Annotated in this window: 60 protein-coding genes (2 of these 60 only partly in view); 44 read left to right on the plus strand and 16 right to left on the minus strand. The window is 34.1% G+C overall.

Annotated features, from left to right (window positions below; genetic code table 11):
* Positions 1-911 carry the 3' portion of a M20/M25/M40 family metallo-hydrolase gene (locus tag FGM02_RS10840; RefSeq protein ID WP_139958400.1) on the plus strand. Its footprint begins 55 nt before the window's first position, so only the last 911 of its 966 coding nucleotides appear in the window; its start codon lies off the left edge, out of view; it ends in the stop codon at positions 909-911.
* 91 nt (positions 912-1,002) lie between these two features.
* Positions 1,003-1,359, plus strand: a complete 357-nt coding sequence (locus FGM02_RS10845) for a TfoX/Sxy family protein (RefSeq protein ID WP_139958401.1) — start codon at positions 1,003-1,005, stop codon at positions 1,357-1,359.
* 38 nt (positions 1,360-1,397) lie between these two features.
* Here the strand turns inward: FGM02_RS10845 and FGM02_RS10850 are convergent, their stop codons facing one another.
* Both FGM02_RS10850 and FGM02_RS10855 read right to left on the minus strand, forming a co-directional pair.
* Positions 1,398-1,874 carry a hypothetical protein gene (locus tag FGM02_RS10850; RefSeq protein WP_139958402.1) on the minus strand — a complete coding sequence of 159 codons (477 nt, stop codon included), beginning with the start codon at positions 1,872-1,874 and terminating at the stop codon, positions 1,398-1,400.
* 39 nt (positions 1,875-1,913) lie between these two features.
* Positions 1,914-8,555 carry an alpha-2-macroglobulin family protein gene (locus FGM02_RS10855; protein ID WP_139958403.1) on the minus strand — a complete coding sequence of 2,214 codons (6,642 nt, stop codon included), beginning with the start codon at positions 8,553-8,555 and terminating at the stop codon, positions 1,914-1,916.
* Positions 8,556-8,664: 109 nt separating this feature from the next.
* On the opposite strand from FGM02_RS10855, the gene FGM02_RS10860 reads away from it, so the two are divergent.
* Positions 8,665-10,020 (plus strand): UDP-N-acetylmuramate--L-alanine ligase, encoded by a 1,356-nt coding sequence (locus FGM02_RS10860; protein ID WP_139958404.1) that lies wholly within the window; start codon positions 8,665-8,667, stop codon positions 10,018-10,020.
* Between the two features lie 74 nt (positions 10,021-10,094).
* On the opposite strand, the gene FGM02_RS10865 is transcribed toward FGM02_RS10860, so the two are convergent.
* Positions 10,095-10,616, minus strand: coding sequence for a hypothetical protein (locus FGM02_RS10865; RefSeq protein WP_139958405.1), 522 nt, complete (start codon positions 10,614-10,616; stop codon positions 10,095-10,097).
* 355 nt (positions 10,617-10,971) lie between these two features.
* Between FGM02_RS10865 and FGM02_RS10870 the strand changes: the two genes are divergently transcribed.
* The 4 genes from FGM02_RS10870 to FGM02_RS10885 all read left to right on the plus strand — a co-directional run bounded on the left by FGM02_RS10870 (position 10,972) and on the right by FGM02_RS10885 (position 17,331).
* Positions 10,972-11,385 (plus strand): hypothetical protein, encoded by a 414-nt coding sequence (locus FGM02_RS10870; RefSeq protein WP_139958406.1) that lies wholly within the window; start codon positions 10,972-10,974, stop codon positions 11,383-11,385.
* A 161-nt stretch (positions 11,386-11,546) separates the two neighbouring features.
* The gene (locus tag FGM02_RS10875) at positions 11,547-12,629 is read left to right on the plus strand and encodes an efflux RND transporter periplasmic adaptor subunit (protein WP_139958407.1); all 1,083 of its coding nucleotides are present in this window, start codon (positions 11,547-11,549) and stop codon (positions 12,627-12,629) included.
* A gap of 24 nt (positions 12,630-12,653) precedes the next feature.
* Positions 12,654-15,902 carry an efflux RND transporter permease subunit gene (locus tag FGM02_RS10880; protein ID WP_139958408.1) on the plus strand — a complete coding sequence of 1,083 codons (3,249 nt, stop codon included), beginning with the start codon at positions 12,654-12,656 and terminating at the stop codon, positions 15,900-15,902.
* Entirely contained in the window at positions 15,895-17,331 is a 1,437-nt protein-coding gene (locus FGM02_RS10885; RefSeq protein WP_139958409.1) for a TolC family protein, read from the plus strand. The genes FGM02_RS10880 and FGM02_RS10885 overlap by 8 nt, the downstream gene beginning before the upstream one ends.
* 80 nt (positions 17,332-17,411) lie before the next feature.
* On the opposite strand, the gene FGM02_RS10890 is transcribed toward FGM02_RS10885, so the two are convergent.
* A complete protein-coding gene (locus FGM02_RS10890) occupies positions 17,412-18,917 on the minus strand; it encodes a TrkH family potassium uptake protein (RefSeq protein WP_139958410.1) in 1,506 nt (501 codons plus the stop codon).
* A gap of 2 nt (positions 18,918-18,919) precedes the next feature.
* A complete protein-coding gene (gene trkA, locus FGM02_RS10895; protein ID WP_139958411.1) occupies positions 18,920-20,269 on the minus strand; it encodes a Trk system potassium transporter TrkA in 1,350 nt (449 codons plus the stop codon).
* A gap of 104 nt (positions 20,270-20,373) precedes the next feature.
* On the opposite strand from trkA, the gene radC reads away from it, so the two are divergent.
* Genes radC through FGM02_RS10910 form a run of 3 tightly spaced genes read left to right on the plus strand, consistent with a single transcriptional unit; the run spans position 20,374 to position 23,711 of the window.
* The gene (radC, locus tag FGM02_RS10900) at positions 20,374-21,072 is read left to right on the plus strand and encodes a RadC family protein (RefSeq protein WP_139958412.1); all 699 of its coding nucleotides are present in this window, start codon (positions 20,374-20,376) and stop codon (positions 21,070-21,072) included.
* Between the two features lie 21 nt (positions 21,073-21,093).
* Positions 21,094-22,398, plus strand: a complete 1,305-nt coding sequence (locus tag FGM02_RS10905) for a hypothetical protein (protein ID WP_139958413.1) — start codon at positions 21,094-21,096, stop codon at positions 22,396-22,398.
* Positions 22,399-22,403: 5 nt separating this feature from the next.
* A complete protein-coding gene (locus tag FGM02_RS10910; protein WP_139958414.1) occupies positions 22,404-23,711 on the plus strand; it encodes a polysaccharide deacetylase family protein in 1,308 nt (435 codons plus the stop codon).
* Positions 23,712-23,763: 52 nt separating this feature from the next.
* On the opposite strand, the gene FGM02_RS10915 is transcribed toward FGM02_RS10910, so the two are convergent.
* Complete coding sequence (locus FGM02_RS10915; protein WP_139958415.1) at positions 23,764-24,168, minus strand: sugar 3,4-ketoisomerase; 405 nt, start codon at positions 24,166-24,168, stop codon at positions 23,764-23,766.
* A 59-nt stretch (positions 24,169-24,227) separates the two neighbouring features.
* Here FGM02_RS10915 and FGM02_RS10920 point away from each other — a divergent pair, with 59 nt between their 5' ends.
* On the plus strand, positions 24,228-25,373 hold the full coding sequence (locus tag FGM02_RS10920; RefSeq protein ID WP_139958416.1) for a glycosyltransferase: 1,146 nt from the start codon (positions 24,228-24,230) through the stop codon (positions 25,371-25,373).
* On the opposite strand, the gene FGM02_RS10925 is transcribed toward FGM02_RS10920, so the two are convergent.
* From FGM02_RS10925 to FGM02_RS10945, 5 genes are read right to left on the minus strand one after another with little or no spacing between them, the layout of a single operon-like run.
* Positions 25,370-26,653, minus strand: coding sequence for a hypothetical protein (locus tag FGM02_RS10925; RefSeq protein ID WP_139958417.1), 1,284 nt, complete (start codon positions 26,651-26,653; stop codon positions 25,370-25,372). The two genes, FGM02_RS10920 and FGM02_RS10925, sit on opposite strands and share 4 nt — an antisense overlap.
* Positions 26,626-27,906: an O-antigen translocase gene (locus FGM02_RS10930; RefSeq protein WP_139958418.1), complete on the minus strand. Its 1,281-nt coding sequence runs from the start codon at positions 27,904-27,906 to the stop codon at positions 26,626-26,628. Before FGM02_RS10930 ends, FGM02_RS10925 begins: the two co-directional genes overlap by 28 nt.
* Entirely contained in the window at positions 27,899-28,477 is a 579-nt protein-coding gene (locus tag FGM02_RS10935; protein WP_139958419.1) for an acyltransferase, read from the minus strand. The genes FGM02_RS10930 and FGM02_RS10935 overlap by 8 nt, the downstream gene beginning before the upstream one ends.
* Positions 28,477-29,577: a DegT/DnrJ/EryC1/StrS family aminotransferase gene (locus FGM02_RS10940; RefSeq protein ID WP_139958420.1), complete on the minus strand. Its 1,101-nt coding sequence runs from the start codon at positions 29,575-29,577 to the stop codon at positions 28,477-28,479. Before FGM02_RS10940 ends, FGM02_RS10935 begins: the two co-directional genes overlap by 1 nt.
* Positions 29,574-30,551: a GNAT family N-acetyltransferase gene (locus FGM02_RS10945; protein ID WP_139958421.1), complete on the minus strand. Its 978-nt coding sequence runs from the start codon at positions 30,549-30,551 to the stop codon at positions 29,574-29,576. Before FGM02_RS10945 ends, FGM02_RS10940 begins: the two co-directional genes overlap by 4 nt.
* A 155-nt stretch (positions 30,552-30,706) precedes the next feature.
* Here FGM02_RS10945 and FGM02_RS10950 point away from each other — a divergent pair, with 155 nt between their 5' ends.
* On the plus strand, positions 30,707-31,510 hold the full coding sequence (locus FGM02_RS10950) for a hypothetical protein (RefSeq protein WP_139958422.1): 804 nt from the start codon (positions 30,707-30,709) through the stop codon (positions 31,508-31,510).
* A 1-nt stretch (position 31,511) separates the two neighbouring features.
* On the opposite strand, the gene FGM02_RS10955 is transcribed toward FGM02_RS10950, so the two are convergent.
* A complete protein-coding gene (locus FGM02_RS10955; protein WP_139958423.1) occupies positions 31,512-32,786 on the minus strand; it encodes a replication-associated recombination protein A in 1,275 nt (424 codons plus the stop codon).
* Between the two features lie 77 nt (positions 32,787-32,863).
* Between FGM02_RS10955 and FGM02_RS10960 the strand changes: the two genes are divergently transcribed.
* Positions 32,864-33,550, plus strand: coding sequence for a rhomboid family intramembrane serine protease (locus tag FGM02_RS10960; protein WP_139958424.1), 687 nt, complete (start codon positions 32,864-32,866; stop codon positions 33,548-33,550).
* A gap of 111 nt (positions 33,551-33,661) precedes the next feature.
* Here the strand turns inward: FGM02_RS10960 and rlmB are convergent, their stop codons facing one another.
* From rlmB to FGM02_RS10980, 4 genes are all read right to left on the minus strand, one after another.
* Positions 33,662-34,402 carry a 23S rRNA (guanosine(2251)-2'-O)-methyltransferase RlmB gene (rlmB, locus tag FGM02_RS10965; RefSeq protein WP_139958425.1) on the minus strand — a complete coding sequence of 247 codons (741 nt, stop codon included), beginning with the start codon at positions 34,400-34,402 and terminating at the stop codon, positions 33,662-33,664.
* Between the two features lie 81 nt (positions 34,403-34,483).
* Positions 34,484-35,956 (minus strand): SusD/RagB family nutrient-binding outer membrane lipoprotein, encoded by a 1,473-nt coding sequence (locus FGM02_RS10970; RefSeq protein ID WP_139958426.1) that lies wholly within the window; start codon positions 35,954-35,956, stop codon positions 34,484-34,486.
* A 12-nt stretch (positions 35,957-35,968) separates the two neighbouring features.
* Positions 35,969-39,085: a SusC/RagA family TonB-linked outer membrane protein gene (locus FGM02_RS10975; protein WP_139958427.1), complete on the minus strand. Its 3,117-nt coding sequence runs from the start codon at positions 39,083-39,085 to the stop codon at positions 35,969-35,971.
* Positions 39,086-39,293: 208 nt separating this feature from the next.
* Positions 39,294-40,961, minus strand: a complete 1,668-nt coding sequence (locus FGM02_RS10980) for a BamA/TamA family outer membrane protein (protein ID WP_139958428.1) — start codon at positions 40,959-40,961, stop codon at positions 39,294-39,296.
* A gap of 214 nt (positions 40,962-41,175) precedes the next feature.
* On the opposite strand from FGM02_RS10980, the gene rpsL reads away from it, so the two are divergent.
* From rpsL to FGM02_RS11135, 31 genes are all read left to right on the plus strand, one after another.
* On the plus strand, positions 41,176-41,550 hold the full coding sequence (rpsL, locus tag FGM02_RS10985; RefSeq protein ID WP_139958429.1) for a 30S ribosomal protein S12: 375 nt from the start codon (positions 41,176-41,178) through the stop codon (positions 41,548-41,550).
* Between the two features lie 59 nt (positions 41,551-41,609).
* Positions 41,610-42,086: a 30S ribosomal protein S7 gene (gene rpsG, locus FGM02_RS10990; protein WP_139958430.1), complete on the plus strand. Its 477-nt coding sequence runs from the start codon at positions 41,610-41,612 to the stop codon at positions 42,084-42,086.
* 3 nt (positions 42,087-42,089) lie between these two features.
* Positions 42,090-44,213 carry an elongation factor G gene (gene fusA / locus FGM02_RS10995; RefSeq protein WP_139958431.1) on the plus strand — a complete coding sequence of 708 codons (2,124 nt, stop codon included), beginning with the start codon at positions 42,090-42,092 and terminating at the stop codon, positions 44,211-44,213.
* A gap of 17 nt (positions 44,214-44,230) precedes the next feature.
* The gene (gene rpsJ, locus FGM02_RS11000) at positions 44,231-44,536 is read left to right on the plus strand and encodes a 30S ribosomal protein S10 (RefSeq protein ID WP_139958432.1); all 306 of its coding nucleotides are present in this window, start codon (positions 44,231-44,233) and stop codon (positions 44,534-44,536) included.
* Positions 44,537-44,916: 380 nt separating this feature from the next.
* Positions 44,917-45,534 carry a 50S ribosomal protein L3 gene (rplC, locus tag FGM02_RS11005; RefSeq protein WP_139958433.1) on the plus strand — a complete coding sequence of 206 codons (618 nt, stop codon included), beginning with the start codon at positions 44,917-44,919 and terminating at the stop codon, positions 45,532-45,534.
* Entirely contained in the window at positions 45,534-46,163 is a 630-nt protein-coding gene (rplD, locus tag FGM02_RS11010; protein ID WP_139958434.1) for a 50S ribosomal protein L4, read from the plus strand. The genes rplC and rplD overlap by 1 nt, the downstream gene beginning before the upstream one ends.
* Before the next feature lie 8 nt (positions 46,164-46,171).
* Entirely contained in the window at positions 46,172-46,462 is a 291-nt protein-coding gene (rplW, locus tag FGM02_RS11015; RefSeq protein WP_139958435.1) for a 50S ribosomal protein L23, read from the plus strand.
* Positions 46,463-46,471: 9 nt separating this feature from the next.
* Positions 46,472-47,293 carry a 50S ribosomal protein L2 gene (rplB, locus tag FGM02_RS11020; protein WP_139958436.1) on the plus strand — a complete coding sequence of 274 codons (822 nt, stop codon included), beginning with the start codon at positions 46,472-46,474 and terminating at the stop codon, positions 47,291-47,293.
* A 6-nt stretch (positions 47,294-47,299) separates the two neighbouring features.
* Positions 47,300-47,581 carry a 30S ribosomal protein S19 gene (rpsS, locus tag FGM02_RS11025; protein ID WP_139958437.1) on the plus strand — a complete coding sequence of 94 codons (282 nt, stop codon included), beginning with the start codon at positions 47,300-47,302 and terminating at the stop codon, positions 47,579-47,581.
* Positions 47,582-47,586: 5 nt separating this feature from the next.
* The gene (gene rplV / locus FGM02_RS11030; protein WP_139958438.1) at positions 47,587-47,997 is read left to right on the plus strand and encodes a 50S ribosomal protein L22; all 411 of its coding nucleotides are present in this window, start codon (positions 47,587-47,589) and stop codon (positions 47,995-47,997) included.
* 6 nt (positions 47,998-48,003) lie between these two features.
* Complete coding sequence (gene rpsC, locus FGM02_RS11035) at positions 48,004-48,723, plus strand: 30S ribosomal protein S3 (protein ID WP_139958439.1); 720 nt, start codon at positions 48,004-48,006, stop codon at positions 48,721-48,723.
* 24 nt (positions 48,724-48,747) lie between these two features.
* On the plus strand, positions 48,748-49,176 hold the full coding sequence (gene rplP, locus FGM02_RS11040; RefSeq protein WP_139958440.1) for a 50S ribosomal protein L16: 429 nt from the start codon (positions 48,748-48,750) through the stop codon (positions 49,174-49,176).
* 11 nt (positions 49,177-49,187) lie between these two features.
* Positions 49,188-49,376 carry a 50S ribosomal protein L29 gene (gene rpmC, locus FGM02_RS11045; protein ID WP_139958441.1) on the plus strand — a complete coding sequence of 63 codons (189 nt, stop codon included), beginning with the start codon at positions 49,188-49,190 and terminating at the stop codon, positions 49,374-49,376.
* Positions 49,377-49,387: 11 nt separating this feature from the next.
* Positions 49,388-49,645: a 30S ribosomal protein S17 gene (gene rpsQ / locus FGM02_RS11050; RefSeq protein ID WP_139958442.1), complete on the plus strand. Its 258-nt coding sequence runs from the start codon at positions 49,388-49,390 to the stop codon at positions 49,643-49,645.
* A gap of 1 nt (position 49,646) precedes the next feature.
* Positions 49,647-50,015 (plus strand): 50S ribosomal protein L14, encoded by a 369-nt coding sequence (rplN, locus tag FGM02_RS11055; RefSeq protein WP_139958443.1) that lies wholly within the window; start codon positions 49,647-49,649, stop codon positions 50,013-50,015.
* 11 nt (positions 50,016-50,026) lie between these two features.
* Entirely contained in the window at positions 50,027-50,335 is a 309-nt protein-coding gene (gene rplX, locus FGM02_RS11060; RefSeq protein WP_139958444.1) for a 50S ribosomal protein L24, read from the plus strand.
* Between the two features lies 1 nt (position 50,336).
* Positions 50,337-50,888: a 50S ribosomal protein L5 gene (gene rplE, locus FGM02_RS11065; RefSeq protein ID WP_139958445.1), complete on the plus strand. Its 552-nt coding sequence runs from the start codon at positions 50,337-50,339 to the stop codon at positions 50,886-50,888.
* A 3-nt stretch (positions 50,889-50,891) separates the two neighbouring features.
* Positions 50,892-51,161, plus strand: coding sequence for a 30S ribosomal protein S14 (rpsN, locus tag FGM02_RS11070; RefSeq protein ID WP_139958446.1), 270 nt, complete (start codon positions 50,892-50,894; stop codon positions 51,159-51,161).
* Positions 51,162-51,424: 263 nt separating this feature from the next.
* The gene (rpsH, locus tag FGM02_RS11075) at positions 51,425-51,823 is read left to right on the plus strand and encodes a 30S ribosomal protein S8 (protein ID WP_139958447.1); all 399 of its coding nucleotides are present in this window, start codon (positions 51,425-51,427) and stop codon (positions 51,821-51,823) included.
* 15 nt (positions 51,824-51,838) lie between these two features.
* The gene (gene rplF / locus FGM02_RS11080; protein ID WP_139958448.1) at positions 51,839-52,384 is read left to right on the plus strand and encodes a 50S ribosomal protein L6; all 546 of its coding nucleotides are present in this window, start codon (positions 51,839-51,841) and stop codon (positions 52,382-52,384) included.
* A gap of 11 nt (positions 52,385-52,395) precedes the next feature.
* Positions 52,396-52,749 carry a 50S ribosomal protein L18 gene (rplR, locus tag FGM02_RS11085; protein WP_139958449.1) on the plus strand — a complete coding sequence of 118 codons (354 nt, stop codon included), beginning with the start codon at positions 52,396-52,398 and terminating at the stop codon, positions 52,747-52,749.
* Positions 52,750-52,760: 11 nt separating this feature from the next.
* The gene (rpsE, locus tag FGM02_RS11090; protein ID WP_139958450.1) at positions 52,761-53,285 is read left to right on the plus strand and encodes a 30S ribosomal protein S5; all 525 of its coding nucleotides are present in this window, start codon (positions 52,761-52,763) and stop codon (positions 53,283-53,285) included.
* An 11-nt stretch (positions 53,286-53,296) separates the two neighbouring features.
* Entirely contained in the window at positions 53,297-53,479 is a 183-nt protein-coding gene (gene rpmD / locus FGM02_RS11095) for a 50S ribosomal protein L30 (protein ID WP_139958451.1), read from the plus strand.
* A 14-nt stretch (positions 53,480-53,493) separates the two neighbouring features.
* Positions 53,494-53,943, plus strand: coding sequence for a 50S ribosomal protein L15 (gene rplO, locus FGM02_RS11100; RefSeq protein ID WP_139958452.1), 450 nt, complete (start codon positions 53,494-53,496; stop codon positions 53,941-53,943).
* Between the two features lie 11 nt (positions 53,944-53,954).
* On the plus strand, positions 53,955-55,298 hold the full coding sequence (gene secY / locus FGM02_RS11105; protein WP_139958453.1) for a preprotein translocase subunit SecY: 1,344 nt from the start codon (positions 53,955-53,957) through the stop codon (positions 55,296-55,298).
* A gap of 1 nt (position 55,299) precedes the next feature.
* Complete coding sequence (infA, locus tag FGM02_RS11110; protein WP_093668881.1) at positions 55,300-55,515, plus strand: translation initiation factor IF-1; 216 nt, start codon at positions 55,300-55,302, stop codon at positions 55,513-55,515.
* 11 nt (positions 55,516-55,526) lie between these two features.
* Positions 55,527-55,643 carry a type B 50S ribosomal protein L36 gene (gene ykgO / locus FGM02_RS11115; protein WP_013621733.1) on the plus strand — a complete coding sequence of 39 codons (117 nt, stop codon included), beginning with the start codon at positions 55,527-55,529 and terminating at the stop codon, positions 55,641-55,643.
* A gap of 3 nt (positions 55,644-55,646) precedes the next feature.
* The gene (gene rpsM, locus FGM02_RS11120; protein ID WP_139958454.1) at positions 55,647-56,021 is read left to right on the plus strand and encodes a 30S ribosomal protein S13; all 375 of its coding nucleotides are present in this window, start codon (positions 55,647-55,649) and stop codon (positions 56,019-56,021) included.
* 12 nt (positions 56,022-56,033) lie between these two features.
* The gene (gene rpsK / locus FGM02_RS11125) at positions 56,034-56,417 is read left to right on the plus strand and encodes a 30S ribosomal protein S11 (protein WP_139958455.1); all 384 of its coding nucleotides are present in this window, start codon (positions 56,034-56,036) and stop codon (positions 56,415-56,417) included.
* An 82-nt stretch (positions 56,418-56,499) separates the two neighbouring features.
* A complete protein-coding gene (rpsD, locus tag FGM02_RS11130; protein WP_139958456.1) occupies positions 56,500-57,105 on the plus strand; it encodes a 30S ribosomal protein S4 in 606 nt (201 codons plus the stop codon).
* A gap of 20 nt (positions 57,106-57,125) precedes the next feature.
* Positions 57,126-57,671, plus strand: the 5' portion of a protein-coding gene (locus FGM02_RS11135; protein ID WP_139958457.1) for a DNA-directed RNA polymerase subunit alpha. Its footprint extends 447 nt past the window's final position; only the first 546 of its 993 coding nucleotides appear in the window; it begins with the start codon at positions 57,126-57,128; the stop codon falls past the right edge of the window.

Consider the following 57,671-nt stretch of genomic DNA (forward strand, 5'->3'; position numbering starts at 1 on the left):
TGCATTGCACTAGCGAAAAAGTTAGCGTAAATTTATTAGAAGGTACTATTGATACTGTTTTGGTAAAAAAGCATCTATATACTTTGGCGTCAGATGACATGCAAGGAAGAAAAGCAGGAACTCCTGGAATTGAAAAAGCAGCAAAGTATATTGAAGGGGAGTTTGAAGCTTTAGGATTGAAAACTTTTCAGGGAGCCAATTCGTATCGACAAAATTTTACCAAAGAAAATTTAGCGTTGTTTAATGTCATCGGTGTTTTGGAAGGAAATTCTAAAAAGGAAGAATTCGTAGTGATTTCTGCACATTACGATCATTTAGGAATTTTACCAGCCGTAAACGGAGATGAAATTGCCAATGGAGCAGATGATGATGCTTCTGGCGTGACGGCTGTTTTATCCTTAGCCAGTTATTGGTCGAAAAGAGGAGATAATGAAAGAACGCTTGTTTTTATTGCTTTTACAGCAGAAGAAAAAGGACTGTGGGGATCTAATTATTTTGGAACCAAAATTTCGCCAGAGAAATATATAGCCGGTATTAATATAGAAATGATAGGGAAGGATTCTAAATTTGGTCCTAGAACAGCTTTTTTAACAGGTTTTGAAAGGTCTTCCTTTGGAAAAATAATACAAGAAAATTTAAAGGGAAGCAATTTTACCTTACATCCAGATCCTTATCAAAAATTTAATTTGTTTTACAGATCTGACAATGCTTCATTGGCAAAATTAGGAATTCCAGCCCATACTTTTTCTACGTGTCCTATAGATACGGATGCCTACTACCACACGGTTGATGACGAAGTAGAAACTTTAGATTTACAAAACATTGCAACAACAATAAAAGCCATTGCCATTGGAACGGCATCAATAATTAATGGAAAAGATACGCCTAGCAGGGTTTCGGTTGAAAAATAGGTTTTGAAAAGCTCAATCCTAAAAAAGAAGCAATAAATTGTGTGATAATTTTATATATTCGATTTTAGCAATTAGAAATTACTTCCAAATTATGGCATACAACGAATTTTTAGCAGAACGTGTTCATCGTTTTTTTACAGACAATAAAGTAGCATTTAGAATCATGAAAATGATGGGAGGTTTGTGCTATATGGTAAATGAAAAAATGTGTATTGGTGTGATAGAAGAAGCTGTAATGGCTAGAATTGGCACAGAAAAATACGAAGCGGCTTTGCTAAAAGAAGGTTGTGAAGAAAAGATAGACTCCATAAGAGCAATGAAAGGTTATGTGTTTTTAACAGAAGACGCTACCGACATGGATGCTGATTTGGCCTATTGGTTGCAATTGGCATTGGATTTTAATCCCTTGGCAAAAGCGAGTCCGAAGAAAAAGAAAAAAACAAAGTAAAATAAAAAAGCTTCCGAAGAGGAAGCTTTTTTTTATATTTAAAATTGGTATCTAATCCCTAATGCAATGTCAGAATTTAAACCATCATAGGCATCACTAAATCCAAACTCTGGTCTGATATCTAAAGATAAAAGTAATGGAATGTCAAAGTTGTATTCAATACCAACAGTTCCAGAAGCAAATACTGCCGTGTTAGACACGCTGTCTTTTTTCCAAGAACCCAATCCACCACCAAAACCGGCATACCAATTCATTTTTTCGCTTAATTCTTTTAAGTCCCAAACCCATTGGTAATTTGCTGCTAGTTTGAAAGAGCTAACTCCGTCGCTATCTCTAAGTCCTAGATCTAATTCTAGTCGGTTTGATTTTTTTAGTAGATGTTGATAAGAAATTTCAGCGCCCAAACCACTGTTATCGCCAAATCGCAATCCAATAGCATTTTTTGAAATACCTTGTGCGTTTACAGAAAAAATGGCTGCTGTAAAAAGACAGATACTTAAAATAATTTTCTTCATAATGTTTCTTGTTTTTAATTTGTGCAAAGGTACAATATCCTAATGGATATGCAGTCTATTTCCTTTGCTATGGCTACTGAATTCTGGGGCATACATACTTTCTATAGAGCTAATTCCATTGCTGAAATTTCCTGAGTTGTTTGCACGAACATCGTATTCAAAAACATAAGTTCCTTTCGGTAAATTGTCAAAAAAGAAATGGCTACTGGCATCTTTGGTACTTTCATAATAGCCCAATCCATCTTGCCATTTGTAACTTGATAATACGTTAATAGGTTCTACTCCAGCAGCTCTAAGGTCCTTTAGGTGGATGAATTCAAGGTCTCGGTCCGTAGCTATTTCTATTCTAATAGTTATTAAACTACCTACTTTCAAGTTTGTGTTTTCTGTAATTTCTGTCAATACTTTTCCTTGCTTACTGTTCGATTTTAGAAAAAGTTTTTTAGCAATAGTAAGACTGGTATTGGTAGAGGTTATTTTATCTAAATCTTCAAAATATTGCCAATACAAAGCGCCCCAGGCCATTCCTTTGTCTTTTTTAGAAATGGTAACGGTAGCCATTTCAGGTGTAATTTCATTCGGTTTCCAAGATGTTTTGAAATAACCGGTTCCAGCTTCTGTTTTTACGTTTTCTAATTTGCTTGGTTCTATTTTTTTATTTCCTATAACAAGGTCTAGGCTGTTTTCAATAGCTAACCAATCGCTTCCTTGTAATAACAAAGCATAGATCGCTTCGGTAGTGGCTTTGGTGGTTTTCCAACTATGGGTTTGCTTGTTTTTTATTAAGTATTTTTTTAATGCGTCAATTGTTTTGGTGTCATTGTCAATTTCTGCAAAAACTTCAATAAACAGACTTTGAGTTTCTATTGGTGATTGGTACCAGTACCAACTTGATGTATTTTCTTTCCAATACATACCCATCTCCGAAGAAGTGATGCTGTTCTCTTTTAAAGATTGGATAATGTTTTTTGCTAAGGTTTCTTTTCCTTCTCTATAAAGAATCAAAGCAGACAGGCCTTTGTTGTATAATTTTGCTTCTTTCCAAAATTGCGCTGTTTGTTTTTTGTAAAAAGTAAGTGCATTGATGCTTGTATTCGGAATTGCTATTTTGTTATAAAAACTACGCAAGTATAAATAATGCAACTGGCTGCTGTTCAAATGGTTTTTTGCCAAATAGTCTTTTTCTGCTTGAATACCTTTGTTTTTGTTGTTTTCGCGCTGTCTGATTTCAGAAGCTTTTTGGGTCAGTTTGTTGTAATCATCCGTTATTTCTTTATCTAAAAATTGCAAAGCCTTTTTAATTATTTTTTCTTCAGTTACGGAATTACCTTGTATTCCCAATTTTTTTAAATGCCCAAAACCGGCAACAATATGTTGGGTAATATTTCTATTGGCATAGCGACTGCCTTTAAACCAAGGAAAACCACCGTTGCTCATTTGCATTTGCTCCAATTGTTCTAGGTTTTTGGTAAGATTGTTTTTTGTTTTTTCCAAGTCGAATAACAGAGCAATGCGCTTTTTTTGTTCTGTCTCCGATTGCGCATCTCGCAACCAAGGCGTTTCTTGAATGATTAGTGATTTTAGTTCTTGGTTTTTTTCTAGGTTGCTTAGCAAAGCATCACTCGATTGCCATTGTTTAAAAACAGCTTTTATTTTAGGATTGTTATTTACTAAATGGCTAGCCAAAACATTTGCGTAATACCTAGAAAAAGTTTGCTCGGCACATTCGTATGGGTATTCCATTAAATAAGGCAAAGCTTGTACCGCATACCAAGCCGGATTCGTGGTCATTTCTAAAGTTAGCTTGTGGTTTTTAAGAGTTTTTGAAGTGTTGTTTTTTAATTTGTCTAAGCTAAAGGTTTTGGTTTCATTCGCATTTACCCAAAGAGGTAAGGTTTCTGTAACCAACATTCTATTAGATAATACAGGCAATACATTTTGTTCTCCATCTGAAAAATCACCTGCTTTGGCAACTATTTTATACTGAACTGCCTGAATGTTTTCAGGAATTTGTAAAGTCCAAGAGACTTGCGTATTTCCTTTTGCAGCAATAGAAAAGTTTTTTGTTTTTACGGTATTTAGTAAAAACTCGTTAATATTCTTTCCTGTTAGTGCATCCGTAAGTTGTAGCTGCGCAAAACCTGTTAGCTGTTTTGTGCTCATACTGGCAATTTTACTTGAAATGCTTATTTGATCTCCTTCTCGTAAAAAACGAGGAGCGTTTGGCGTGATCATTAATTCTTTTTGTGTAAAGCTTGTGAGGGTTTTAGTGGCAGTTTGCAGTTTTTTTGTGTGGGCTAATAACTGCAATTTCCATTTGGTCAAAGCTTCGGGCATGGTAAATTCAAAACGGATGTCTCCATTTTTATCCGTTCTTAAATGAGGAAAGAAAAAGGCGGTTTCTTTTAAATTGCTTCTTGCCTGTACCTGATTCAATTCTTCTTCTATTTTTTTTAGCCCAGTTTTGGTAGAAATTAGAACAACCCCGTTAGCACCTCTAGCTCCATAAACGGCAGTTGCTGCGGCATCTTTTAAAACATCTAAACTGGAAATGTCATTGACACCAATAGAGCTAAGGTCGAAATTTTCTACAGGAACTCCATCTACAACATATAAAGGAGGAGAATTAGGAGTAGAAGAAGTACCTCTGATGAGAATATTGCTAGATTCACCATTTGTATATCCTAAATTTATTCCAGACACTTGCCCTTGTAAGGCTGAAGATATATCGCTAACTCTAGTTTTGGAAACAGCGCCTGTTAAGCTTGCTTTTCTTTGAGAACCATAACCAACTACAATCACTTCTTCAAGTTCAGAAGAACTTTGTGAGAGCATGATATTGTATTGGTTGTTTTTGGTAAGTTTGATGGTTAGTGGTTCAAAGCCTATATAGGTAAAAGTCAATTTGTCTCTTTTATTTGCTTTTAAAGTGAAATTCCCATCAAAATCGGTGCTTGTACCTTTTGAATTACCTTCAATACTTACAGAAACTCCAGCTATCGGTTGTTTGTCTTCGTCGTATACGGTTCCTTGAATAGTTCCTTTTTTGATGGTTTTGTCGTAGATGTTTTTTAAGACTAAGGTTTTTCTAATGGATTTTAAATAGGAAGTTTGGATCCAGTTGTTGTTTGTAAATGAAAATCCGAACCAATTTAATTGATCGAATTTTTGTTGTTGAAAATGGTATTTAGCATAAGAATTATTTCTTATAACAAAATAAGTCGTACCAAAACTGTTATGTGCGGTGCTGCTATTTCCGTAAGTACGATAGTTGTTTTTTGCTGTTGGAGAAAATTGCCATTGGTGGCTTTTAAATTCATCTAAGGAGGCATCATACATAGAAGCTAAAATTTCTGCTGCAACATTTTCTTTTTGGTTTCCTTTTATTTTAAAGGCCCATGTTTGCTCAGCTCCAGGTTGTAATTTATTTCTAAAAGTTAAGGTTTCAATGGTTAAATTGTGCGCTTTGTAAGGAACAGAAATGCTTAAGTTGCCTTTGTGAAATTCATTGTAATTTACATATTCATATTTTATAGCAAAGCCACCAATATCCTTTTTTGTTACTGGAATTGTTAAGGTTTTAATTTCATTGTTTAAATGAATAAAATGACGTTTTACAATTTTATGGTTTTTTTCAATAGCCAAACTTAGGGTGATGTCTTTTGATGCTGAACCAATTTTCAATTGAATAGTTTCATTAGGTTGGTAATGCTGTTTGTCGGTTTTTATAAAAAATAAATCTTGATCGGCAACCCTAGTCTCTTTGTCAGAAAACACGGAGAATTGCTGTTCTTCTTTTACCGTTTGGTTGAATTTATCGGTACATTCTAGTAGCGCAATATATTTTCCAGAAATCCATTGTTGAATGTTTTTTAATTCAATTTTTTTCGATTTTTCAGTATCGAATTTTTGTTGAAAAACCAGTTTTCCTTTTTCTTGTGAAATTTTATCATAAGGTTCGTTTGGAAATAAAGTTTCAAATTCTGTCTTTGTTATTTCTTGGTAATCAGGAGCCGGCCAACTACGAGATCTTAAGGGTTTTTTAGGCGCTGTTAATTTGTATATTTTCAGAATTCCTTTCGCAGCAACAAACTGATTGTTGAGGTTTTTGGTTTCCAAATGAATGGAATGTGTTGTTTGTGTTTTGTCTAATTTTTCGGGAATAGAAATTTTACTTGTTAAAGCATGGTAGCCCACTTTAATAGTGGTTTGTGTATCATGAGTTTCTCCATTGATATCGGTTACATCTGCGTAAACAACATAATTAAAAGTAGGCTGACTCTCTTTCGTTATTTTTGCATCAGGAATGGCTTTGAAATAAATTTTATAATTTCCTTGTGCATCAGTAGTAGTTTCTCCATGTGTAATTTCTAGTCTTTCAGATTGTTGAAAATTTCTTTGGCTCCAACGATACCAAGATGGGAAATTGGCAGTTCTTACCACACGGTAGCTTACTTTTGCTTCAGAAATAGTACTGCCTGAAAAGGCTGTTGCAGTTCCTGTGGCTATAATACTGTCGTTTAATTTATAGGTTTCTTTGGTAGGCTTAAATTCCGTTTTAAATTTTGGACGTTTGTATTCTTCAACGGAAATGCTAAAATTAGCATCGTAATCAAAATCAAAATCGGCGGTATTATAAAACTTACTTGGCTGTTTTTCACTTTCGTCAATTTCAAAAGAATAAGTTCCTGTTAGTCCATTGTTAGGGAGCTTAAATTCACCAGATATTGCCCCAAATTCATTTAGTTTTAAATCTAATTTTTGTACTTCCTGTCCGTTTGGATCTTCTACAATAAGTTCTACATATTCTTTGGTAAAAGCTTCGGTTTTAGTTCCTTGTTTTTTTAATAATATGGCTTTGAAGAATACGGTTTGTCCTGGTCTGTAAATACTGCGGTCGGTAAAAATAAAAGGTTTTATTTCAATTTCTAAATCCTCTTCCTTGTCGTCATAGCGTTGCCAATCGTTTAAATAGTAATTTCCAAAGTAGGCTGTTTCTTCACCATTTGTTACTGTTGCAACAAGGTTTTGGTGACGGGCTTTGGGTTTGTAGCTGAACCATCCATTTTTGTCTGTTTGAAAACTTTTATCAAGGTGTTTGTTGTAGGTGCTTGTTGTTCGACTGTTTTTTAAATTGACCTTTGCATTCGGAATGGGTCTTCCGTTGTTTCTGTTGACCACTTGGTAACTGTATACTCCATTTTCAGAATTTTGTATCAGTGCAAGGTCTGTGGCTTGTAGGGTACTTATTGCATTTAATTTTGTGTGGCTAATTGTGTCTTTGCTAGTTGTTACAAAAAGAATGTATTCGCCATGTGTAAATTTTGGCGTCACAATTTCGGTTTGGTGTTTTTGAAAGTCGTTTTCTGTTTTTAAAGGGACTTCCCATTTTTCTGTAGGAGGTTTTTTGTTTAAAAAACGAATTTTAAGGGAATCGCTGTAGATTTTACGAAACTGAGCACTTTCTTTTTTATTAATTTTAAAAGCAGTAAAATAAAGCTTGTCAATATTTGAGTACTCAATTAGCAAGCGGGTATGTGAATTTGTAGGAATGTGTTTTTCGCTTTGTATGCGTAGTTTTTTGGATTGAATTTGCGCTTTTAAGGCTAGGCAATTCTTGGATCCTTCACTGTTTGGAAAAAGACCTATTGCCAAGTTACAAGCCGCTAGTGCTTCCTTATTTTTAAATTGATTCTCTGTATTTCCTTTGGGGTTGTATTGATCTGCTTGTTTTTTGTAGCGCTTGGCTATTTTATAATCTAGCTGCGTAGATATGGCATGATGCCTGTATTTTTTTTGTAACTGTTTGTAACTTTGAAGTAATAAGTTTTCTTTGTTTTTAGAAATACTGTTTTTATAAATAAACTCTAAAGCATCTATATAAACAGTAATATAAGCTGTTGGATTTTTATCTTTTTTATGAAAATGAAGAAGTTGTTGATAGGTTTTAAGTGCAGCCAATTCCAAGGAACTACTGTCTTTGTGGACTAAATTTTCTTCTTCAAAATGAGTGAAATAACTGTCTTTTTTTAACTCGAATTTAGATTTAGGTTGACTAATTCTAGCTTCATTTATTTGGTAGAAGTCTAGCGCATTGTGACTTAAAAAGTCAAATAGTGTTGGACGGTATTTTTGAGAATTTTCTTCTAAATCTAAAATGTCCTTATAGCTTTGCAAAGCTGTATTCTGCGTAAGCTTACTATTTTCTAAAGATTTTTTATAATGGAAGGCAATTTCGGAAAATAGCGTTTGCAAATCCCAAGTTCTAAAATCTACGGACTTTGTTTCTGTTTTTGTCCGTTGGTAAATTTTCCATCTGTTTTTGTTGTAATATTCCCAATACAATTTGGCAAGAATACTTTCTAAAATATTTTTTGTAGGACTTGCAGAAGTTTTAATTTCTGCTTGTAATTGGGTAATCACTTTTATTTCTGAATCTTCTTCTAATACAAATGAGAATTTGCTTTTGTAGATCAGTGTTTTTATAAGTTGAGGTGAGTTTTTATCTTTTTTAGCTTTTAAGTAAATTTTTTCAACTTCAGAACTGGCCGATTTGGGTAGAAGTTTGAGTTCATAGGCATGTACATTTTCCCATAAACTACTATATGTATTGTGTTTTTTTTGTCCCTTAATAGCTAAAGAAATGGTAAGGAATAGGAGAATTAAAAATATCTTTTTCATGGGAATTGTTTTTTTGTACAAATTACTCTAAAATTATAGAATCTCTTCTTAGGTTTTGAAATATTCTTTTTGGAAATCCTTACTTTTACAATTCAAAAATAATCTTTTTATGAACATACATTTTATAGCGATTGGAGGAAGTGCGATGCACAATTTGGCACTGGCATTATATCAAAAAGGATACCAGATAACAGGTAGTGATGATGCTATATTCGAACCTTCAAAATCTAGATTGGATGCAAAAGGATTATTGCCAGATGCATTCGGTTGGTTTCCTGAAAAAATTTCAACAAAATTAGATGCTATCGTTTTGGGAATGCATGCGAAGGCCGACAACCCAGAGTTGTTAAAGGCACAAGAATTGCGTGTGAAAATTTATTCTTATCCTGAGTTTTTATACGAGCAGTCAAAAGATAAAACCAGAGTGGTGATTGGTGGTTCTCACGGAAAAACGACCATTACTTCTATGATATTACATGTGTTGAATTATCATGATGTTGCTGTTGATTATATGGTAGGTGCACAATTGGAAGGTTTTGATACCATGGTGCATTTGACTGAGGAAAATGAATTTATAATTTTAGAAGGCGATGAATATTTATCTTCTCCGATAGACAGAAGGCCTAAATTTCATTTATACAAACCGAATATAGCTTTGCTAAGTGGTATTGCTTGGGATCATATCAATGTATTTCCAACTTTTGAAAATTACAAAGAGCAGTTTCAAATATTTACAGATTCCTTGACCAATGGAGGGATTATGGTGTATAACGAAGAAGATACACATGTAAAAGATGTGGTAGAAGGAAGTTCACATACCATAAAAAGGTATGCCTATGGAACACCAAAGTATCATATTGAAAATGGAGTGACCTATTTAGAAACTCCGGACGGAGCTATGCCTTTAGAAATATTTGGCGGACATAATTTACAAAACTTAGCAGGAGCAAAATGGATTTGTCAGCATGTGGGTGTGGGAGAAGAAGAATTTTACGAAGCCATTGCCAGTTTTAAAGGAGCGAGTAAACGTTTGGAGAAAATTGTAGAAAATAAGAGTACAGTTGTTTTTAAAGATTTTGCGCATTCGCCATCAAAAGTAAAAGCAACAACAACTGCTGTTAAAAATCAATATGCAAAAAGAACGGTTTTAGCCTGTTTAGAATTGCATACCTATAGCAGTTTGAACGCTGAGTTTTTGGAAGAATATGTTGGAGCATTGGATAAGGCAGATAAAGCAGTTGTTTTTTATTCACCAAGTGCAGTTAAAATAAAACAATTAGAAGAGGTTACTGAAAAACAGATCAAAGATGCTTTTAAAAGAGACGACTTAATTGTATATACGAACCCTAAGGAATTTAAAGATTATTTGTTTTCTCAAAATTTAGAGCAAACAGCTTTGTTATTAATGAGCTCAGGGAATTATGGCGGTTTAGATTTTGAAGAAGTCAAAAATTTATTGAATTAAAAAGGGAGTGTAATAAAAAAAGGGAACAAATAAAATTTGTTCCCTTTTTTGTATGTATATATTAAGTTCAGTGCTTAAAATCTTTTTCCAATTCCAATTCCAACAGACCAAGTAGCCGTATGATTTGGTCGAAAATCGTAGAATATAGTGGGTGCTACATCCCAATCTTTAGCAAATTCTACTTCGTATTCAATTCCCGTTCTGATAATGAATAAATTTTCATTTTTTTCATACTCAATACCGCTACCCAGAACTAAAATCCATTCTTCGTAAAATTTCCAAAGCATGTCAAAGGTTAAAACAACAGGATATTCTTTTGAAACAGAAATGGTATGCTCTTTTTCTAATTCAAAAATTTCTAGTTCTAAATCGTTGTGAAATCCAATTCCCCATTCTTCATTAAACCAGTATTCTATGTCCAGTCCTAAAGAAGGAACAATTACGGTCTGATCTCCCTGATTTGTAGCCAAAGGAATGTAGGTGTGACTAAGTATTGGGCTAATTCTGAAATGTTTAAAGCTTTCTTGTGCAAAGGAGTTAAAAGTTAGAAAGAAGCTAGAAATTATTAAAATATGTAAGATTGTACGGGTGTTCATTTGAATGCTATTAAGTTGCAAAATTACGGATAATATCATGTTTGCTTTATGATATTTGTTAGTTTTTTTCTTAAGGAAATCTAATTGGAATATAGTCTGAGAATCATGAATGATAGTTTTGAAATTTAGTAGTAATTCTTGTGTTTTGTTTGAAAGATGTTGAAATGTAAAATTCTACTACAATATTAATGTTCTTTAAAGTTTTAGGAACCTGTGTTTTGATTTAACGACAATCGCCAATAGCTATCCTCTTTTTATTTTTTTTTGATAAATTTCATTCGCGATTTTTTTAACATTTTTTTAAAGGATTATTTATTAGGTCATATAAATCTATTACTATAATTTTGTGGCTGGTATGTACAAAGCACAAAAAAAACACTTCATATTTCAGCTTGTTTTACTCTTGTTCGGATTTGCAAATTTATATGCAAATTCAAATAATGATCAGGCTGCGTCTTTTTCTAAGAAATTAGACGAGTGCGTTCGTATCGAAAATCATCTTTTTTTTAAGAGCAATCCTGTTGAACATAAAAATGAAGAGGATTTATTTATAGAAGTTGTAGAAGAGGATTTGGAAGAAGAGGTTGAAGAGAGTTTAGATAGCTCTTCTTCTTTTAACTTTAAAAATATTGAAACCGGAACGGGGTTTCATGCGCAACGACTAGAATCTATTTCTTGCAAACGCAAAGAAGCAATCCAATACTTTAAGAGATGTGCTGGTTGTGTTTGTGATAGACTTTATGTAAAGTTTCAGGTCTTTATTATTTGATTATTCTTAACAGTAGGCTCAACTAACAACTTTTTATATAGGAGCTTGTCTGTAAAATCACGCCTTTTAATTATTAAAATAACAACAAGTGTTGGCATCATTAAGATGCTTAACATGAGTATTCTATAGTAAGAATCAATTACATCAAAAAAGATGAAATCATGAAAAATAACTTCATTTTCATAGGATTACTAGTATCCTTAATTCAAATTAGTTGTGAAACTAAAAAAATAGAACATAAAGAAGATATCGAGTTTCTTGTAACCAATCCAATCAGAAAAGATACTTCAATAACAAAAGATTATGTCAGTCAAATTCACTCAATTAGTCATATTGAACTAAGAGCAATGGAAAAAGGATATTTGCAAAAAATATCTGTTGATGAAGGTCAGTATGTAAAGAAAGGGCAAATCATGTTTCAAATTATGCCGAATATATACAAAGCAGAACTTTTAAAAGTACAGGCAGAAGCAAGAGCGGCAGAAATAGAATATAAAAACACCAAGCATTTGGCCGCGGGGAATGTCGTTTCTAAAAATGAATTGGCTATGGCGAAAGCAAATTTAGAAAAAGCTAAAGCAGATGTAGTATTGGCTCAAACACATTTAGATTTTACTACCGTTAGAGCTCCCTTTAATGGAATTATGGATCATTTACATGAAAGAGAAGGGAGTCTTTTAGAAGAAGGAGAATTATTGACAAGTCTGTCGGATAATAGTAAAATGTGGGTTTATTTTAATGTGCCTGAAGCAGAATATTTAGATTATATCGTCAGTGCAAATAAAGGTGTAAAACAAGAAGTTGCACTTTTGATGGCCAATAACAAACTGTTTGATAAAAAAGGAGTCGTGGAAACTATTGAAGCAGAATTTAACAATCAAACAGGTAATATTGCTTTTAGAGCAACTTTTCCAAATCCCGATCGAATTTTAAGACATGGACAAACGGGTAGTATAATTATGCGTGTTCCGCTTAAGAATGCCATTATTATTCCTCAAAAAGCAACCTTTGAAATTTTGGATAAAAAATATGTTTTTGTTGTTGATGAAGACAATGTGGTAGCACAAAGAGAAATAACTGTAGGGGCAGAATTACCTCATTTGTTTATTATAGAAGAAGGACTAACAGAAAAAGATGTGATTCTTCTAGAAGGTATTAGAGTTGTTAAGAACAATGAAGAAATTCATACCAAATTTTTAGCATCAAATAAAGTGTTGGCTGGTTTAGATCTTTATGCCGAGTAATTTAAAATTTAATCTACAAAATACATGTTTAAAAAATTTATAAAAAGACCGGTTTTGGCGATTGTCATATCGGTTATAATAGTCTTTATTGGAGGGCTTGCGATTAAACAATTGCCTATTTCTCAATTTCCACAAATTGCACCAACAACAGTAAATATTTTTATCGCTTATCCAGGGTCGAGTGCTGATGTTTTGGTGAATTCAACCTTAATTCCTTTAGAAACAGCGATCAATGGTGTTCAAGGAATGCGTTATATAGCATCAGATGCTACAAGTGCCGGAGAAGCAACACTTCGTATTGTTTTTGAACCAGGAACAGATCCTAATCAAGCTGTAGTTCGAGTCAAAACTAGGGTAGACCAAGTAATGCCTTTGTTGCCTGATTTAGTTCAGCGAGAAGGGGTTATTATTACTCCTGTACAGCCAAGTATGTTGATGTATATAAATCTTTCAAGTGAAGATAAAAATAACGATGAAAAATTTCTATACAACTACGCGTATACCAAAGTTATCCCTGAAATTCAACGTATCAACGGAATTGCAAGTGCAAAAATATTGGGAAGTAGAAAATATGCCATGCGTGTTTGGTTAAAGCCTGATAGAATGCGCGCTTATAATATTTCTGCGGAAGAGATTTTAGAAGCCATGGAGGATCAGAGTATTTTAGCAAGACCTGGTAGATTGGGTAGGAGTTCGGGTATGACTTCTCAAGCATTAGAATATGTTTTGACTTATCAGAATAGGTATGACAAACCAGAGCAATACAAAAAAATTATTATTCGGGCCAACGAAGAGGGAGAGTTGATTACTTTGGCAGATATTGCAGATGTGAAATTGGGAAGTGAGTTTTTCGATATCTATTCTAATTTAGATGGAAAACCTTCGGCTTCCATTGTTTTAAAGCAGACTTTTGGAAGTAATGGTAGTGATGTTATTAAAGCTGTAAAAGAAAAGTTAGCAGAGTTAGAAGTTGATTTACCTCCCAATGTAGATTTTCAAATTAGTTATGATGTATCCAACTTTTTAGATGCTTCTATAGAGCAAGTTTTACATACACTTAGAGATGCATTCATTCTAGTAGCTCTGGTCGTGTTCTTGTTTTTAGGAGATTGGAGATCAACGCTAATTCCTATTATTGCGGTACCGGTATCTTTGATAGGATCCTTTTTTGTAATGCAGTTATTTGGTTTGTCAATTAACCTGATCACCCTTTTTGCATTGGTGTTGGCTATTGGTATTGTGGTAGATAATGCTATTGTAGTGGTAGAGGCAGTTCATGTTAAAATGGAAGAAGAGCACTTGTCTCCTTATAAAGCCTCTTCAGAAGTATTAGGTGAAATTGGTGGAGCCATTATTGCTATCACCTTAGTGATGGTTTCAGTATTTATTCCCATTTCATTTATGACAGGTCCGGTAGGAGTTTTCTACAGACAATTTTCTATTACTATGGCAGGTTCAATTGTAATTTCTGCAATTGTAGCCTTAACCTTGACGCCTGTATTGTGTGCAATGCTGCTTAAAAATAATCATGGAAAAACGAAAAAATCACCAATAGATAAATTTATCATTTGGTTTAATAAGGGGTTTGAAAGGTTGACAGGTAGTTATGTCAAAATTTTAAATAAAATTGTTGCTAGACGTGTCGTAACTTTTGGTATGTTAATCGCATTTTGTGTGGGTATTTATATCACAAATGAAGCCTTACCCGCAGGGTTTATTCCAAATGAAGACCAAGGAATGATTTATGCGATTATTCAAACGCCCCCTGGAGCTACTTTAGAGCGTACCAATGAAGTTGCAAAAAAACTACAAGTCATTTGTGAAGAAACGGAAGGCGTTGAGTCGGTATCTTCTTTAGCGGGTTATGAAATTATGACCGAAGGACGTGGGTCTAATGCGGGTACTTGTTTGATTAGTTTGAAGCCGTGGTCTGAACGTCATCATTCGGTTCATGAGATTATGGAAGAATTGGAAGAGGAAACCAAGGATTTAGGAGCTGTTATTGAATATTTTGAGCCACCGGCTGTTCCTGGTTTTGGTTCGTCAGGTGGGTTTTCAATGCGTTTGTTAGATAAAACGAACTCTACAGATTACCATCACTTTGAGAAAATAAATAATGAGTTTATGGAAGCCTTGTCTAAACGTAAAGAAATTACAGGTTTGTTTACTTTTTTCTCAGCAAACTATCCTCAATATGAGCTAAAGATCAACAATAAGATTGCCATGCAAAAAGGGGTTACTATTGGCAATGCGATGGAAAACCTGAACATTTTAATTGGTAGTACCTATGAGCAAGGATTTATTCGTTTTGGTCGATTCTTTAAAGTGTATACACAAGCTGCTCCAGAATACAGAAAATTACCTTCTGATTTAGGAAAGCTATTTGTGAAAAATGAGGAAGGAGAAATGGTGCCTTATTCTGCTTTTATGTCTATTGAAAAGAAATTAGGTCCGAATGAGATTACTAGATACAATCTTTACAATTCCGCATCCATAAGAGGACTACCTGCTCCTGGTTTTACAAGTGGTGATGCTATTAAAGCCATCAAAGAAGTTGCCGCGAAAGAATTACCTAAAGGCTATGATATTGCTTGGGAAGGATTGTCATATGATGAAGCTAATAGAGGGAATGAATCGTTATACATTTTTATAATCGTTTTGATATTTGTGTATTTCGTTTTAGCGGCACAATATGAAAGTTTTTTATTGCCTTTTGTGGTTATTCTATCACTTCCAGTGGGAGTTTTAGGTTCGTTTATATTTTTAGAATCTATGGGATTGGCAAATGATGTATATGCACAAATTGGTGTCATAATGCTTGTAGGTTTGTTGGGTAAAAATGCCGTATTAATTGTGGAGTTTGCTGTTCAAAAAAGAAGACAGGGAGCAACAATACTCGAGGCAGCTATCGAAGGGGCAAGAGCAAGATTTAGACCTATATTAATGACTTCGTTTGCGTTTATTGCGGGGTTAATACCTTTAGTTTTTGCGAGTGGTGCAGGCGCAATTGGAAATAGAACTATTGGTGGTTCTTCTTTAGGAGGTATGCTTATTGGAACCATTTTCGGAGTTTTAATTATTCCAGGCCTCTATTATGTTTTCGCAAAAATTGCAGATGGTAATGTTCTTATTAAAGATGAATCATACGAACCTCTTTCAGAAGAATTTATTCGCAAAAATGAGGTGGAAGATAGAAGTGAAATAAATACGGTTCAAATTAGCAAATTAAAAAAACTGTTAGCGAAACTCAGTAAAAAAAATAAAGATGAATAATATAGATATAAGAAAAATCTGTTTAGTGGGTGTTGTTGCATTGCTAATGCTGAATTCCTGTGTTCCGACAAAAACGATAAGAAAAGCAAATACAGTTGTTCCAACGCGCTATGATAATCAGCGTATAGATTCTGTGAATACAGTCATGATGAGCTGGAAAGATTATTTTTCAGACGAAAAGCTTATTGCACTCATAGATTCCGCATTGGTTAAAAATCAGGAATTAAATATTATGAGCCAGCAACTAAATATTGCTAAAAATGAAATTCAGGCTAAAAAAGGAGAATATTTGCCTTTTGTAAATGTATATACTGGTGCTGATGTGGATAAAGTAGGAGCGTATACTAGAAATGGTGCTGTTGAAAAAAATCTGAATGTGTATGAAAATGAAGCTTTTCCAGAACCATTAGCGAATTACACTCTAGGACTATCTGCTTCCTGGGAACTTGATATTTGGAAAAAATTGAGAAATGGTAAAAAAGCAGCCGTTTTAGATTATTTAGGAACCGTTGAAGGGAAGAATTTTATGATTACTAATTTAGTATCAGAAATTGCAAATACCTATTATGAACTGATTGCTTTGGATAACCAATTATTGATGATTGAGCAGAATTTAAAAATTCAAATAAAAGCTCAAAAAATGGTGCATCTTCAAAAAGAGTATGCTAGAGTAACTCAGTTAGCGGTTCGTAGATTTGATGCTGAGGTATTGAAAAATCAAAGTAATATCTACGAAGTCCGACAAAAAATTGTGGAGGCTGAAAATAAAATAAACTTTTTATTAGGTAGGTATCCACAGCATGTTCAACGAGATTCTGACAATTTTATAGAGAAGGTTATTGATCCTGTGGCCGCTGGAATACCTTCTCAATTATTAGCCAACCGTACGGATATCAGGCAAGCTGAGCTAGAGCTGGCTATGTTAAAGTTGAATACGAAAATTGCAAAAGCAAATTTTTATCCTTCAATAGGGCTTAAAGCAGGTGTTGGTTTGGAAGTTTTTAAACCAAAATATCTTTTAAATGTTCCAGAGTCGCTTTTGTATTCTTTAGGAGGAGATATCGCAGGACCACTTATTAATAGAAGAGCTATAAAAGCGGACTATTTCAGTGCAAATAATAGACAGTTACAAGCGGTGTTTGACTATGAGAAAACTATTTTGAATGCATTTATTGAAGTTACGAATGAACTTTCAAATATTGAAAATCTAAGAAGAAATTACGATTTGAAAGCGAAACAGGTTGCGGCTTTGACAGAGTCTATTGATCTTTCAATGCGATTGTTTAGGTCAGCAAGAGCAGAGTATACTGAGGTTTTGTTAACGCAAAGAGAAGCCCTTGATTCTAAAATAGAAATTATTGAAACTAAAAAAGAACAACTTTTGGCAAATGTGAAAGTTTACAAAGCTTTGGGAGGTGGTTGGAAATAATTACGGATCAAATATTGATAAAAAAGCCGCACTGTAGTCTATACATTGCGGCTTTTGTTTTTTTTAAATTGTATGTTTTATTAGTTTTTTCGCCAAAAGAAAGGTGTAAAAAGGATCAATACCGTAAACAGTTCTAAACGACCAATTAACATTAAAAAGGAACAAAATAATTTAGCAGGATCTGTTAAGTTTGCATAATTATTTACCGGTCCCAATGTACCCAAAGCAGGCCCTACGTTTCCTAGTGATGATGCTGCGGCACTAATAGCCGAAAGAAAATCGAGTCCCATAAAACTTAATATGATGGAACTTCCAATAAAAATGAGCATGTAAATAACAAAGAAGGACAAGATGTTAAAAACAATAATTCTGGAAACGCCTCTGCCATCGTATCTTACAGGGATAATTGCATTGGGATGCAGTTGTTTTTTGAATTCTAGGATACTGTTTTTAATCATAATAATATGGCGTACGATTTTAACGCCTCCACTAGTTGATCCGGCAGAACCTCCTACAAGAAATAATGAAAAAATTAACATGGTGGCTAATGAATTCCACATGGTGTAATCTGCAGATATAAAACCTGTCGTTGTAATAACTGAAATTACTTGAAAACTTGCATGTCTAAAAGCACTTTCTAAAGAGCCCCAAGGCATTGGGTGTTGCACCGTAGTTTGTAAATTTGGATCTTGAAAAAACTGAATGATAAGCGTAATGACTATGGTAAATGTTAGTACGCCAAAAAAGTAGTATTTAAACTCTTCGTTTTGGAACATTTTTTTCACTTTCCCTTTTAAGGCAAAATACGTCAGTATAAAATTGGTACCAGCAATAAACATAAATACAATAATGATGTATTGTATCATTGGCATATGGTTCCAGTAAGCCATACTTGCATTTTTGGTAGAAAAACCTCCCGTACTTAGTGTTGCCATGGCATGATTGATAGCATCAAACCAAGTCATACCCGCAATTTTTAATAGAAAAAATTCAGTTATGGTAAGCGAAAAATAAATCAACCACAAACGTTTTGCGGTTTGTGTAATTCTAGGGTGCATTTTATCTGCTGAAGGTCCTGGTGCTTCTGCCATAAACAATTGCATACCACCAATACCTAATAAAGGTAAAATAGCAATGGTTAAAACAATAATTCCCATTCCTCCAATCCAGTGCGTCGCACTTCGCCAAAATAAAATTCCGTTAGGAAGAGCCTCTATATCATTGACAACGGAAGCTCCTGTAGTAGAATAACCTGAAATGGTTTCAAAAACGGCATCTACAAAGCTAGGAATCGTTCCGGTAAAAAGATAAGGCAAGGCACCGGTTAAAGTAAGTACAAACCAACCTAAAGTTACAATGATATATCCTTCTCTTTTTTTTAAGATTTTGGGGGCATTTCTGTTGAAAAACCACATCAGAAAACCTGTAAGAATGGTGACACCACCTGCTGTTAATATACCTGTGGCTGCTTCTTCCTGATGATAAAGACTAAAGGGAGCCGATAACAACATAAAAACTCCGTTCAAAATAGCCGTAAGTCCTAAAAAACTAACGACAATTTTGAGATTTAAATTACCTGTATTCATGATTAGTTGTTAAAAAGCTTTTCTACATCTCCAATCGCTTCAGGAAGACAAAATATAATAACACGATCTCCTTTTTCAATTTGAAAATTTCCAAAGGTCATCATGGCTTCTCCTTTCCTAACAACCCCTCCAATAACGGCTTTTTTAGTCAAGTTAATATCTTTGATTTGGCCTTTTGTGACTTTGCTATTTCTTCGAACAAAAAATTCTAAGACTTCTGCATCAACATTGTGTAAATTGGCAAGTGCTAAAACTTTTCCTTTTCTAACATGTCTAAAAATGGCACTTGCAGCCAATAGTTTTTTGTTGATCAAGGTGTCAATTCCGATGGTTTGAGAAATATTGATATAATCCATGTTTTCTACCAAGGCAATTGTTTTCTTTACACCTTTTGATTTGGCAACCAAACAAGACATGATATTGGTTTCTGAATTACCGGTAACAGCAACAAAGGCATCCATATTAGCCAAAGACTCCTCTTCTAATAGCTCAACATTTCTACCGTCACCTTGTACAATTAAGGCATCGCATAAACTGTCGGCCAACTCAAAAGCTCGGTCTCTATTTCGCTCAATTAATTTGACATTAAATTCGTTAGAGCATAATGATTTTGCGGCTTTTTGACCAATTTTACTTCCACCAAGAATCATTACTTCCTTGATTCCAATTTTTTCTTTCCCGATGAGTTTGTAAATTTTATCTACAGAATCGGCAGTGACAGAAAAATAAACCTGATCGTGATGTTTGAACAAGGTGTTTCCTCTAGGAATGATAGTTTCTACGGTGTTTTCTCTTTTTAGGGAAATGGTTGTAAAGTTGATGTCATAAAATTCTTCTTTGGCTTCTTGAACGGTTTTATTAACCAAAGGAGATTTTGAAGACAAACGAGCTCCTAAAATATTAATCAATCCGTTTTCAAATTCTATTTTGTCGTTAAATACGGATTCTTTCAGTAAAACTTCTATTTCTTGTGCAGCTAAATATTCTGGTGAAATCATATAATCGATTCCAACTTCTGCAAAATTTATTTCATCAGTAGTTAAAAATTCTGTGTTAGAAATTCTAGCAATGGTTTTTTTAACGCCTAATTTTTTACTCAAAGCAGCTACGGTTAGGTTGGTGTTTTGAGATTCGGTTACGGCTAATAATAAATCTGCATATTGAATACCAACATCTTTTAAGGTTTTAATAGAAGTGGCGTCGCCTTTTAAAGTAATTACGTCAAGATGTTCGTCGATGTATTTTAATTTTTTAGCATCGGAATCAATGACATAAGTGTCTTGTGATTCGTTGGATAGTAATTTAGCTAAGTGGAAACCTACATCTCCAGCACCAGCAATGACAATTTTCATTTTTTATGGTTTAACCGTAAAGTTGCTTCGTAGATTGTCTGAAAAGCAACAAATTATAATTCAACAAAGATATTACTCTTATCTTTGATAGAAAAATTAACGCTATGATTAATGAAAAGAAATCGTTCACGATAAAGGATTGGGCTGCGTCAGATCGGCCTCGAGAAAAATTAATTTCTAAAGGGATTCAGAGTCTTACAGATGCTGAGCTTGTTGCTGTTTTAATAGGTTCAGGAAACCGGAAAGTGAGTGCTGTTGAGCTGGCTAAAATAATACTGTCGGCTTGCGATCATAATTTGCGCAACCTATCACAACTTTCGCTTGAGCAATTGTTGGTTTTTGATGGCGTAGGAGAAGCTAAAGCCAGTGCAATTATTACGGCTTTAGAATTGGGTCGAAGATGCTTTTCGGAACAAAATTTAAGCAGTGACAAAATTACAAGTAGTAAGGATGTGTTCGGCATTATGTGTTCAGAAATAGGATCCTTGCAACATGAAGAGTTTTGGGTATTGTATTTAAATAATTCTAATAAAATTTTGCAGAAGCAGCAAATAAGCAAAGGAGGGCTTACGGGTACTGTTGTAGATGTACGGTTGGTTTTAAAAAAAGCTTTGAATTTGTTGGCTACCGGAATTATTTTATGTCACAACCACCCTTCAGGAAATTTAACACCAAGTACGGCTGATAAACAGATAACCAATAAACTAAAAGCCGCAGGAGAAACCATGGATATAAAAGTTTTGGATCATCTCATAATCACTGAAAAAATGTATTTTAGCTTTGCAGATGAAAATTTACTGTGATTAAATTTTAAGAGGTACTGAATGAAAAATGTAGTGTGGAGTTTGTATAACGAAAAACCCTTGTGGCTTCTTTTCCTAATAGGAGTTTTTGTGCGATTGTTCTTGTTTTTGTTTTTAGGATTTACCGCAGCGCATTATAACGATTCTGAGAATTATATAGCATTGGCAGAGCGTTTGCTTCAGCTAGACTTAGCTGGCTATCAATTTGAACGGACTCCTGGCTATTCCATATTGCTTATTTTGTCAGGCATTAATTTTAGCATAGTAATTCTGCTGCAATCCTTGTTAGGGATAGCTTCCATGTTGCTTTCTTATGTGTTGTTTATGAGTCGATTAGAAAAGAAAACTGCTTTTTTAATCTCCTTGTCGTTAAGTTTTATTGCGAATTATATTTTTTATGAACGTGCCATCTTAACCGAAACGTTGACCTTGTTTTTGTTACTTCTTATCGTTTATTTGTATGCTAAGAGTTTTATAAAATACAAATATACAATCGGGTTTTTATGTGCTTTTTTGATGCTGACTAGAACTCATTTTTTGTTTTTAGCTCCTTTAATTTTTTCACTTGTAGCAATCTCAGGTTTTAAAAAGGGAATGCGCTTTCATGTATTTAATTTTATACCTGTTGTTTTGCCAAGTCTACTTTGCTTTGTTGTTTGGAGTGGCATGAATAAGTATGAAAATGGAAAATTTGCTTTGACACCTTATATGGGAATTAATTTGGCACAATCTACGGTTCGTTTTTTTGATAAATATGAAGGAGAACAGCAGCTCATTAAAGAAATTTATGTTTCACAAATAAATCAGACAAAATTAGAAGATCCCAACAAAATAAAAAATGCTATTTGGTTTGCTTATGAAGAGCTGTTGCAAGAAACTGGTTTGACACTGCTTGAACTGTCAAATGTTTTAGGAGACATGTCGAAGCAATTAATTTCAGAAAATGTGGATTTGTATTTGTACCAAGTATGTATTTCTTTCAAAGATTTTTGGTTGAATGATTTGTATTGGATGAGAGATGATCTTGGAAAAGCAGAAAGATTTGTTTTTAATAATTGGAGGCGTACAGCAAGAGTTTTACAGCAAGCTTTGAATGGAATATTTATACTTGCAACTGTGTATTATGTGTTTTTATTCTTGTTTAAAAACAGTCAGTCCGATAAAGTCATAAGCCTTATTGTAATAATGGTTATGTTTGCAGCTATCAGTCAGGCTTTTATTATTTATGGCGATAATTCTCGTTTTTGTTTTCCATTTTACCCGTTAATCGCTTTTGTTTCCGTATATTTTATACAGGATTTGGTCAAAAAAAACAGCACAATTTAAGGACTATGATTTTAGTTTATACACATAAAATAACCCCAAGAATAACCTATATCTTCAAACATATATTTGTTAGAGTTTTAAATTCACAGGTATCGTTTACCACTAAAATTGAAGATTTTGTGGCACATAATGGCGTGAAATTTACCTATTCAAAAGTGGCCTTGGGAAGTGAGTTTTTTATTAGAAGTCATGATTTACTTTTTGAGCAAGGAATTAATGATATTGAAATTTCTATGCAAAAATGGAAAGATGACGTGCCTTGTTTTTTTAATGCAGGAAAAAAATCTTCAATTCCATTTGATGTTTTTGCAGCAAGTTTCTATTTGTTAACTCGTTATGAAGAATACCTACCACATGTACAAGATGCCTTAGAGCGTTTTCCAGCAGAGGAAAGTTTGGCGTTTAAAAATGATTTTTTAGAAAAACCGGTTATTGATATTTGGGCGTATGCATTGAAAGAAGAATTACAACTTCGTTTTCCCGAACATAATTTTGAACCAAGAAAATACAAATATCTTAGTTTGTTTACCATTAATGAGGCGTTTATTTACAGAGCCAAAGGTGTGGTAAGGAGTACAGGTGGTTTTATTTTTGATTTTTTTAGTCTTAAACTATCTGCCTTTTGGAGCCGAGCCATGGTGTTGCTGAAAATTAGCAAGGACCCTTATGATACTTTTGGAAGAATTGTGAGTTTGCAAAGAAAATACAAAGTAAATACGTCTATCTTTTTTTTAATAGCCAATTTTACCACCTTCGATACAAATATTTCGCTGACCAAAAATAAATTTCGTTTGCTTATAAAATCGATGTCTGATTATGTAAATGTGGGCTTGAATGCTTCTTTTTTTACCATGAAGAATGTGGAGTTGCTAAAGAAGGAAATGAAAAAGTTGGAAGCAATTATTAATATTCCGACCTTAAAAACCAAGCAGCATATGCTTCGATTAGATTTACCTGAGAGTTATCAAAATTTGATTGATTTAGAAGTTGAGGAAGATTATTCTATGGGGTATCCTCAGTATTTAGGTTTTAGAGCAAGTACTTGTACTCCTTTTTATTTTTACGATTTGGATTTTGAAATTCAAACCCCTTTAAAAGTAGTGCCTTTTGCTGTTTCTGATCATGTTTTAAAAGAAAGATTAGGCTTGTCAGAAAAACAAGCGCTTCGAAAAATTAAAGAAATTCATACCCATGTAAAAAAAGTCGATGGTACTTTTGTCACCTTATTTCACAACGAATTACTTTCAAATTATGGTGAATGGAAGGGGTGGAAGCATTTTTACGAACAGGTGATTGTGCTAGTCAATGAATAATCTTCCTTAAGCTACTTAATTTCTTTGTCAAATGAAGGAGACAAATTACTATTTATAAAATAGGTTTTAGGCTACTTTCAAATTCAGCATATTCTCTAATATAATCTTCTTCAGAAAATAAACCGGAATTCAATACCAAGCAAGTACTTCCGCTCGAGAAATTTTCCAATTCGCGCCAAACATTTTTTTCGATTAAAAGACCTTTGTTGGGATTGTTTAAAAAAACGGTTTTCTTTTCCATTCCATTGTCAAGTTTTACAAAAAAACTTCCTGAAATAGGAATCAACAATTCTAGTTGCTCTTTATGTGCATGGCCTCCCCTGTACGAGTCGGATGGAACGTCATATAAATAATACACCCGTTTAATTTTAAAAGGAATTGTATTGCCTTCTATAACAGCAAGATTTCCTCTTGGGTCTGAAATTTTAGGAATGTCTATTATACGGATGTTGTGCATATGATAAATTAAATCGGAGTATATTTGAACAAAAATAGATAATTTTTTTATACCAGTACATGAGAATATTATTAGTTGGTGAATATAGTAGATTGCACAACTCTTTAAAGGAAGGTTTGACCCAACTTGGGCATAAGGTGGTTATTATAGGTACCGGTGACGCCTTTAAAAAATACCCAGTAGATGTCAATATTGAATCCGTTTTTTTTAAATCGGGTTTGCCACTATTTATTAAAAGAGTGCTGTATAAATTGTTCAATTTTGATTTAAGAGGAATAGAACAAGGACTTCGCTTTTATACCAGTGTTCGAAAATTAGGGAATTTTGATATAGTCCAATTAATCAATGAAGAAGCGATAGATTCAACTCCTAAAATGGAAATTTTATTGTTGAAATTTTTATCTAAAAGAACCAAAAAAATGTTTTTGCTCTCTTGTGGAACAGACCATGTTAGTGTTTCTTTTGCCAATGCTAAAAAAGTGAGGTATTCTATTTTAACGCCATTTTTTAATGGTGATGACCCCGACAAGTCTTCCTATAATTTTGTGTTTAAATACCTTGAGAAACCCTATGTTAGGTTACATCAATTTTTATACAAAAATGTTAATGGTGTTATTGCTACAGATTTAGATTATCATATACCGTTATTGGGGAATCCGAAGTATATAGGCATGATTCCAAATCCTATAAATTGCGAAAAATTAGCGTCGACGCCTTTTAAAATTCAACAAAAAATAAGAATTTTTCACGGTATCAATTCTGGTAATTATTACAGAAAAGGAAATTATTTATTTGAAGAAGCATTGCGTATTGTTTTAGAAAAAAAACCAAACAATATTGAAGTGATTTCTACCAGAGATTTGCCGTATGATGTGTATATAAAAGAATACAATAATTGCCATATTTGTTTGGATCAGGTGTACGGATTCGATCAAGGCTATAATGCTTTGGAAGCCATGGCAAAAGGAAAAGTGGTGTTTACAGGAGCAGAGAGTGAATTCTTAGAATATTATCATTTAGAAAAAAATGAAGTCTGCATAAACGCCTTACCCAATGCTAAAAGTATGGCTGCCGAATTAGAAGCTTTAATTGAAAATCCTAATAAAATATTGGAAATTAGTAAAAATGCGCGCGCTTTTATACAGCGTGAGCATCACTATATTCAAATAGCCGAGAAATATGTGGCTAAATGGAATGAATATTAGTTTTTTTTCGTTTTTAAATACCGAATAGCAAAATAGAAATAGACACAACCTAGTAAGTACTGTAAAAAAACAACGGTCATCACTTTTTGATTGGCATGTGAAGCAAAAAGATTTAAGTATTCTGTGTGAAACGTCTCGAAAACCGGAAACACAAAATCAGACAAGCCGTCTATGGGTTGAGGAATGGGCTGTAGTATTCTTAATGATAATATTGAAATAATGGCGATTGGAATCCAAAGGAGCTTGGAACGAAAAATGGCTAAATTTTTTTCAATACAAACACCAATAGCAAGCAAATACACTGGACTAAACCAAGTGAAAAAACGCTCATTGTCGGCACCTGTTAACCAGCATATTAAAAAAGAAATTATAGTAAGTACTAACAGGTATTGGTTTTTTAAATAAAAGCTTATCATATTCTTGTAAAGTAAAAACGGAAAAATCAGCCAAATTCCGAGACTATTAAAAGCGGAAGAAATTAGCGCGTAAAAACTTTTGTTGTGTGCCCATCTATACAGCGCTCCAGAAAATGAATAACCGCTAGTTGTTGGGTTAACCAATTGGTGACTTATATAAATTCCTAAAAGAGCAATTGCAAAAGCTGGAATAAATAAAGTAAGCGTTGGTTTTATTTTAGAAAGCTGAATAAAAAAAAGTTGTTTTTTGTCTATTGGGTTGTACAAGCATAGCAGACTAAAAGAAAAGATTATTAAAAATTCTCGAAAGAAAACCGCCAAAAAGGAACTCACTAAAAAGAATAAATACGCCGTCAACGAAAATTTGTTTTTTAGCGATTGCGTTAAATTTAAAAAACAAACAACAAATAGAAACGCAACGGGATCACAAGACATTGGGTAAAATTGATTGAATCGGATGTAAAAGATCCAACTGCTCATTAAAAATAGAACCAGTAAAAGGTTTATTTTTTTATTTCGAATAAAGTGTCCAAGCCAATAAAATAGTAGCAAACAGCTTAATAAAGCAGCAATTTGGTTGAGTATTAGAAAATTGGTAAAAATACTAAAAGGTAAAAAAGTTGCTAAATAGGGAGTTCCTATTCGGTAGCAAAAAGGCTCAGCGGTTGCAATGGGTTCATTTTTAGTTATTTGTTCTGTAATTTCGTAATAATGAATTCCATCATAGCCCTTGCCTTCAGCTTTTACTATTCTGTCTTGAAAATTATAATTAACAACCAGTAAAATAACAAAATACAGTCCTAATATAAAATAGGGAGTTTTTCCTTTTAGCATCATTATTTTATGTTTTTTTTGGTCATCCATTTTTTTCGAAATAGGACAATCATTAAAATAAAATTCAAGAAGTTAGCGGCTGCGTAAGCCATTAAAACACCATTTAAAGCAAATTTTTGCAACCAAAAAACACTTAGTATAATAAAGACGATGTAAAAAATAACTTCTACAAATAAGTACGTTTTTATCATTGTTTTAGCCAAAAGTTGATAGCCAAAAGCCAACGATAACACTTTAAAAATATCGCCTATTATTTGCCAAATAAAAAGTTCAGTAACGGGTAAAAATTCTTGATTAAGCAATAGTAGAACTATTGGTTTTCTGAAAATAAATAGCAGACCCACAATAAAAAGAAAAGGTGGAACCAAGGTTTTGTAGTAATTTGTTAGTTCTTTTTTTAAATCATCGTCAGAATTAATAGAAGCTAATTTGGGTAAATAGTACATCGAAATTCCTGAGGAAATAACCAACATATAATAGTTAGAAATACGTGTCATGGCCTCCCAGTAGCCGGCAGCATTTAGGTCAATGGTATCGGCAATTAAATTTCGAATATAAAAATGACTACTAGGTACTATGAGCGCACTTGCTAAAGTCATTATAGAAAATAATAAAAGAATTTGTAATTTGTTTTTTGAAAAGTAATGCAGCTTAAATTGAAAGGGAATTTTAAGTTTTTTAAAATAGTAAAAACTAATGCCAATAGCGAAAGATTCAATGACAGCAATTCCAAATAGCGCTCCTGCTAATAAATGTTTCCAAATAAATAGTACGGACAATACAAGTCCGAATAAGGAAACAAAAATGTTTAGGTTGATTAAAGATTTGAATTTTTGAAACCCGTTGATAACCGCAACAAGCAAGTTGTTTATTGAATACAAGGGTAAAAATAAAGCCAAGCTATAAAGCACAAATTTGAAATTGAAGGCGTCAAACAGAAGGGTGTTGAAATAATTTGTAAAAAGAACTAAAATAATAGAAATCAACAAACTGATGCCAATGCTTGAAATTAGTGCTGTTGTGATAATTTTATTGATTTCATTTTGATCCTCTTTGTGTTCTGCTATAAGTTTGGTAACGCCAGTATCAAAACCTAAGGTTGAAAATGTTTTGTTGGTGGTGTTAAAGTTTTTAAAGTTCCCTAGGTATACCATTCCTTCACTTCCTAGAAAATGGGCAATGACTTTCATAGAAATAAAACCAGAAATAAATTTTACAATTACGGAGAGTGAGTTATAAGAAATAACTTTAAATAGTTGGTTTTTTTTGTAAAAGTTAAACATCTAAGTCTTTGATTATTTTTGCAGGGTTTCCTCCCAAAACTACATTTTTAGGGAATTTCCCTGAAACAATACTTCCTGCGGCAACGACTGAATTTTCTCCAATGAAACTGCCTTTCAGTAGGGTAACATTATTACCTATAAACACATTGTTTTCAATAATTACCTCTTTGCAAATATGACTGTTACTTGTTCTTTTTTGAGGGTGAATTGAGTGAAAGTCGGAATCGTATATATGACAGTTTACACCAATCAAAACATTTTCACCAATGCGTATATTTGTTTTTTCGGCAATAAAACTTGCGTTGTTGTTTATAGCGGTGTTTTTTCCTATAACAATAGTTGCTTCTTTTTCTCGTGCTTCAAAATAAGAATAGTGTGAATAAAAATTGGGAGATTTTACGACTCCTAATTGTACGTTTTTTTCAAAAGAAATACTTCCGTATCCGTTGCATAAAACAGGATGAAATACCAATGGCTTGCCTAGAATTTTTTTACATGTCGACAAATAGTTGTATTTTAAAATACGAAGTTGTACAAAGAAGAAATTTTTCAAAAAACGGTAGATTTTCATTAATAACGGTTTAAGGTATTAATTATTTTTTCTATTTCAAAAGTTTCCAAAATAGGGTTTAAGGGGATGCTGAGTGTTTGCTTGTGAATTTGTTCTGTAATAGGGAAATTCAGGGTATTCCACTCTTGAAATGCTTGTTGTTTATGAGGTGGAGTGGGGTAGTGAATCATACTTTCAATACCATTGTCCAATAAATATTTTTTTAAGTTGTCTCTTTCTTCAGTAAGAATCGTAAAGATGTGAAAAACATGATCCTTTCCACCTGAAAATTTAGGCAATAACAATTTCGGGTTTTTTATGGAAGTCAGGTAGTGTGCTGCAATAGCCCTACGTTTGTCATTGTCACCTTCAAGTGATTTTAACTTAACGGATAAGAAAGCGGCTTGTATTTCATCCAATCTACTATTGATGCCTTTTAATGTATTGACGTCTTTTTTTTCAGAACCGTAATTGGCAATTTTTTTGATGATTTGATATAGTTTGTCATCATTGGTGGTAATGGCACCACCATCACCTAAAGCTCCAAGATTTTTTGAAGGATAAAAACTAAAGCCAGCTGCATTTGATAAATTACCCGCTTTTTGTCCGGAGTTGTTCATTGCTCCATGCGCTTGAGCAGCATCTTCAAGCAATAAAAGCTTGTGCTCTTTTGCCATTTGTTGAAGAGTTTCCATATTAGCCAATTGCCCGTATAAATGTACCGCTAATATTCCCTTTGTTTTAGGGCTAATGTGTTGTTGTACTAACGCAGGGTTGATATTAAATGTTGCGCTATCGGGTTCAATTAAAATAGGACTAAGCCCTGTTTCTGTGATGGCTAAAATTGTAGCAATATATGTATTGGCCGGCACAAGTATCTCGTCACCAATTTGTAAGCGCCCAAGGGCTAAATATCCTTTAAAAATAATTTTTAATGCATCCAACCCGTTTCCTACACCTAAGCAATATTGCGTACCGCAATAGGCTGCAAAATCCTTTTCAAAGTTGCTTGTTTGTTTGCCTTTAATATACCAACCACTCTGTAAAAAGCTGTTGAAGCTTTTTTTGAATTCAATTTCAAAAGGTTGGTTGACTTTCTTTAAGTCATTAAATTTTATCATAGCCAAAGATTTTCTATGTTTTTGAAATTTTCGGTTTTTATAGCGTAACGATTGTAAAGTACTGGTTGGCTCTCAAAGCCACTTTTCCAATAAAATAATGCTTCGTTAATTTGTGTTTTGTCTTCAGATGAGGAAGTTCCAAAGCTGAAATAATGAGCGTTTTTAAAAACCGTGAAGATCAACTCGTAAAACAACAAATCAATTCCGCCTAATGAATTGTATTTTTTCAATCCTGATGTGTATTGCGCATGTGCTACCTTATTAGCGTAGTAAATGGTCGTTCCTCCTATAATTTTATCCTCGTAATAAATATTAAATTGGCGAATATTTTTGGGGAAGCGCTTTTTTAAAAGGCTTATTTCTTGCAATGAATGAACAGGAGAGGCCTTGTACTTTTCTTTCAGATTCGGTATTAAGACTTCTTTCCAGAAGGAACTAAGGTCTTGTTCTTCAGTAATTTTAATACCGTTTTTAATCCCTAATTTCACACCTCTTTTTCTCGATTTAGACAGGTTTATTTGAGTTCTTAAATCAGTGGCTAATGAAATTTCACTAGACAATAGTTTTGCTTCTAAGGTTTTTGTTAATGCATAAAATTCTTCAGATACAATTTTGGTATAAATAGAAGGCAAAGGTTTTACCACAAAGCATGCTATTTTATGTTGATATAGAAATTCTAAAATGGTTTTAAAAATATGGCAATAATCTCTAAAAGTACAATTGTCATGTGTTACAATACCTCCGTATGTGAGCCCGGAATGAGTGCTTACTGTCGTTTCTTTTTTATTAGCAGGAAGTACGGCTATTAAAACTTCTTTTTTAAAAATCAACAATGAAAAATCTTTAAATCGATCTTGATGATAATCCATATAAGCACGCTCAAATAGAAAAGTTGCATTTTTTGCTGCTTTTACAAATGCATCCCATTCGGACTTATATAAACTATTGTATGGTATTGTTTTAAATATGCTCATTTACAAAAAGAAGTTGCTAGTAGCACAAATATACAGTTAATTGATTTTATCAGATTAAAAGTTTAGGGTTAATTGGACAATAAGACGTTTATCATTTGGAATTGGTAGTTGCGCATTTCAAATTAATAAATATCTTTACGAAATAATCACTGATCATGAAAAAAAATATCCTTTTACTTATTGCTGTTGTTTTAAATTTTAATTTTTTGGTTGCCCAAGAAAGCATTAATGAATATGCTTATATAGTGGTGCCTGATGAATTTTCTTTTCAAAGAAGTCCTGATGAATTTCAGTTAAATTCGCTAGCTAAATTTTTATTAAAGAAACAAAATGTGTTGGTTTTTGGTGAGTATGAAGACATTCCTGAACAGTATCGAAATTTGAATTGTGGAGGTTTGAATTTTAAATTAAATAAAGAATCAAGTGCGTTTAGAACCAAATTAAGTTTTGAACTTAGAGACTGTAGAAATAAGATTGTATATAAAAGTGAGGTTGGTACCAGTTTAGAAAAAGATTATAAAAAAGGATACCAAGAAAGCTTGCGAAATGCCTTTGCAAATTTTCATAAATTAAATTATAAATACGAGCCTAAGATAGCTATTGCTGCACAAGTAATTCCTGTCGTAACTGCGAAGGTTCCTTCTGTCGTGGCTGCATTACAAACGCCTACAAAGTCTGCTGCAAATGTGTATACTTCTGCGCAGGGATTGGCTATTCAATTAGAAGAAAGCAATGGAAGTTATATAGGGAAAGTATTGAAAAGTACATCGATCAATTATACAGAAGGACAGTTGATTTGCAAGTTGTTCCAAACTTCTTTAGCAAGTGTATTTAAGGCAGAATGGAAAGATGCCTATGGGAATTTTGTTAATACAATCGCATATTTTGATGCTGAAGGTAATTTAAATGTTGATTTGGCAGGAGCTACAGGAATTACAGTAGTAAAGTTTGCAAAATAGTTTAATAATTGTATTTATCCTTCCATCTGATTTTTAAAAATTCTCGGAAGTTTTGTTCTCTACTATTGTTGCTAGGTTCGTAAAACTTTGTGTTTGAAATTTCTGTTGGTAGAAATTCTTGAGGAACAAAATTATTCTCATAATTATGTGCGTATTTGTAGTTTTTTCCATAATCCAAATCTTTCATTAATTTGGTAGGAGCATTTCTTAAATGCAATGGTATGGAAAGATCACCTGTGTTTTTGACTAGATGAAGCGCTTCGTTAATTGCCATGTAAGAGCTGTTACTTTTTGGGGAAGTCGCTAAATAAATAGCACACTGACTTAAAAGAATTCGAGCTTCTGGATAGCCAATGGTAGTAACAGCTTGAAATGTTGAGTTGGCCATAATTAATGCCGTAGGATTGGCATTGCCAATATCTTCTGAAGCAGCAATCAATAAACGTCTGGCAATAAATTTTACATCTTCACCACCTTCAATCATTCTTGCAAGCCAGTAAACCGCCGCATTGGGGTCGCTACCTCTAATAGATTTGATAAAAGCAGAAACGATATCATAATGCTGTTCACCTGTTTTATCATAGCGAACTGTGTTTTTTTGAACTTTAGATAAAACCAATTCGTTGGTAATAACAACAGGAGCTTCTTCTGAAGAAACCACCAAATCGAAGATGTTTAACAATTTTCTTGCATCACCACTTGATACCCGAATGAGTGCGTCGGTTTCTTTTAGCTCTACCCGTTTGTCTTTTATAATTTGATCCATTTTCATAGCTCTATGTAACAAATCAATCAAATCGGTTTTGTCGAAAGAATTTAGAATGTATACTTGACATCTAGATAATAGGGCAGGAATCACTTCAAAACTTGGGTTTTCAGTGGTAGCACCAATTAGGGTGACCCAACCTTTTTCAACAGCAGCTAATAAGGAATCTTGCTGAGATTTGCTAAATCGATGAATTTCATCAATAAATAAAATAGGGTTTTTTACAGTAAATAAGCCTGTGTTTTGTCTCGCTTTGTCAATAACTTCCCGAACATCTTTTACGCCAGAATTAATGGCACTCAGTGTATAAAATGGCCGTCCAGAAACTTCTGCAATAATATTGGCCAAAGTGGTTTTTCCAATTCCCGGAGGGCCCCATAAAATTAGGGAGGGAATAATACCTTGGTTTATATGTTGCGTAAGAATACCTTTGGGGCCAACTAAATGTTGTTGACTAATATAATCGTCTAAGGACCGAGGTCGTATTCTTTCAGCTAAAGGTTCGTTCATTTGGTAAAATTAGTAAAATATTAGGGATATTGCTTCCTGATTTTTTTAAATTAGCTTTCGATCTATGTGTCTGCAATATGCGAAAAAACGAAGAAGAATTTCAATATACAAAAGAGGTTATAAGGGTGCCCATGACGGTCGTTTTTTTAATGTGGTTTGTTTATTGGATGGAAATAAAATTTCAAATAAACTTTACAAGACATGGCGTTTTTCCCAGGACAATTTCAGGATTGCAAGGCATTTTATTTTCACCATTTATTCATGGTGATATAAAGCATCTATTTAATAATACAATTCCAATATTTGTGTTTTTAGGAATGCTATTTTATTTTTATAGAGCGCTTGCTTGGCGTGTTTTATTACTTGGATTGGTCCTTTCAGGATTTGGAACTTGGCTGATAGGTGTGAAAGCCTTTCACATAGGTATGAGCGGCCTTGTATACATGCTGTTCAGTTTTATTTTTTTCAGCGGAATGTTCCGTAAATATTATCGTTTGTTGGCAGTTTCCTTAATCGTTATATTTTTATATGGAAGTATGGTGTGGTATGTTTTTCCTATAGATAGGGCTATTTCTTGGGAAGGACATCTGTCGGGTTTGATTAGCGGTTTAGCAATCTCGCTGGTGTATCGAAAAATGGGGCCACAACAAAAGAAACATCAGTTTACGAAAAATGAATTTGATACTTGGTTTGATGAAGAAGGAAATTTCAATCCTCCACAACCAGAGGTAGAAGATGAGTCAGATGAGAATTTGTTAGCGTAAAAAAAATGAATATTTCAAAATATGAATGCAATTTTGTTTCTTACAACACTCAACACTCAACACTCAACACTCAACACTCAACACTCAACACTCAACACTCAACACTCAACACTAAAGTCTTTGTCTAACAGCTTCGTACAAAAAGGCACCGCAGGCAACAGATACGTTTAATGATCCAATGGTTCCCTTTAAAGGTAATTTTGCTTTTACATCTACCATTTTTAAAATAGAAGGATTGATCCCTCGATCCTCTGAGCCCATGATAATAGCTGTAGGTAGTTTTAAGTCAGCTTCGTATAAGATGTTTTCTGTTTTTTCAGTAGCCGCTACCATTTGAATTTCTGCAGCTTGCAAGATGAACAATGCATCTTTAATATGATCCACTTTACAAATAGGAATGTTAAAAGCGGCACCGGCAGAAGTTTTTACAGTTTCAGCATTTACAGGAGCATTTCCTTGTTTTTGAATGATAATTCCATGTACACCAGTACATTCAGCAGTTCTTATAATAGCCCCAAAATTACGTACATCAGAAACCTGATCTAGAAGTAAAAACAAAGGAACTTCTCCTTTATCAATCGTTTTTGTAATAAGTGTGTCTAAATCGTGAAAATCGATTGGGGCAATTTGCGCAACGGCTCCTTGATGATTTCCATGTTTAGAAAGCCTATCTAACTTTTCAACAGGTACATAACTAAATGCGATATTGTTTTTTTTCAAAGACTGCATCAATTCAGTCATTAAATGCCCAGATATTTCTTTTTGAATAAATACTTTATCAATAGAATTGTTACTGTTAATAGCTTCTAAAATGGCTCTAATACCGAATATTCTTGTTGTCTTTGTTTCCATGCTGCAAATGTAGTTTAAATAAATAAAAAAACCACCTGAGGCGTCAGGTGGTTTTTAATAATCTATTTGATTTGTGTTTATTTAAAGGTCAAACCACATTCTATCATAGTGTTCTACATCAGGAGCATTATCTCCATTTGCCGCAGTAACATCTGGTGGTATTACAAGTCTTCTAAACATATCTTCACCTCCTGCTCCACCTGTAATGGCATTTGCAGGTTTTGATAACGCAGGGATTTCGTTTCCAATAGTTCCAGATCGTCTCCATGTTGTCCATGCCTCTAGTGGTCTGTCAAATTGAGCTACCCAAAATTGTTCATAAATAATTTGTAATGCTTCAGCTTTTGTAGCGAAGGCAATTGGGAATTCTGCTTGTAAAGCAGAAGCATCGGCAATACCCCATTTTTCACAAGACGCTGCTAAAGCATCATTTAAAAGAGATCTAGCTGCAATTAAGTTATTGTTAAATCGAGCTTGTGCTTCAGCTTCTAATAATAATTGTTCAGCATAAGTAAATAGGTCATCAGTTTTGTCGCCAGCCCAAATGACATCTCCATTAAAAAATGAGCTTGCACCGGCTTCTTTTGTTACCGCATTTTCCGTCGCAACTACACCTATATAATTTGTTTCATATTCATCTTCATCACTGTTTGTATAACCAAATCTGAAAAACACACTCCTTCTAGGGTCATTGTAGGTGTTCATTATGTCAACTAACGATTTTCCAGGAAACATATCTTCTATCCCGCTTGGGCCATAATAAGCATTTCTAATTGCTGCCATTGGATGGTTGTTTCCTGTTTTGTCGATGTAAGGGAATCCGAAAGTTCCAGCAGAGCTGCTTATCATACCTCCCGCTGTAAGCATTTGTTGAATTTCAGTTGATTTAGAAGGATCTTTATCTACCATTAACATCAAAGCTCTAAATTTTATAGATTTCGCTAAGCTAATCCATTTGTCAACATCTCCATTGTAATAATAATCGTTTATTACTATACCAGAGCTATTATCAAACATAGCTATTGCTTCATCTAATTGAGTAATGATTCCATTCAAAACGTCTTCTTGACTGTCAAATTTAGGTTGAGAAATTTCTGTTTTGTTTGCTTCACTAAAGGGCATATCACCAAACATTGTGGTACCGAAATAGAAATTAAGCATGTTTAATGTCATGCACTGTGCAATAACATTAGGTTGCGCAGGTGTTTTTGTTTCTGCAATTTTAATGGCTTGAACCAAGTTTTTAGCAGTGTTTACGTAAACCCCTGACCAATTGTTGTTTAGAGTGTAGATACTCATGTCATAAGTGTCTTCAGCTCCTGCACCCCAACCTTCAGACCAACCAGTAGCCCATATTTGTGTAGCGAATCCGAAAGGAATTGATCCGTCTCCTCCATTTCTATTAGCAGAAAGTGCGGCTCCAGCTCCGTTGAATAAGTATTCAGGTTCAATGTTTGATGAGTCATTTGGACTTGTATTGATATCCAAATAATCATCACAAGATACTACAGAGGTTCCTAGTAGTATTGTCAATATATATATTATATTTTTCATCTTTTTTTAGTATTAAAAAGTTAATTTAATGTTTCCACCTAAACTTCTAGTAGATGGTACACTTTGAAATTCAACACCTTCTCCTGTTAAACTACTTCCAAAGAAGTTAACCTCAGGGTCAACATGGGGTATATGGTCTTTTATGATCCATAAATTTCTTCCTTCTATACCAAGACTGATTGAATTGAAAAATGTTTTCTCAACTATTGATTTTGGTAATTCGTAAGATAGAGTGACTTCTCTTAGTTTTATGTAAGAAGCATCATATATGTTTCCTTCTGTATTACTGTTACTAGCGGCGTCTTCCCAGAATGCTTGAGCAGTTACTTCGGTTGTGTTTGGCGAGTAAGTACCATCACCGTTATTTATTACACCTTCTGGAACAAAAGGGGCATCTCTATTTGCAGCTGTATCAGCAGATAAACCTTGAACTCTTAAAGCTTGAGAAGTTGCTGAATAAATAACACCACCTTGTCTGATGTCAACAAGTGCACTCATGCTGAAGTTTTTATAACGAATAGTATTACCTATTCCTAATGTCCAATCAGGATAAATATCTCCCAATCTTTGGTCGGTAACAATATTTCTTCTTCCCGTTGTTGCATCATATACAATATTGCCATCAGGGTCTCTTTCCCAAGCAGTTCCATAAAGACCGAATGATTCTCCAGGTGCCGCTTTAATAGCTAATCCACTCCAACCACTTGTTAAGGAGTATTCATTAAGTCCTTCAACTAACTCAACAACTTTGTTTTCGTTAGATGAGAAGTTGAAATTAACTCCCCAAGTAAAGTTTTCTGTTAATATTGGTGTTCCAGTAAGTCCTATTTCAATACCTTGATTTTGTACCTCACCTGCATTAATAAGTTTGTACCAAAACCCAGTTGATTTGGCTACTGCGATATTTAAGATTTGGTCTGTTGTATTCTTTTTATAGTAACTGAAGTCTAACCCTAGACGGTTTTGTAGAAATTTTAACTCCAAACCAATTTCCTGAGAAACTACATTTTGTGGTTTTAAGCTATCTCCAGATGGAATGGTATTAGGTGCTTGAAAAGCACTGTATGATCCATGTGGGAATACACCTTGGTAACCTAGGTATTGTAAGAAATACGTGTCTTTTGGTTCGTAAACGAAATCTAAGCCGTATGGTGTTGTGTCACTACCAACATTGGCCCAATTCACTCTTAGCTTACCAAAGCTTAATATGTCATTTTCAGGAAGTAGTTTACTAAAGATGAAACTTGAACTTACCGAAGGGTAAAAGTAGGATTGGTTTTGTTTTGGTAATGTTGAAGACCAATCGTTACGGCCAGTAATATCTAAGTATACTATGTCCTTAAATCCTAACGATACGTTAAAATAAGCACCAACAAGTCTTTGTTTAAAAGAAGTAGAGTTTGCTGCAACAGATTTACCATTTTGCGGAACGTATAACCCATCAGCTACTAAATCATTTACAGTTGTGTAGTCTAGATTAGAGAATCTTTCGTTGGTATTGTGTCCAATTACTGCTCTTAATGTTATTTCATCATCGTTGAAGTTTTTGTTAATATTCAACATAACATCTGTGTTCAACTGGTTTCTAGTGATATTTCTTAAGTTAAAGCGACCTTCAGCTGCGGTGATTGTGTTTTTTGCCGTAATATGTTGTCTCCATTCATTATAATAATCGTTACCTACAATCACAGTTGAACTTAACCAAGAATTGAATTCGTAGTTTAAAGTAATATTACCAAAAATTCTATTTAATCTATTACTCCATTTGTTGTTTTGTGTAATCCAATACGGATTATTTGTGTTTCTAGCAACCTCGTATGGAAGCCCATTAGCATCCGTAATGTTGTTGTAAAGTAAAGAGTTACTTACTGTTCTTGGTAGTCCGTTTACAATATTAGTAATTACGTTTGGATCATTTGACCCCTGCGCCGGCTTTCCAGATGTATTTGATTTTGTATAATTAATAGAGGCTCTTACGTTCAATTTATCAGAGATATCTCTACCTGCATTTAATGCAATAGTCGTTTTCTTTAGTTCTGAATCAGGTGTTACACCTGTTTGATCAAAATTAGTAATACCTAAACGAAAATCACTTTTGTCATCACCTCCTGCAAATCCAAAACTGTTGATATAAGATACTCCAGTTTCATAAAAGTTTTTTACGTTGTCAGGGTTTGCTTTTAAGGTTACCATAGCTCCTGTATAATCCTCAAAAAGACTTCCTTGTGAATCACTAATTTTGGGACCCCAGCCGTTTGAGTCATCTTTGTCATAAACACCATCATTACCTTGAGCATATTCATTTTGAAACTCTGGAAGTTTTAATACATTATCAAAACGTAGTGAAGAATTAACCGTTATACTCATTTCTGTATTTTTCTTACCTCTTTTGGTGGTAATAATTATCGCTCCATTCTTTGCTCTTGCTCCATATAAAGCTGCTGCGGCTGCTCCTTTTAAAACCGTCATTGTTTCAACATCGTCTGAATTGATGTCTGACGCTCTGTTTCCGGCATCAACACCTCCAGCGATAATTTGACCTCGAGTTCCATTAAAACCTGAATTAGAAATTGGAATACCATCAACAACAAATAATGGTTGATTATTTCCTCCCATAGAACTTGCTCCACGAATAATTATTTTCGAAGAACCACCTAATGTTCCTGATTGAGAAGTAACACGTACACCGGCAACCTTTCCTGCAAGTGAATTAACAATATTGCTTTCTCTTGCTTTGGTTAGTTCTTCTGATTTAATAACCGTGGCAGCATAACCTAAGGATCTTTTTTCTCTTGTTATTCCAATAGCAGTTACCACAACTTCTTCTAGAGCTTCGGTATCTTCTATTAGCGTGATGTTGATTTTGTTAGTGTTTCCAACAATTACTTCAGTTGTTTTCATTCCAACATAACTAAACTGAAGAGTAGCTCCTTGTTTAGCGTCAATGGAGTAATTTCCATCAAAATCAGTTTGGGTACCTTTTTGTGTACCTTTAATCAATACGACTACTCCTGGTAGGGGCCCTGTGTTGTCGGAAACTTTACCAGAAATAGTTTTTGTTTGTGCAAATGTTAATTGCACTACAAACGCTAGAATTAGCGTTAAAAAACCATTAATTTTTGATCTCATAGTGGGATAATTTGAATTAGTTCTGTTAAAAGTCTTAATAATTTATTAAAGTCACAACATTTTTTGTTAATAAATGTTAAAGTAATTGAAAATAGTTAACATTTGTTTAAAATCACTATGGATTTAATAATAACATAGGTTTATTTATTGAGGGTTTTGAGGAATATGAGGCAAATATTCGAAATCGTTGATTTTTCAATAATTAAAATTAAAAGAAGCTGATTAGTTTTATGTGGAATAAGCCTTTTTGGAAATTAAAGTCAGTTTCGTTTGTTTTTCCGAAACCATAAGACATATTTATATGTCCAGAAGAGGTTTTGTAGCTGTATCCTAATCCTAAACTATATAAGGAATTGTTCGTGTTGGCGTACTTGTTTTTTAGGAAGCCTATATCGCTAAATGTGTATAGGTAGGAAGAGTTGGCTGTGATTATTTGATATTCAATATTCGTGTAATTGTAGGCAGAAGCTTGTATGCTTTGTTCGTTAAACCCTCTAATTGTTGTGGCTCCACCTAAAAGATAGTTTTCATTCAGTAGTAAGTTGTTACCAATAAGTTCTTCAAATGTTGTTTGAATGTTAATGGATGTACGGTTTGTTAAACCAATGTTATGAATTGCTTTTAAGAATAGGTGTACTTGATTTTCATTTTGTATATCCGTTTTTTTTAAGCCATGATCAAGTTGAATTAGAACTTGTGTTTTAGGTTTTAATCTTGTTTCTTTAGAACTAGTAAATGTATAGGCTAAGCCGTAGGTGGTTTTTGTGTATGTATTTATGCCAGCATTTTCTATGGTTAAAGAGGAATTGGAGTTTTCTTTGGTTCCGAATATTCCTATTGTATTTAAGTGGTCAATTGTGTAGTTTAAGGTTGCCTTGGTTTTTGTGTTGATAAAAGAGGAATCTTGTTTTCGGATATTTAATTCTAGTTCGGCGCTTATGGGACTGTTAAATATAAAAGGGCTTGTCAAGGCAATGTTTAATTGTTCTAGATTATTTCCGTTGTTATTCCATTGAAAACGAAATCGTTCTCCTTTGTTAAACAGATTATTTAATTCTATATGAATATGTCCGTTAAATCTTACGCCATTGCTATTTTCTTTATTACTAAAGCCTATGAGTCCATCAAAAATGTTTGAATTGTTTTTCTTCAAGTATAAATAAACAAGTGTAGAATCGTTGGTGAAAAGAACTTCTGGAGATTTTGTTTGCGTAATAAATTTTAATTGGTTTAATTTTTTTTCAATTGTTCCTATTTGCTTTTTGTTAAAAGCTTTTTTCTTGCTCAATTTTAAGTAGTGTTGTTTGAATCTTTTTGGGAAATCTTCATAGCCTTCGATTAGAATTTTATCTAGGTTTCTTGGTTTCGTATTGTCTGTAACCAACTCGGCAGTTAATTTGTCGTTTTTATATTTTATGTTTTCAAGTCTAATCGTAGCAAACAGGTCGCCTTTATTTTGGTAGAAGTTATTTAGTTCTTGTAAAAAGTTATCGAGCTCATTCACTTTTAAAGTGATCTGATTTTTTACAGGGCCTCTAAATCCCTTAGGAAGTGCTTTTTTGTTTTTAGTGATTAGGTGGATGTTGTCTGTTTTTATAGGTTGATCTACAATAAGTGTAAAGATGCTGTCATTTTCTTTATTAATTTTTTTAAAGGGATTGAAATAGCCAGCGTTTTGAGCTTTCGTTGTGAGTTTTTCTATTTCATTATGCATAGCAATGCTGTCTGGAAAATAAAGTTTTTGATTTTTAAAGTAGTCTTCTTCTAAAAGAGTTGAGCTAGTTTGTTGAATTTGTAAGGTTGTTTTTTGAGAATAAACTGGTGTTCTGCCAACGAATGCAAGGAGTGCTAAAATTAAAAACAGGTGTTTCTTCATGAAATTTGCAGGTTCAGTATGCGGCCATTGAAATAATTTGACTAGAGAAATTATTGAATTCAAAATTACTAGAATAATATGTTAAATTATAAGATTCTAGTAAATTTTAAAATTTAACTCCTTGATATTTGAATAAATAGAAATTAATTGTACATTTGCACCCTCTAAAAAATTTAGAGAATTATAAAACAAACGTAATTTATAACAAATTAGTATGCCAACTATTCAACAATTAGTACGTAAAGGAAGAACCCAAAACACTAAGAAGAGTAAATCGGCTGCTTTAAATTCGTGTCCTCAAAGAAGAGGAGTTTGTACACGTGTTTACACCACTACACCGAAGAAACCAAATTCTGCAATGAGAAAAGTTGCCAGAGTTCGTTTAACTAACGGAAATGAGGTAAATGCTTACATTCCTGGAGAAGGACACAATTTACAAGAGCACTCGATAGTATTAGTAAGGGGAGGAAGAGTTAAAGATTTACCAGGGGTAAAGTATCACATAGTACGTGGAGCTTTAGATACAGCTGGTGTTGAGGGAAGAACTCAACGTAGATCTAAATACGGAGCCAAACGTCCTAAGAAGTAAATTTTTAATGTTCGCTAGGTAAACAAAGTTTACAGCAACAACAACAAACTCAAGAAAACATGAGAAAAAGAAGAGCCAAAAAAAGAGTTCTTTTACCGGATCCTAAGTTTAACGATCAATTAGCAACACGTTTCGTGAACATGCTAATGTGGGATGGTAAGAAATCAGTAGCGTTCAAAGTATTTTATGATGCTTTAGATATCGTAGAAGAAAAAAAGGGAGAAGAAGAAAAGTCTGCCTTAGAAATTTGGAAAGATGCACTTTCTAACGTGATGCCTCAAGTAGAAGTACGTAGTCGTCGTGTTGGTGGAGCCAATTTCCAAATCCCAATGCCAATTAGACCAGATAGAAAAGTTTCTATGGCTATCAAATGGATGATTTCATTTGCTAGAAAAAGAAATGAAAAAACGATGGCTCAGAAGTTAGCAGGTGAAATTTTAGCTGCTGCAAAAGAAGAAGGTGCTGCTGTTAAGAAAAGAGTGGATGTTCATAAAATGGCTGAAGCAAACAAAGCATTCTCACACTTTAGATTCTAAGAAATGGCAAGAGATTTAAAATTTACAAGAAATATTGGTATTGCTGCGCATATTGATGCAGGTAAGACTACCACTACAGAACGTGTGTTGTATTATACAGGAGTTTCTCATAAAATTGGAGAAGTTCATGATGGTGCAGCTACAATGGACTGGATGGAGCAAGAGCAAGAAAGAGGTATTACAATTACTTCTGCTGCTACTACATGTGAATGGAAGTTCCCAGTAGAAAACGGTGAGGCTACTCCTGATACAAAAGGGTACCACTTCAATATTATTGATACTCCTGGTCACGTTGATTTTACTGTAGAGGTAAATAGATCTTTACGTGTATTAGATGGTTTGGTTTTCTTATTTAGTGCTGTTGATGGTGTTGAGCCTCAGTCAGAAACTAACTGGAGATTAGCTGATAACTATAAAGTGCCAAGAATTGGTTTTGTTAACAAAATGGACCGTCAAGGATCTAACTTTGCTAGAGTTTGTACTCAGGTAAAAGAAATGTTAGGATCTAACGCTGTTGAAATCGTTTTGCCAATTGGTGAAGAAGCTGATTTTAGAGGTGTCGTTGATTTGGTAAAGAACAGAGCTATTATATGGCATGATGAGACTCAAGGGGCAACTTTTGATATTATTGATATTCCTGAAGATATGGTGGACGAAGCTAAAGAGGCTCGTGCTAGATTGATCGAAGAAGTTGCATCTTACGATGAGGCTTTGTTAGAGAAATTCATGGAAGATGAAGACTCTATTACTGAAGATGAAGTACATGCTGCTTTAAGAGCTGCTGTTATGGATATGGCGATCATTCCTATGATTGCTGGTTCTGCATTTAAAAACAAAGGGGTTCAATTCTTGTTGGATGCTGTTTGTCGTTACTTGCCTTCTCCAATGGATAGACCTGAAGTTGTTGGTATTGATCCAAGAACTGAAGAAGAGACTACTAGAAGACCTGATGCAAAAGATTCTTTCGCAGCATTGGCATTTAAAATCGCTACTGATCCTTTCGTAGGACGTTTGGCTTTCTTCCGTGCTTATTCTGGTCGTTTAGATGCAGGTTCATACATCTTGAACAATCGTTCAGGTAAAAAAGAACGTATTTCTCGTATCTACCAAATGCATGCAAATACTCAAAAGTCTATTGATTATATCGAGGCTGGAGATATTGGAGCGGCAGTTGGATTTAAAGATATCAAAACAGGAGATACAATGTCTGCAGTTGATGCACCTATTGTATTGGAATCAATGGATTTCCCTGCTCCGGTAATTGGTATTTCTATCGAGCCAAAAACGAAAGGTGATATGGATAAATTAGGGATGTCATTAGCTAAGTTGGCTGAGGAAGATCCTACGTTTACTGTAAAAACCGATGAAACTTCTGGTCAAACTGTAATCTCAGGAATGGGAGAGTTGCACTTAGAGGTATTGATTGACCGTTTGAAACGTGAATTTAAAGTTGAAGTTAACGAAGGTGAGCCTCAAGTTGAATACAAAGAAGCTGTAACAAAATCAACACAACACAGAGAAACTTATAAAAAGCAATCTGGTGGACGTGGTAAGTTTGGTGATATCGTATTTGAGATGGGACCTGCTGATGATGATTTCAAAGGACCAGGATTACAATTTGTTGACCAAATTAAAGGTGGACGTATTCCTAAGGAATTTATCCCTTCTGTAGAAAAAGGATTTAGAGAGTCTATGCAAAACGGACCATTAGCTGGTTTCGTAATGGATACTTTAAAAGTTGTTTTAACAGATGGATCTTTCCACCCTGTGGATTCTGATGCTCTTTCTTTTGAATTAGCGGCGAAGATGGGTTACAAAGCATGTGCAAAAGCTGCCGGTGCTGTAATTCTTGAGCCAATCATGAAAATGGAAGCTATTACTCCAGAAGAAAACATGGGTGATATCGTTGGAGATTTAAATAGACGTAGAGGTCAAGTGAATGATATGGGTGACCGTTCAGGAGCGAAAGTAATCAAGGCTGATGTGCCTTTGTCTGAAATGTTTGGATATGTAACTACGTTACGTACTCTTTCTTCAGGTAGAGCAACATCTACTATGGAATTTTCACACTATGCACAAACACCTTCTAATGTTTCAGAAGAAGTTATTGCAAAAGCTAAAGCATAATCTCTAAAATATAAATCATGAGTCAAAAAATTAGAATAAAATTAAAATCTTACGATTATAATTTAGTAGATAAATCTGCTGAAAAGATTGTTAAGACGGTAAAATCAACTGGAGCTGTTGTAAACGGTCCAATTCCTTTACCAACAAATAAAAAAATATTTACAGTTTTGCGTTCTCCGCACGTAAATAAAAAATCAAGAGAGCAATTTCAATTGAGTTCTTTCAAAAGATTATTAGATATCTATAGTTCTTCTTCAAAAACTATTGATGCTTTGATGAAATTGGAATTACCAAGTGGAGTTGAAGTTGAAATTAAAGTATAATTTCAATTTCTAGCAACTCTTTAGGTTTGTGTAGCAAACTATAAGTGAATAAATTAAAGGGTAAAATCAGTCAAAAGATTTTACCCTTTTTTATTAAAACGGATTGAAAACTCGATTTTTTTTCAAGGATTTAGTTTAACTTGTTGAATAAGAAGGTTTTTTTCGTATATTTGCACACCCTAAAAAGGGGATTGTCAGTGAAATAAAGGCTTGCCTTTGTTTTTAAATGACGAAAACACGCCGAATTAGTTGTTCGGTGAACATGTCCGGAGCTGCGAGCGAAGGAAAAACGGTAAAAATATATTCAGAGCTGAAGATATTTTGCTCTGTTTTTTTTGAAATAAATTTTGAGTACTAATTAATATAAATAAATAATAAAAATGTCTGGGTTAATAGGAAGAAAAGTCGGAATGACCAGCTTATTCGATGCAAACGGGAAGAATATTCCTTGTACGGTAATCGAATGCGGTCCTTGTGTAGTTACCCAAGTCAGAACTGAAGAAGTAGACGGTTATACCGCTTTACAGATTGGTTTCGATGACAAAGCAGAAAAACGTACTAATAATGCGTTAAAAGGCCACTTTAAAAAGGCTGGAACTTCTGCTAAGAAAAAAGTCGTTGAATTTACAGGTTTTGATGAGGAGTACAAATTAGGAGATACTTTAACAGTAGATCTATTTGAAGAAGGTGAATTTGTTGATGTAACAGCAACTTCAAAAGGTAAAGGATTCCAAGGTGTTGTAAAACGTCATGGATTCGCCGGAGTTGGTCAAGCAACACACGGTCAACACAACCGTTTAAGAGCTCCTGGTTCTATCGGAGCAGCATCTTATCCAGCTAGAGTATTCAAAGGAATGCGTATGGCAGGAAGAATGGGTGGTGAAAATGTAAAAGTTCAAAACTTAAGAGTTTTAAAAGTAGTTTCTGATAAGAACTTACTTGTAGTGAAAGGATGTGTTCCAGGTCACAAAAACGCTTATATAACTATTGAGAAGTAATGAAAGTAGCAGTTTTAGATATTACAGGAAAAGACACAGGAAGACAAGTTGAGCTTTCTGATGCTATATTTGCTTTGGAGCCTAACAAGCATGCTATCTACTTAGATGTAAAGCAGCATTTGGCGAACAAAAGACAAGGAACGCATAAAGCAAAAGAAAGAGCTGATATTGCGGGAAGTACAAGAAAGATTAAGAAACAAAAAGGTACTGGTACTGCACGTGCTGGATCTATCAAATCTCCTGTATTTAGAGGAGGGGGTAGAGTATTTGGACCTAGACCAAGATCTTATTCTTTTAAGTTGAATAAAAATTTAAAGCGTTTAGCTCGTAAATCTGCATTAAGTTCTCAGGTAAAAGAACAAAATGTAATCGTAGTTGAAGACTTTAACTTTGAATCAGCTAAGACTAAAAATTTCGTAAACGTATTGAAAGCTTTCGGTTTAGAAGACAAAAAGTCTTTATTCGTTTTAGGAAATGCAAATAACAATGTGTATTTGTCTTCAAGAAATTTAAAGAAAACTACTGTAGTTGCTGGTTCTGAACTAAGTACTTATGGAGTTTTGAATACGAGTAAAGTAGTTCTTTTAGAAAGTTCTCTAGAAGGAATTGAATCTAATTTAAGTAAATAGGTAGCAAGATGAGTATTTTAATTAAACCTATTATCACGGAAAAAGCAACAAAAGATAGCGAAACATTCAATCGTTATACATTTGTTGTCGCTTTAGGAGCGAATAAAGTGGAGATCAAAAAAGCTATTGAGTCAACTTACGGAGTATCTGTTGAGAAAGTAAGAACCATGGTTTATCCAGTAACTAGAACAACAAAATTCACTAAGAAAGGTGTTGTTTCAGGGATGATTGGTCAATACAAAAAAGCAATCGTTCAATTGTCAGATGGTGAGGCAATTGATTTTTATAACAATATTTAATAACTAGAAATGTCAGTTAGAAAATTAAAACCAGTAACACCAGGTCAGCGTTTTAGAGTAGTAAATGGGTTCGACGCCATAACTACTGATAAGCCGGAAAAAAGTTTACTTGTTCCGAATAAAAGATCTGGAGGTCGAAACAACAGTGGAAAGATGACCATGAAATTCATGGGAGGTGGACACAAAAGAAAGTATCGTATTATCGATTTTAAAAGAGATAAAGAAGGTGCTGCAGAAGTAATGTCAATCCAGTACGATCCAAATCGTACAGCTTTTATCGCGTTGGTACAGTTTGCTGATGGTGAAAAAAGATATGTGATTGCTCAAGGAGGATTGCAAGTAGGACAAAAAATTGTATCAGGTTCAGGAGTAGCTCCAGAAGTTGGAAATGCAATGCCTTTAGGAGAAATGCCTTTAGGAACTACAATTAGTTGTATTGAATTAAGACCAGGTCAAGGTGCTGTTATGGCGCGTTCTGCAGGTTCTTTCGCACAATTAATGGCAAAAGATGGTAAATATGTTACAGTAAAAATGCCATCAGGAGAAACAAGATTGATTTTAGCTACTTGTGTTGCTACTATTGGTGTTGTATCTAACTCAGATCATCAATTACTAGTATCTGGTAAAGCAGGTAGAAGTAGATGGTTAGGAAGAAGACCAAGAACTAGACCAGTGGTTATGAACCCGGTTGATCATCCAATGGGTGGTGGTGAAGGTAAATCTTCAGGAGGACATCCTAGATCTAAAAACGGTATCCCTGCAAAAGGATTCAAAACAAGATCTAAGACTAAGGCGAGTAATAAGTATATTATAGAACGTAGAAAAAAATAATAAGATATGGCACGTTCATTAAAAAAAGGACCTTACGTATTTCATAAACTTGAAAGAAAAGTTTTAGCAAATGTTGAAGCAGATAGTAAGTCAGTAATAAAAACATGGTCTAGAGCAACTATGATCACACCTGATTTTGTTGGTCAAACTATAGCTGTACATAACGGTAGATCTTTTGTACCTGTTTATGTAACTGAAAACATGGTAGGGCACAAATTAGGAGAATTTTCACCAACACGTTCATTTAGAGGACACGGTGCGGATAGAAAAAATAAAGGTAAAAAATAGTAGGTATGGGAGTTCGTAAGAAAAATATGGCAGACCAACGTAAAGAAGCTAAAAAATCTTTAGCTTTTGCAAAGTTGACTAACTGTCCTACATCACCAAGGAAAATGCGTTTGGTGGCAGACTTAGTAAGAGGAGTTGAGGTTGAAAAAGCTTTACAAATCTTGAAATTTAGTTCTAAAGAAGCATCTATAAACGTTGAGAAATTGTTATTGTCGGCTATTGCTAACTGGCAAGCAAAGAACGAAGATGCTAGTATCGAAGATGCTGGACTATTTGTAAAAGAAATCTGTGTTGATAGCGCAGGTATGTTAAAAAGATTAAGACCAGCACCACAAGGTCGTGCACATAGAATTAGAAAACGTTCTAATCATGTAACAATCGTGTTGGGAAATAAGAATAACGCAATTCAATCGTAAGTAGAAATGGGACAAAAAACAAATCCAATTGGAAATCGTTTAGGAATTATCAGAGGATGGGAATCTAACTGGTATGGTGGAAGTAACTACGGAGATAAATTAGCAGAAGACGATAAAATAAGAAAGTACGTACGTGCTAGATTATTTAAAGCAAGCGTTTCTAGAGTTATTATCGAAAGAACTTTAAAACTTGTAACCGTTACTATCACTACTGCAAGACCTGGTATCATTATCGGGAAAGGTGGTCAAGAGGTAGACAAGTTGAAAGAAGAGCTTAAGAAAATTACTGGAAACGAAGTTCAAATTAATATTTTTGAAATCAAGCGTCCAGAATTAGATGCTACTTTGGTTGCTTCTAGTGTAGCTCGTCAAATTGAAAATAGAATCTCTTACAAGAGAGCTATCAAAATGGCAATCCAAGCTGCAATTAGAATGAATGCTGAAGGAATCAAAATTCAAATTTCAGGTCGTTTAAACGGAGCTGAGATGGCACGTTCTGAGCACTTCAAAGAAGGTAGAATTCCTCTTTCTACTTTTAGAGCAGATATTGATTATGCACTTGTAGAAGCACATACTACTTATGGAAGATTAGGTGTAAAAGTGTGGATTATGAAAGGTGAGGTTTATGGAAAAAGAGAATTGTCTCCATTAGTTGGTTTGTCTAAAAAGCAAGGTGGCGCTAAAGGTGGTAACTCTAAGAAGTCAGCTCCTCGTAAAAGAAAATAAATTTTTATAATTTAGAATTAAGAAATGTTACAGCCAAAAAGAGTAAAATACCGTAAGGTACAGAAAGCGAAGGGTAATATGAAGGGGAACTCTCAAAGAGGACACCAACTTTCTAATGGAATGTTTGGTATCAAATCTTTAGATCAAAACCTACTTACTTCTCGTCAAATAGAAGCAGCTCGTATTGCGGCAACACGTCATATGAAAAGAGAAGGGCAGTTATGGATTAAAATATTTCCAGACAAGCCTATTACTAAAAAGCCTTTAGAAGTACGTATGGGTAAAGGTAAAGGTTCTCCAGAATATTTCGTAGCTGTGGTTAAACCAGGAAGAATCTTATTTGAAGTAGGAGGAGTTCCTTTTGAAGTTGCAAAAGAAGCATTACGTTTAGCAGCACAAAAACTTCCAGTTCAAACGAAGTTTGTAATTGCTAGAGATTTTGATAACGCATAATTGATAAGAAAATGAAACAATCAGAAATTAAAGAATTATCAGTTGCTGAGTTACAAGAGAAATTAGCAGAATTTAAGAAAAATTATACTGATCTTAAAATGGCTCACGCAATTTCACCGCTGGAAACACCTTTGCAATTGAAAGCTATTAGAAAAACTGTTGCAAGACTTGCTACAGAATTAACTAAAAGAGCACAATAATTAGTTACAAGATGGAAAAAAGAAATCTTAGAAAAGAAAGAATAGGTGTTGTTGCTAGTAATAAAATGGAAAAGTCTATTGTTGTTACAGAAGTAAAAAAAGTGAAGCACCCAATGTATGGTAAATTCGTTTTGAAAACGAAGAAATACGTTGCACACGATGAGTTAAATGATTGCAACATCGGAGATACAGTAAAGATCATGGAAACAAGACCTTTAAGTAAATCTAAACGTTGGAGATTAGTAGAAATCTTAGAAAGAGCTAAATAATATGTTACAGACAGAATCAAGATTATTAGTCGCAGACAATACTGGAGCAAAAGAAGTTTTAGTTATTCGTGTTTTAGGAGGAACTAAGAAGCGTTACGCATCTATTGGAGATAAAATTGTTGTCTCTGTAAAGAGTGCTACTCCTAACGGAACTGCAAAGAAAGGACAAGTACACAGAGCTGTTGTAGTTCGTGTAAAGAAAGAGATCAGACGTAAGGATGGATCTTATATCAGATTTGATGACAATGCATGTGTATTATTGAATGCATCTGAAGAAATGACAGGAACACGTGTTTTCGGACCTGTTGCTAGAGAACTTCGTGATAAGTCATTCATGAAAATCGTATCATTAGCACCTGAAGTGCTTTAAAATTATAAAAAATGGCGAAGCTAAAAATCAAAACAGGTGATACAGTAAAAGTTATTGCTGGTGATCAAAAAGGTAAGGAAGGAAAAGTTGTTCGTGTTTTTATTGAGAAAAACAGAGCAATTGTAGAAGGTGTTAACTTGGTATCTAAACATACGAAGCCAAGCGCTCAAAGTCCTCAAGGAGGAATTGTAAAGAAAGAGGCTTCTCTTAATATCTCTAATCTTATGTTGCTAGAAGATGGTAACACTACGAGAGTAGGATATAGAACAGAAGATGGAAAGAAAGTACGTTTTTCTAAAAAATCAGATAAAGCTATATAATATGAGTTATATCCCAAGACTTAAAGAAGACTACACAAGTAGGATTGTATCAGCTCTTAAAGAAGAGTATGGTTACAGTAATGTAATGCAAGTACCTAAATTAGAAAAGATCGTTCTAAGTAAAGGTGTTGGTGCTGCAATTGCTGATAAGAAATTAATTGATTACGCTTTAGAAGAGCTTACAACAATTACTGGACAAAAAGCTGTTTCAACTATCTCTAAGAAAGATATTGCAACTTTTAAATTACGTAAAGGTATGCCAATTGGAGCCAAAGTAACTTTAAGAGGAATTAAAATGTACGAATTCTTAGACAGATTGATTACTGCGTCTTTACCACGTGTAAGAGATTTTAACGGAATTAAAGCAACTGGATTCGACGGAAGAGGAAATTATAACTTAGGTGTAACTGAGCAAATTATTTTCCCTGAAATCAATATTGACAAAGTGAATAAAATTGGTGGTATGGATATTACTTTTGTAACGTCTGCTCCAACTGATAAAGAAGCTAAATCATTATTAACGGAACTAGGTTTACCATTTAAAAAGAACTAAGACATGGCTAAAGAATCAATGAAAGCCCGTGAGGTTAAAAGAGAAAAAACGGTAGCTAAATATGCTGAGAAAAGAAAGGCTTTAAAAGCAGCTGGAGACTACGAAGCGTTACAGAAATTACCTAAAAATGCATCTCCAATTCGTTTACATAATCGTTGTAAATTAACAGGAAGACCAAAAGGTTATATGCGTCAGTTTGGTATTTCTCGTGTTACTTTCCGTGAAATGGCTAACCAAGGTTTGATACCTGGTGTAAGAAAAGCAAGTTGGTAGATTTTAATATCTAGAACATATAAAAGAACTTTATTTCTTAGGAAATAGAGTTCTTTTTTTACCATTATACAAATAATTGTATAATAACAAGGATATTATACAATTATTTGTATCTTTGCAAGCCCTTATTTTTCAGATTATTGGAAAAAGGCATGGTTTTTAGGGCTGTCGTAGGCGTTAAAAACACAAAAAAAATGAATATAAATTGGTTTCAGGTTTCAAGCTAGAGTAGTGAGGAATACCAAGACCGCAAATTAGTATATATGTATACAGATCCAATTGCAGATTATCTTACGAGGATAAGAAATGCTGCTGCAACCGGACACAGAGTCGTTGAGATTCCTGCTTCAAATTTGAAGAAGAATATGACGAAGATCTTGTTCGAACAAGGTTACATTTTAAGCTATAAGTTCGAGGACGATAAAGTTCAAGGTACTATTAAGATAGCTTTAAAGTATGACGCAGATTCAAAAGAATCAGTAATTAGAAAAATCCAACGTATCAGTACACCTGGACTTAGAAAGTATGTGAATGCATCAGAGATGCCTCGCGTATTAAATGGTTTAGGAATTGCTATTGTTTCAACTTCTAAAGGTGTGATGACTAACAAGAAAGCACGTCAAGAGAATGTTGGAGGAGAAGTTTTATGTTACGTTTATTAATAAAGAGATAGCATTATGTCAAGAATAGGAAAAAGCCCAATTGCAATCGCAGAAGGTGTAACCGTTACTATCTCAGGAAATTTAGTAACAGTTAAAGGAAAGCTAGGTGAGTTAACTCAAGAACTAGCAAACGGTATTACTGTAAAGGAAGAAGAAGGTCAGTTGATCTTATCTCGTCCTTCTGATAGTAAAGCTGATAGAGCTCAACACGGTCTTTACAGATCTTTGTTGAACAATATGGTAGAAGGTGTAGCAAAAGGATGGACTAAAGAATTAGAATTAGTTGGTGTAGGTTACAGAGCTTCTAACCAAGGACAAAAATTAGATTTAGCATTAGGATTTTCTCATAATATTGTACTTGATATTGCTCCAGAAGTAAAGGTTGAGACAGTTTCTGAAAAAGGGAAAAATCCAATCGTAAAATTAAGTTCTTTAGACAAACAATTAGTAGGTCAAGTAGCTGCTAAAATCCGTGGATTCAGAAGACCTGAGCCGTACAAAGGAAAAGGTATTAAGTTTGTAGGAGAAGTATTAAGAAGAAAAGCAGGTAAATCTGCATAATTTATAGCATTATGGCATTATCAAAGCTTGAAAGAAGACAAAGAATTAAGTCTAGAATTAGAAAAGTTGTTTCTGGAACTGCAGCACGTCCAAGACTGTCTGTATACAGAAGTAACAAAGAAATCTACGCTCAATTAGTTGATGATATTTCTGGAACTACATTGGTTTCAGTTTCATCAAGAGATAAAGGAGTTGACGCTAAAGGATCTAAATCTGAAGTAGCTACAACTGTAGGGAAAGCTGTTGCTGAAAAAGCAATCGCAGCTAAAATTGAAACAGTTTCTTTTGATAGAAATGGTTTCTTGTACCACGGTAGAGTTAAAGCATTAGCTGAAGCAGCTAGAGAAGCTGGTTTAAAATTTTAAGAAATTATAGTATGTATCAAAATTATAAAAACGTAGAAAGAGTTAAGCCTAGCGGATTGGAACTTGTGGATCACTTAGTAGGTGTGAACAGAGTTACTAAAGTTACTAAAGGTGGACGTGCTTTCGGATTTTCTGCAATTGTTGTTGTAGGAGATGGAAACGGAGTTGTAGGACACGGTTTAGGGAAATCTAAAGACGTTGCCTCTGCAATTGCAAAAGCAATAGAAGACGCTAAGAAAAACTTAGTTAGAATTCCTATTATCAACGCTACTTTACCTCACGAACAAAAAGGTAAATTTGGTGGAGCTAAAGTATTCTTAAAGCCTGCATCACATGGTACAGGAGTTATTGCCGGTGGAGCTGTACGTGCGGTATTGGATTCAGTAGGAGTTCATGACGTATTATCAAAATCTCAAGGATCATCAAATTCTCACAATGTAGTAAAAGCAACTTTTGATGCTTTGTTACAATTGCGTAGTGCACATACTGTGGCTAAGCAAAGAGGTATTTCTTTGGGTAAAGTTTTTAACGGTTAAATCGAAGTACGATGGGAAAAATTAGAATAAAACAAGTAAAAAGCCAAATCAGACGCGAAGGTTCTCAAAAGAAAACCTTAATTGCTTTAGGGTTGCGTAAGATGAATCAAGTTGTAGAGCATGAGGCTTCAGCAACGATACTTGGTATGGTAAATAAGGTTAATCACTTAGTTTCTGTAGAAGAAATTAAATAAACAATATTCACGTAATGAGTTTAAGTAACTTACAACCCGCAGCTGGTTCAGTTAAAAAGGGGAAGAGAATAGCAAGAGGTGAAGGTTCTGGAAAAGGTGGAACTGCAACTAGAGGTCACAACGGTCAAAAATCACGTTCAGGATATTCAAGAAAAATTGGATTCGAGGGTGGTCAGATGCCATTGCAAAGACGTGTACCTAAATTTGGTTTTACAAATATCAACCGTAAAGAATATCAAGGAATTAACCTTGATAAACTTCAAGAGTTTGTTGATGCAGGTAAAATTAATGATACAGTAGATTTAGCTGTATTGGTAGATGCTCGTTTGGCTCACAAAAATGATTTAGTAAAAATACTAGGTCGTGGAGAGTTAAAAGCAAAGTTGAATATTACTGCACACAAGTTTACTGCAACAGCCAAAGCGGCTATTGAAGCAGCTGGTGGTACTGCAGTTACTTTATAAGAAAATAGTAAATGAAAAATTTTATAAGCACCTTAAAAGATATCTGGAAAATAGAAGAACTTAGAAATAAGATTCTATTAACGCTTGGTTTAATGGCGGTTTACCGTTTTATGGCTCAAATTCCATTACCTGGAGTTGACCCTACACAGTTAGCAGCTTTAGAGGATCAAACAGCAGATGGTATTTTAGGTCTATTGAATTCATTTACTGGGGGAGCATTTTCTCAAGCGTCCATTATGGCCTTGGGAATTATGCCGTATATTTCTGCTTCAATTGTTGTTCAGTTAATGGGAATTGCAGTTCCTTATCTACAGAAACTTCAAAAAGATGGTGAAAGTGGAAGAAAGAAAACTACACAAATTACACGTTGGTTAACAATCGGTATTACGATGGTTCAAGGTCCAGCTTATATTACTAATATTAGATCTATCTTACCAGAATCTGCATTTATTTCAGAGGGTATTTTAGGAGCCGGATTCTTTTGGTTTTCATCTATGGTAATATTAACGGCAGGAACAGTGTTTGCTATGTGGTTGGGTGAGAGAATTACTGAGAAAGGAATTGGTAACGGTATTTCGTTATTAATTATGATTGGTATTATCGCGCGTTTTCCTTCTTCTTTTGCACAAGAATTGGCTTCTAAAACGGCTAATGGTGGAGCAGGTGGAGCAATGATGGTCTTGTTAGAAATTGTTGTTTGGTTCTTAGTTATTCTAGCATCAGTGCTATTGGTTACCGCTGTAAGAAGAGTGGGAGTTCAGTACGCAAGAAGATCTGTTGTTGGAGATATCAAAGAAGTTGAAGGATCTAGACAATACATTCCTTTAAAATTAAATTCAGCAGGTGTTATGCCTATCATTTTTGCGCAAGCAATTATGTTTATTCCAGGAGCAATTGCTCAAAAAGCAGAAGGTTCGTTTCAAGAAATTGGAGCAAGTTTTGCCGATATGAATGGATTAGGTTATAACTTATTATTTGCTTTCTTAATTATAGTATTTAGTTATTTCTATACTGCAATTACAGTAAAGACAAATGAAATGGCTGGTTCTTTAAAGAGAAATAATGGATTTATTCCAGGGGTAAGACCAGGAGACGATACGGATAGCTACTTAGATAAAATTTTATCTTTGATAACTTTTCCAGGATCAATATTCTTAGCGTTGTTGGCTATTTTGCCTGCTATTGCAGTGCAATTTGGAATTCAACAAAACTGGGCTTTATTTTATGGAGGTACCTCATTGATCATTATGGTTGGTGTGGCTATCGATACAATACAACAAATTAATTCGTATTTATTAAACAGTCATTATGATGGTTTAATGAAAACGGGAACTAAAAGAAAAGCATCATTGTAATATGGCTAAACAAGCTGCAATACAACAAGACGGTACAATTACGGAAGCATTGTCAAATGCAATGTTTCGAGTAGAACTTGAGAACGGTCATATCGTTACCGCTCATATATCTGGTAAAATGCGTATGCACTATATCAAATTGTTACCTGGCGATAAAGTGAAGTTAGAAATGAGTCCTTATGATTTATCAAAGGCTCGAATTACTTATAGATACTAAAATATTATACGATGAAAGTAAGAGCATCAATAAAGAAAAGAAGTGCCGAGTGCAAGATTGTGCGTAGAAAAGGCAGATTATATGTAATCAACAAAAAGAATCCTAGATTCAAACAAAGACAAGGGTAAGTTATGGCAAGAATAGCAGGAATTGACATACCAAAAAACAAAAGAGGAGTTATTGCTTTAACTTATATCTTTGGTATTGGTAGTACAAGAGCTAAACAAATTTTAGCAAACGCTGGAGTAGACGAAAGCGTAAAGGTTCAAGATTGGACAGATGAGCAAATTGGAGCAATTCGTGAACAAGCAGGTTCTTTCACTATTGAAGGAGAATTGCGTTCAGAAACTCAATTGAACATCAAACGTTTAATGGATATTGGATGTTACAGAGGTATTCGTCATAGATCGGGTCTTCCTTTAAGAGGACAAAGAACTAAGAACAACTCTAGAACTAGAAAAGGTAAAAGAAAAACTGTAGCTAACAAAAAGAAAGCTACTAAATAATAACTAGAAATTATGGCTAAATCAAATTCAAAAAAGCGTAAGGTTATTGTTGAGTCTGTTGGTGAAGCGCACATCACAGCTTCATTTAACAACATCATTATTTCTTTAACAAATAAAAAAGGAGATGTTATCTCTTGGTCATCTGCTGGTAAGCAAGGATTTAGAGGTTCTAAAAAGAATACTCCATATGCTGCTCAAACAGCTGCTGAAGATTGTGCTGCAGTAGCGCACGAAGCGGGATTAAGAAAAGTGAAGGTATACGTTAAAGGACCTGGTAATGGTAGAGAAAGTGCTATCAGAACCTTGCACAACAACGGAATTGAAGTTACAGAAATCATTGATGTAACTCCAATCCCTCACAATGGATGTCGTCCTCCTAAAAGACGTAGAGTATAATTAAATTTTTAAATAAATTAGGAACTAGGTTGTCGAAGGAGTTCGCCTTAATTCACAATCCCTAATTATAAAACAAGAAGAAATGGCAAGATATACAGGACCTAAAACAAAAATTGCTCGTAAGTTTGGAGAAGCGATTTTCGGAGATGACAAGTCTTTTGAAAAAAGAAATTACCCTCCAGGGCAACACGGTAATGCAAGACGTAGAGGAAAAAAATCTGAATACGCAATGCAATTACAAGAAAAACAAAAAGCTAAATATTCTTACGGAATATTAGAACGTCAGTTCAGTAATTTGTTTAAACAAGCTTCAAATAGTAAAGGTATTACTGGTGAAGTGTTATTACAATTATGTGAATCTCGTTTAGATAATGTAGTTTTCCGTATGGGAATTGCAAACTCAAGAAGAGGAGCACGTCAATTAGTATCTCACAGACATATTACAGTAAACGGAGAGATTTTAAACATCCCTTCTTACTCTTTAAAGCCTGGTGATGTTATTGCTGTAAGAGAAAAGTCTAAATCATTGGTTATTATTGAAAGCTCTTTGGCTGCTAGTAGTAATGTATATGAGTGGTTGACTTGGAATGCTGATACAAAACAAGGAACTTTTGTTGCTGTACCAGAAAGATTACAGATTCCAGAAAACATCAAAGAACAATTAATAGTAGAGTTATACTCTAAATAATTTTTGACACCCGTTAAACTATGGCAATTTTAAATTTTCAGAAACCAGACAAAGTAATCATGATTGAATCTACCGATTTTGAAGGTAGATTTGAATTTAGACCTTTAGAACCAGGTTTTGGTTTAACAGTAGGTAACGCATTGAGAAGAGTTTTGCTTTCTTCTTTAGAAGGATTCGCGATAACTTCTCTAAGAATGGAAGGAGTAGAGCATGAATTTTCTACAATTGAAGGAATCGTTGAAGATGTTACTGAAATTATCCTTAATCTTAAACAAGTACGTTTTAAGAAACAAATAGAAGATACTGATAGAGAAACGGTTTCAATTTCAGTGTCAGGGCAAGAGCAGATTACTGCTGGAGATATTCAAAAATTCACTTCAGGTTTTCAAGTATTGAATCCAGATTTAGTTATCTGTAACTTGGGAAGCAGTGTGAAATTTGATATGGAAATCACTATCGAAAAAGGTAGAGGATTTGTTCCTGCAGAAGAAAATAAAAAAGTAAATGTGCCTTTAGGAACAATTTTTACAGATTCTATTTACACTCCGATAAAGAATGTAAAGTAT

It is taken from the genome of Flavicella sediminum (assembly GCF_006381105.1).
GTDB classification, from domain to species: domain Bacteria; phylum Bacteroidota; class Bacteroidia; order Flavobacteriales; family Flavobacteriaceae; genus Flavicella; species Flavicella sediminum.

Coding starts and splice junctions, on each gene's coding strand:
- FGM02_RS10845 (WP_139958401.1), top strand. CDS start 1,003: ATGGCATACAACGAATTTTTAGCAGAACGTGTTCATCGTTTTTTTACA.
- FGM02_RS10850 (WP_139958402.1), bottom strand. CDS start 1,874: ATGAAGAAAATTATTTTAAGTATCTGTCTTTTTACAGCAGCCATTTTT.
- FGM02_RS10855 (WP_139958403.1), bottom strand. CDS start 8,555: ATGAAAAAGATATTTTTAATTCTCCTATTCCTTACCATTTCTTTAGCT.
- FGM02_RS10860 (WP_139958404.1), top strand. CDS start 8,665: ATGAACATACATTTTATAGCGATTGGAGGAAGTGCGATGCACAATTTG.
- FGM02_RS10865 (WP_139958405.1), bottom strand. CDS start 10,616: ATGAACACCCGTACAATCTTACATATTTTAATAATTTCTAGCTTCTTT.
- FGM02_RS10870 (WP_139958406.1), top strand. CDS start 10,972: ATGTACAAAGCACAAAAAAAACACTTCATATTTCAGCTTGTTTTACTC.
- FGM02_RS10875 (WP_139958407.1), top strand. CDS start 11,547: ATGAAAAATAACTTCATTTTCATAGGATTACTAGTATCCTTAATTCAA.
- FGM02_RS10880 (WP_139958408.1), top strand. CDS start 12,654: ATGTTTAAAAAATTTATAAAAAGACCGGTTTTGGCGATTGTCATATCG.
- FGM02_RS10885 (WP_139958409.1), top strand. CDS start 15,895: ATGAATAATATAGATATAAGAAAAATCTGTTTAGTGGGTGTTGTTGCA.
- FGM02_RS10890 (WP_139958410.1), bottom strand. CDS start 18,917: ATGAATACAGGTAATTTAAATCTCAAAATTGTCGTTAGTTTTTTAGGA.
- trkA (WP_139958411.1), bottom strand. CDS start 20,269: ATGAAAATTGTCATTGCTGGTGCTGGAGATGTAGGTTTCCACTTAGCT.
- radC (WP_139958412.1), top strand. CDS start 20,374: ATGATTAATGAAAAGAAATCGTTCACGATAAAGGATTGGGCTGCGTCA.
- FGM02_RS10905 (WP_139958413.1), top strand. CDS start 21,094: ATGAAAAATGTAGTGTGGAGTTTGTATAACGAAAAACCCTTGTGGCTT.
- FGM02_RS10910 (WP_139958414.1), top strand. CDS start 22,404: ATGATTTTAGTTTATACACATAAAATAACCCCAAGAATAACCTATATC.
- FGM02_RS10915 (WP_139958415.1), bottom strand. CDS start 24,168: ATGCACAACATCCGTATAATAGACATTCCTAAAATTTCAGACCCAAGA.
- FGM02_RS10920 (WP_139958416.1), top strand. CDS start 24,228: ATGAGAATATTATTAGTTGGTGAATATAGTAGATTGCACAACTCTTTA.
- FGM02_RS10925 (WP_139958417.1), bottom strand. CDS start 26,653: ATGGATGACCAAAAAAAACATAAAATAATGATGCTAAAAGGAAAAACT.
- FGM02_RS10930 (WP_139958418.1), bottom strand. CDS start 27,906: ATGTTTAACTTTTACAAAAAAAACCAACTATTTAAAGTTATTTCTTAT.
- FGM02_RS10935 (WP_139958419.1), bottom strand. CDS start 28,477: ATGAAAATCTACCGTTTTTTGAAAAATTTCTTCTTTGTACAACTTCGT.
- FGM02_RS10940 (WP_139958420.1), bottom strand. CDS start 29,577: ATGATAAAATTTAATGACTTAAAGAAAGTCAACCAACCTTTTGAAATT.
- FGM02_RS10945 (WP_139958421.1), bottom strand. CDS start 30,551: ATGAGCATATTTAAAACAATACCATACAATAGTTTATATAAGTCCGAA.
- FGM02_RS10950 (WP_139958422.1), top strand. CDS start 30,707: ATGAAAAAAAATATCCTTTTACTTATTGCTGTTGTTTTAAATTTTAAT.
- FGM02_RS10955 (WP_139958423.1), bottom strand. CDS start 32,786: ATGAACGAACCTTTAGCTGAAAGAATACGACCTCGGTCCTTAGACGAT.
- FGM02_RS10960 (WP_139958424.1), top strand. CDS start 32,864: ATGCGAAAAAACGAAGAAGAATTTCAATATACAAAAGAGGTTATAAGG.
- rlmB (WP_139958425.1), bottom strand. CDS start 34,402: ATGGAAACAAAGACAACAAGAATATTCGGTATTAGAGCCATTTTAGAA.
- FGM02_RS10970 (WP_139958426.1), bottom strand. CDS start 35,956: ATGAAAAATATAATATATATATTGACAATACTACTAGGAACCTCTGTA.
- FGM02_RS10975 (WP_139958427.1), bottom strand. CDS start 39,085: ATGAGATCAAAAATTAATGGTTTTTTAACGCTAATTCTAGCGTTTGTA.
- FGM02_RS10980 (WP_139958428.1), bottom strand. CDS start 40,961: ATGAAGAAACACCTGTTTTTAATTTTAGCACTCCTTGCATTCGTTGGC.
- rpsL (WP_139958429.1), top strand. CDS start 41,176: ATGCCAACTATTCAACAATTAGTACGTAAAGGAAGAACCCAAAACACT.
- rpsG (WP_139958430.1), top strand. CDS start 41,610: ATGAGAAAAAGAAGAGCCAAAAAAAGAGTTCTTTTACCGGATCCTAAG.
- fusA (WP_139958431.1), top strand. CDS start 42,090: ATGGCAAGAGATTTAAAATTTACAAGAAATATTGGTATTGCTGCGCAT.
- rpsJ (WP_139958432.1), top strand. CDS start 44,231: ATGAGTCAAAAAATTAGAATAAAATTAAAATCTTACGATTATAATTTA.
- rplC (WP_139958433.1), top strand. CDS start 44,917: ATGTCTGGGTTAATAGGAAGAAAAGTCGGAATGACCAGCTTATTCGAT.
- rplD (WP_139958434.1), top strand. CDS start 45,534: ATGAAAGTAGCAGTTTTAGATATTACAGGAAAAGACACAGGAAGACAA.
- rplW (WP_139958435.1), top strand. CDS start 46,172: ATGAGTATTTTAATTAAACCTATTATCACGGAAAAAGCAACAAAAGAT.
- rplB (WP_139958436.1), top strand. CDS start 46,472: ATGTCAGTTAGAAAATTAAAACCAGTAACACCAGGTCAGCGTTTTAGA.
- rpsS (WP_139958437.1), top strand. CDS start 47,300: ATGGCACGTTCATTAAAAAAAGGACCTTACGTATTTCATAAACTTGAA.
- rplV (WP_139958438.1), top strand. CDS start 47,587: ATGGGAGTTCGTAAGAAAAATATGGCAGACCAACGTAAAGAAGCTAAA.
- rpsC (WP_139958439.1), top strand. CDS start 48,004: ATGGGACAAAAAACAAATCCAATTGGAAATCGTTTAGGAATTATCAGA.
- rplP (WP_139958440.1), top strand. CDS start 48,748: ATGTTACAGCCAAAAAGAGTAAAATACCGTAAGGTACAGAAAGCGAAG.
- rpmC (WP_139958441.1), top strand. CDS start 49,188: ATGAAACAATCAGAAATTAAAGAATTATCAGTTGCTGAGTTACAAGAG.
- rpsQ (WP_139958442.1), top strand. CDS start 49,388: ATGGAAAAAAGAAATCTTAGAAAAGAAAGAATAGGTGTTGTTGCTAGT.
- rplN (WP_139958443.1), top strand. CDS start 49,647: ATGTTACAGACAGAATCAAGATTATTAGTCGCAGACAATACTGGAGCA.
- rplX (WP_139958444.1), top strand. CDS start 50,027: ATGGCGAAGCTAAAAATCAAAACAGGTGATACAGTAAAAGTTATTGCT.
- rplE (WP_139958445.1), top strand. CDS start 50,337: ATGAGTTATATCCCAAGACTTAAAGAAGACTACACAAGTAGGATTGTA.
- rpsN (WP_139958446.1), top strand. CDS start 50,892: ATGGCTAAAGAATCAATGAAAGCCCGTGAGGTTAAAAGAGAAAAAACG.
- rpsH (WP_139958447.1), top strand. CDS start 51,425: ATGTATACAGATCCAATTGCAGATTATCTTACGAGGATAAGAAATGCT.
- rplF (WP_139958448.1), top strand. CDS start 51,839: ATGTCAAGAATAGGAAAAAGCCCAATTGCAATCGCAGAAGGTGTAACC.
- rplR (WP_139958449.1), top strand. CDS start 52,396: ATGGCATTATCAAAGCTTGAAAGAAGACAAAGAATTAAGTCTAGAATT.
- rpsE (WP_139958450.1), top strand. CDS start 52,761: ATGTATCAAAATTATAAAAACGTAGAAAGAGTTAAGCCTAGCGGATTG.
- rpmD (WP_139958451.1), top strand. CDS start 53,297: ATGGGAAAAATTAGAATAAAACAAGTAAAAAGCCAAATCAGACGCGAA.
- rplO (WP_139958452.1), top strand. CDS start 53,494: ATGAGTTTAAGTAACTTACAACCCGCAGCTGGTTCAGTTAAAAAGGGG.
- secY (WP_139958453.1), top strand. CDS start 53,955: ATGAAAAATTTTATAAGCACCTTAAAAGATATCTGGAAAATAGAAGAA.
- infA (WP_093668881.1), top strand. CDS start 55,300: ATGGCTAAACAAGCTGCAATACAACAAGACGGTACAATTACGGAAGCA.
- ykgO (WP_013621733.1), top strand. CDS start 55,527: ATGAAAGTAAGAGCATCAATAAAGAAAAGAAGTGCCGAGTGCAAGATT.
- rpsM (WP_139958454.1), top strand. CDS start 55,647: ATGGCAAGAATAGCAGGAATTGACATACCAAAAAACAAAAGAGGAGTT.
- rpsK (WP_139958455.1), top strand. CDS start 56,034: ATGGCTAAATCAAATTCAAAAAAGCGTAAGGTTATTGTTGAGTCTGTT.
- rpsD (WP_139958456.1), top strand. CDS start 56,500: ATGGCAAGATATACAGGACCTAAAACAAAAATTGCTCGTAAGTTTGGA.